The organism is Pseudomonas sp. M5A4_2d, from assembly GCF_053345295.1.
Genome location: NZ_JBKEZW010000008.1, coordinates 283,942 through 339,638, shown reverse-complemented (window position 1 = coordinate 339,638; position 55,697 = coordinate 283,942). Strand labels below are relative to the sequence as shown.

The 55,697-nt window shown below is 58.5% G+C and carries 59 protein-coding genes (2 of these 59 only partly in view); 44 read left to right on the top strand and 15 right to left on the bottom strand.

Annotated elements, in window-relative coordinates; all coding sequences use genetic code 11:
- The 36 genes from rpoB to bfr all read left to right on the top strand — a co-directional run.
- Window positions 1-3,200, top strand: the 3' portion of a protein-coding gene (rpoB, locus tag ACLBW8_RS20465; RefSeq protein WP_064454357.1) for a DNA-directed RNA polymerase subunit beta. Its footprint begins 874 nt before the window's first position; only the last 3,200 of its 4,074 coding nucleotides appear in the window; its start codon lies beyond the left edge, outside the window; it ends in the stop codon at window positions 3,198-3,200.
- A 64-nt stretch (window positions 3,201-3,264) separates the two neighbouring features.
- Window positions 3,265-7,464, top strand: coding sequence for a DNA-directed RNA polymerase subunit beta' (gene rpoC / locus ACLBW8_RS20460; protein WP_064454356.1), 4,200 nt, complete (start codon window positions 3,265-3,267; stop codon window positions 7,462-7,464).
- A gap of 216 nt (window positions 7,465-7,680) precedes the next feature.
- Window positions 7,681-8,052 carry a 30S ribosomal protein S12 gene (rpsL, locus tag ACLBW8_RS20455; protein WP_002555494.1) on the top strand — a complete coding sequence of 124 codons (372 nt, stop codon included), beginning with the start codon at window positions 7,681-7,683 and terminating at the stop codon, window positions 8,050-8,052.
- 118 nt (window positions 8,053-8,170) lie between these two features.
- Window positions 8,171-8,641 (top strand): 30S ribosomal protein S7, encoded by a 471-nt coding sequence (gene rpsG / locus ACLBW8_RS20450; protein WP_002555493.1) that lies wholly within the window; start codon window positions 8,171-8,173, stop codon window positions 8,639-8,641.
- Between the two features lie 30 nt (window positions 8,642-8,671).
- Entirely contained in the window at window positions 8,672-10,777 is a 2,106-nt protein-coding gene (gene fusA / locus ACLBW8_RS20445; RefSeq protein ID WP_015886136.1) for an elongation factor G, read from the top strand.
- 30 nt (window positions 10,778-10,807) lie between these two features.
- A complete protein-coding gene (tuf, locus tag ACLBW8_RS20440; RefSeq protein WP_003176426.1) occupies window positions 10,808-12,001 on the top strand; it encodes an elongation factor Tu in 1,194 nt (397 codons plus the stop codon).
- A gap of 159 nt (window positions 12,002-12,160) precedes the next feature.
- Window positions 12,161-12,472: a 30S ribosomal protein S10 gene (gene rpsJ / locus ACLBW8_RS20435; protein WP_003186070.1), complete on the top strand. Its 312-nt coding sequence runs from the start codon at window positions 12,161-12,163 to the stop codon at window positions 12,470-12,472.
- An 81-nt stretch (window positions 12,473-12,553) separates the two neighbouring features.
- The gene (rplC, locus tag ACLBW8_RS20430) at window positions 12,554-13,189 is read left to right on the top strand and encodes a 50S ribosomal protein L3 (protein WP_007253310.1); all 636 of its coding nucleotides are present in this window, start codon (window positions 12,554-12,556) and stop codon (window positions 13,187-13,189) included.
- A gap of 12 nt (window positions 13,190-13,201) precedes the next feature.
- The gene (gene rplD, locus ACLBW8_RS20425; protein ID WP_003210082.1) at window positions 13,202-13,804 is read left to right on the top strand and encodes a 50S ribosomal protein L4; all 603 of its coding nucleotides are present in this window, start codon (window positions 13,202-13,204) and stop codon (window positions 13,802-13,804) included.
- Entirely contained in the window at window positions 13,801-14,100 is a 300-nt protein-coding gene (rplW, locus tag ACLBW8_RS20420) for a 50S ribosomal protein L23 (RefSeq protein ID WP_002555488.1), read from the top strand. The genes rplD and rplW overlap by 4 nt, the downstream gene beginning before the upstream one ends.
- 14 nt (window positions 14,101-14,114) lie before the next feature.
- Window positions 14,115-14,939 (top strand): 50S ribosomal protein L2, encoded by an 825-nt coding sequence (gene rplB / locus ACLBW8_RS20415; protein WP_003210080.1) that lies wholly within the window; start codon window positions 14,115-14,117, stop codon window positions 14,937-14,939.
- A gap of 16 nt (window positions 14,940-14,955) precedes the next feature.
- Window positions 14,956-15,231 (top strand): 30S ribosomal protein S19, encoded by a 276-nt coding sequence (gene rpsS / locus ACLBW8_RS20410; protein WP_002555486.1) that lies wholly within the window; start codon window positions 14,956-14,958, stop codon window positions 15,229-15,231.
- Between the two features lie 11 nt (window positions 15,232-15,242).
- A complete protein-coding gene (rplV, locus tag ACLBW8_RS20405) occupies window positions 15,243-15,575 on the top strand; it encodes a 50S ribosomal protein L22 (protein ID WP_003103908.1) in 333 nt (110 codons plus the stop codon).
- A 13-nt stretch (window positions 15,576-15,588) separates the two neighbouring features.
- The gene (gene rpsC, locus ACLBW8_RS20400) at window positions 15,589-16,275 is read left to right on the top strand and encodes a 30S ribosomal protein S3 (protein WP_003176422.1); all 687 of its coding nucleotides are present in this window, start codon (window positions 15,589-15,591) and stop codon (window positions 16,273-16,275) included.
- 12 nt (window positions 16,276-16,287) lie between these two features.
- Window positions 16,288-16,701, top strand: coding sequence for a 50S ribosomal protein L16 (gene rplP, locus ACLBW8_RS20395; protein WP_003232424.1), 414 nt, complete (start codon window positions 16,288-16,290; stop codon window positions 16,699-16,701).
- Complete coding sequence (gene rpmC / locus ACLBW8_RS20390; protein ID WP_002555481.1) at window positions 16,701-16,892, top strand: 50S ribosomal protein L29; 192 nt, start codon at window positions 16,701-16,703, stop codon at window positions 16,890-16,892. Before rplP ends, rpmC begins: the two co-directional genes overlap by 1 nt.
- 2 nt (window positions 16,893-16,894) lie before the next feature.
- Window positions 16,895-17,161, top strand: a complete 267-nt coding sequence (rpsQ, locus tag ACLBW8_RS20385) for a 30S ribosomal protein S17 (RefSeq protein WP_003176419.1) — start codon at window positions 16,895-16,897, stop codon at window positions 17,159-17,161.
- Window positions 17,162-17,184: 23 nt separating this feature from the next.
- Window positions 17,185-17,553, top strand: a complete 369-nt coding sequence (rplN, locus tag ACLBW8_RS20380) for a 50S ribosomal protein L14 (RefSeq protein ID WP_002555479.1) — start codon at window positions 17,185-17,187, stop codon at window positions 17,551-17,553.
- An 11-nt stretch (window positions 17,554-17,564) separates the two neighbouring features.
- Entirely contained in the window at window positions 17,565-17,879 is a 315-nt protein-coding gene (gene rplX, locus ACLBW8_RS20375) for a 50S ribosomal protein L24 (RefSeq protein WP_003176416.1), read from the top strand.
- Between the two features lie 20 nt (window positions 17,880-17,899).
- Window positions 17,900-18,439, top strand: coding sequence for a 50S ribosomal protein L5 (gene rplE, locus ACLBW8_RS20370; protein WP_003176415.1), 540 nt, complete (start codon window positions 17,900-17,902; stop codon window positions 18,437-18,439).
- 13 nt (window positions 18,440-18,452) lie between these two features.
- Complete coding sequence (gene rpsN / locus ACLBW8_RS20365; protein ID WP_003176414.1) at window positions 18,453-18,758, top strand: 30S ribosomal protein S14; 306 nt, start codon at window positions 18,453-18,455, stop codon at window positions 18,756-18,758.
- A 208-nt stretch (window positions 18,759-18,966) separates the two neighbouring features.
- Window positions 18,967-19,359: a 30S ribosomal protein S8 gene (gene rpsH, locus ACLBW8_RS20360; RefSeq protein WP_010566853.1), complete on the top strand. Its 393-nt coding sequence runs from the start codon at window positions 18,967-18,969 to the stop codon at window positions 19,357-19,359.
- A 12-nt stretch (window positions 19,360-19,371) separates the two neighbouring features.
- Window positions 19,372-19,905 (top strand): 50S ribosomal protein L6, encoded by a 534-nt coding sequence (rplF, locus tag ACLBW8_RS20355; RefSeq protein WP_003176412.1) that lies wholly within the window; start codon window positions 19,372-19,374, stop codon window positions 19,903-19,905.
- Between the two features lie 10 nt (window positions 19,906-19,915).
- Window positions 19,916-20,266, top strand: a complete 351-nt coding sequence (gene rplR / locus ACLBW8_RS20350) for a 50S ribosomal protein L18 (protein WP_003186037.1) — start codon at window positions 19,916-19,918, stop codon at window positions 20,264-20,266.
- A 3-nt stretch (window positions 20,267-20,269) separates the two neighbouring features.
- Entirely contained in the window at window positions 20,270-20,770 is a 501-nt protein-coding gene (gene rpsE, locus ACLBW8_RS20345; RefSeq protein ID WP_003176409.1) for a 30S ribosomal protein S5, read from the top strand.
- Window positions 20,771-20,772: 2 nt separating this feature from the next.
- A complete protein-coding gene (gene rpmD / locus ACLBW8_RS20340) occupies window positions 20,773-20,949 on the top strand; it encodes a 50S ribosomal protein L30 (RefSeq protein WP_003186033.1) in 177 nt (58 codons plus the stop codon).
- 3 nt (window positions 20,950-20,952) lie between these two features.
- Window positions 20,953-21,390: a 50S ribosomal protein L15 gene (gene rplO, locus ACLBW8_RS20335; RefSeq protein WP_003176407.1), complete on the top strand. Its 438-nt coding sequence runs from the start codon at window positions 20,953-20,955 to the stop codon at window positions 21,388-21,390.
- Window positions 21,391-22,719 carry a preprotein translocase subunit SecY gene (secY, locus tag ACLBW8_RS20330; protein ID WP_016969470.1) on the top strand — a complete coding sequence of 443 codons (1,329 nt, stop codon included), beginning with the start codon at window positions 21,391-21,393 and terminating at the stop codon, window positions 22,717-22,719.
- Window positions 22,720-22,746: 27 nt separating this feature from the next.
- Complete coding sequence (gene rpmJ / locus ACLBW8_RS20325; RefSeq protein WP_002555468.1) at window positions 22,747-22,863, top strand: 50S ribosomal protein L36; 117 nt, start codon at window positions 22,747-22,749, stop codon at window positions 22,861-22,863.
- Window positions 22,864-22,992: 129 nt separating this feature from the next.
- Window positions 22,993-23,349, top strand: a complete 357-nt coding sequence (gene rpsM / locus ACLBW8_RS20320; RefSeq protein ID WP_003210063.1) for a 30S ribosomal protein S13 — start codon at window positions 22,993-22,995, stop codon at window positions 23,347-23,349.
- Between the two features lie 30 nt (window positions 23,350-23,379).
- Window positions 23,380-23,769 (top strand): 30S ribosomal protein S11, encoded by a 390-nt coding sequence (gene rpsK / locus ACLBW8_RS20315; protein WP_002555466.1) that lies wholly within the window; start codon window positions 23,380-23,382, stop codon window positions 23,767-23,769.
- 18 nt (window positions 23,770-23,787) lie between these two features.
- Window positions 23,788-24,408 carry a 30S ribosomal protein S4 gene (gene rpsD, locus ACLBW8_RS20310; protein WP_003210056.1) on the top strand — a complete coding sequence of 207 codons (621 nt, stop codon included), beginning with the start codon at window positions 23,788-23,790 and terminating at the stop codon, window positions 24,406-24,408.
- Window positions 24,409-24,430: 22 nt separating this feature from the next.
- Window positions 24,431-25,432 carry a DNA-directed RNA polymerase subunit alpha gene (locus ACLBW8_RS20305; protein WP_003176403.1) on the top strand — a complete coding sequence of 334 codons (1,002 nt, stop codon included), beginning with the start codon at window positions 24,431-24,433 and terminating at the stop codon, window positions 25,430-25,432.
- Window positions 25,433-25,473: 41 nt separating this feature from the next.
- Window positions 25,474-25,860: a 50S ribosomal protein L17 gene (rplQ, locus tag ACLBW8_RS20300; RefSeq protein ID WP_007918448.1), complete on the top strand. Its 387-nt coding sequence runs from the start codon at window positions 25,474-25,476 to the stop codon at window positions 25,858-25,860.
- A gap of 247 nt (window positions 25,861-26,107) precedes the next feature.
- Window positions 26,108-27,556, top strand: a complete 1,449-nt coding sequence (locus ACLBW8_RS20295; RefSeq protein WP_447806180.1) for a catalase — start codon at window positions 26,108-26,110, stop codon at window positions 27,554-27,556.
- A 155-nt stretch (window positions 27,557-27,711) separates the two neighbouring features.
- The gene (bfr, locus tag ACLBW8_RS20290) at window positions 27,712-28,176 is read left to right on the top strand and encodes a bacterioferritin (protein WP_447806179.1); all 465 of its coding nucleotides are present in this window, start codon (window positions 27,712-27,714) and stop codon (window positions 28,174-28,176) included.
- 65 nt (window positions 28,177-28,241) lie between these two features.
- Here the strand turns inward: bfr and uvrA are convergent, their stop codons facing one another.
- Window positions 28,242-31,076: an excinuclease ABC subunit UvrA gene (gene uvrA / locus ACLBW8_RS20285; protein WP_259763377.1), complete on the bottom strand. Its 2,835-nt coding sequence runs from the start codon at window positions 31,074-31,076 to the stop codon at window positions 28,242-28,244.
- A gap of 178 nt (window positions 31,077-31,254) precedes the next feature.
- Here uvrA and ACLBW8_RS20280 point away from each other — a divergent pair, with 178 nt between their 5' ends.
- Entirely contained in the window at window positions 31,255-32,649 is a 1,395-nt protein-coding gene (locus ACLBW8_RS20280) for an MFS transporter (protein WP_064454352.1), read from the top strand.
- A gap of 9 nt (window positions 32,650-32,658) precedes the next feature.
- A complete protein-coding gene (locus tag ACLBW8_RS20275; protein WP_049711300.1) occupies window positions 32,659-33,186 on the top strand; it encodes a single-stranded DNA-binding protein in 528 nt (175 codons plus the stop codon).
- Between the two features lie 66 nt (window positions 33,187-33,252).
- Here ACLBW8_RS20275 and ACLBW8_RS20270 read toward each other — a convergent pair whose 3' ends face one another.
- The gene (locus ACLBW8_RS20270; protein ID WP_064454351.1) at window positions 33,253-34,161 is read right to left on the bottom strand and encodes a LysR family transcriptional regulator; all 909 of its coding nucleotides are present in this window, start codon (window positions 34,159-34,161) and stop codon (window positions 33,253-33,255) included.
- 101 nt (window positions 34,162-34,262) lie between these two features.
- Between ACLBW8_RS20270 and tam the strand changes: the two genes are divergently transcribed.
- Window positions 34,263-35,024 (top strand): trans-aconitate 2-methyltransferase, encoded by a 762-nt coding sequence (gene tam / locus ACLBW8_RS20265; RefSeq protein ID WP_447806178.1) that lies wholly within the window; start codon window positions 34,263-34,265, stop codon window positions 35,022-35,024.
- Window positions 35,025-35,045: 21 nt separating this feature from the next.
- Here the strand turns inward: tam and ACLBW8_RS20260 are convergent, their stop codons facing one another.
- Complete coding sequence (locus ACLBW8_RS20260; RefSeq protein ID WP_064454349.1) at window positions 35,046-35,609, bottom strand: cysteine hydrolase family protein; 564 nt, start codon at window positions 35,607-35,609, stop codon at window positions 35,046-35,048.
- A gap of 243 nt (window positions 35,610-35,852) precedes the next feature.
- On the opposite strand from ACLBW8_RS20260, the gene ACLBW8_RS20255 reads away from it, so the two are divergent.
- Both ACLBW8_RS20255 and ACLBW8_RS20250 read left to right on the top strand, forming a co-directional pair.
- Window positions 35,853-36,962, top strand: coding sequence for a DUF3182 family protein (locus tag ACLBW8_RS20255; protein WP_447806177.1), 1,110 nt, complete (start codon window positions 35,853-35,855; stop codon window positions 36,960-36,962).
- Window positions 36,952-37,707, top strand: a complete 756-nt coding sequence (locus tag ACLBW8_RS20250) for an alpha/beta hydrolase family protein (protein WP_064454347.1) — start codon at window positions 36,952-36,954, stop codon at window positions 37,705-37,707. Before ACLBW8_RS20255 ends, ACLBW8_RS20250 begins: the two co-directional genes overlap by 11 nt.
- A gap of 123 nt (window positions 37,708-37,830) precedes the next feature.
- Here the strand turns inward: ACLBW8_RS20250 and ACLBW8_RS20245 are convergent, their stop codons facing one another.
- From ACLBW8_RS20245 to ACLBW8_RS20230, 4 genes are all read right to left on the bottom strand, one after another.
- The gene (locus tag ACLBW8_RS20245; protein WP_447806176.1) at window positions 37,831-38,787 is read right to left on the bottom strand and encodes a lysylphosphatidylglycerol synthase domain-containing protein; all 957 of its coding nucleotides are present in this window, start codon (window positions 38,785-38,787) and stop codon (window positions 37,831-37,833) included.
- Window positions 38,777-40,039: a cardiolipin synthase ClsB gene (gene clsB, locus ACLBW8_RS20240; RefSeq protein ID WP_447806175.1), complete on the bottom strand. Its 1,263-nt coding sequence runs from the start codon at window positions 40,037-40,039 to the stop codon at window positions 38,777-38,779. Before clsB ends, ACLBW8_RS20245 begins: the two co-directional genes overlap by 11 nt.
- Window positions 40,036-40,815 (bottom strand): endonuclease/exonuclease/phosphatase family protein, encoded by a 780-nt coding sequence (locus tag ACLBW8_RS20235; RefSeq protein ID WP_447806174.1) that lies wholly within the window; start codon window positions 40,813-40,815, stop codon window positions 40,036-40,038. The genes clsB and ACLBW8_RS20235 overlap by 4 nt, the downstream gene beginning before the upstream one ends.
- A 108-nt stretch (window positions 40,816-40,923) precedes the next feature.
- Window positions 40,924-42,126: an MFS transporter gene (locus tag ACLBW8_RS20230; RefSeq protein WP_447806173.1), complete on the bottom strand. Its 1,203-nt coding sequence runs from the start codon at window positions 42,124-42,126 to the stop codon at window positions 40,924-40,926.
- A 177-nt stretch (window positions 42,127-42,303) separates the two neighbouring features.
- Between ACLBW8_RS20230 and ACLBW8_RS20225 the strand changes: the two genes are divergently transcribed.
- Complete coding sequence (locus ACLBW8_RS20225) at window positions 42,304-44,424, top strand: mechanosensitive ion channel family protein (RefSeq protein ID WP_221295739.1); 2,121 nt, start codon at window positions 42,304-42,306, stop codon at window positions 44,422-44,424.
- A 130-nt stretch (window positions 44,425-44,554) separates the two neighbouring features.
- On the opposite strand, the gene ACLBW8_RS20220 is transcribed toward ACLBW8_RS20225, so the two are convergent.
- A complete protein-coding gene (locus ACLBW8_RS20220) occupies window positions 44,555-48,802 on the bottom strand; it encodes a DEAD/DEAH box helicase (RefSeq protein WP_447806172.1) in 4,248 nt (1,415 codons plus the stop codon).
- Between the two features lie 166 nt (window positions 48,803-48,968).
- On the opposite strand from ACLBW8_RS20220, the gene ACLBW8_RS20215 reads away from it, so the two are divergent.
- Window positions 48,969-49,853: a sugar nucleotide-binding protein gene (locus ACLBW8_RS20215; protein ID WP_064455017.1), complete on the top strand. Its 885-nt coding sequence runs from the start codon at window positions 48,969-48,971 to the stop codon at window positions 49,851-49,853.
- A 166-nt stretch (window positions 49,854-50,019) separates the two neighbouring features.
- On the opposite strand, the gene ACLBW8_RS20210 is transcribed toward ACLBW8_RS20215, so the two are convergent.
- The 5 genes from ACLBW8_RS20210 to ACLBW8_RS20190 form a co-directional block, all read right to left on the bottom strand.
- The gene (locus ACLBW8_RS20210; RefSeq protein ID WP_447806171.1) at window positions 50,020-50,718 is read right to left on the bottom strand and encodes an OmpW/AlkL family protein; all 699 of its coding nucleotides are present in this window, start codon (window positions 50,716-50,718) and stop codon (window positions 50,020-50,022) included.
- Between the two features lie 133 nt (window positions 50,719-50,851).
- Window positions 50,852-51,373, bottom strand: coding sequence for a DUF3299 domain-containing protein (locus tag ACLBW8_RS20205; RefSeq protein WP_053258244.1), 522 nt, complete (start codon window positions 51,371-51,373; stop codon window positions 50,852-50,854).
- 11 nt (window positions 51,374-51,384) lie between these two features.
- The gene (locus ACLBW8_RS20200) at window positions 51,385-52,650 is read right to left on the bottom strand and encodes an ABC transporter permease (RefSeq protein WP_407017666.1); all 1,266 of its coding nucleotides are present in this window, start codon (window positions 52,648-52,650) and stop codon (window positions 51,385-51,387) included.
- A gap of 1 nt (window position 52,651) precedes the next feature.
- Entirely contained in the window at window positions 52,652-53,362 is a 711-nt protein-coding gene (locus ACLBW8_RS20195; protein ID WP_447806170.1) for an ABC transporter ATP-binding protein, read from the bottom strand.
- Window positions 53,363-53,451: 89 nt separating this feature from the next.
- Window positions 53,452-54,063, bottom strand: a complete 612-nt coding sequence (locus tag ACLBW8_RS20190) for a DUF2796 domain-containing protein (RefSeq protein WP_447806169.1) — start codon at window positions 54,061-54,063, stop codon at window positions 53,452-53,454.
- Between the two features lie 131 nt (window positions 54,064-54,194).
- Here ACLBW8_RS20190 and ACLBW8_RS20185 point away from each other — a divergent pair, with 131 nt between their 5' ends.
- Window positions 54,195-54,536: a hypothetical protein gene (locus ACLBW8_RS20185; protein WP_447806168.1), complete on the top strand. Its 342-nt coding sequence runs from the start codon at window positions 54,195-54,197 to the stop codon at window positions 54,534-54,536.
- Here ACLBW8_RS20185 and trxA read toward each other — a convergent pair.
- Together trxA and ACLBW8_RS20175 are read right to left on the bottom strand one after the other, a co-directional pair.
- Window positions 54,533-55,405: a thioredoxin gene (gene trxA, locus ACLBW8_RS20180; protein ID WP_064454334.1), complete on the bottom strand. Its 873-nt coding sequence runs from the start codon at window positions 55,403-55,405 to the stop codon at window positions 54,533-54,535. The genes ACLBW8_RS20185 and trxA overlap by 4 nt on opposite strands.
- A gap of 127 nt (window positions 55,406-55,532) precedes the next feature.
- Window positions 55,533-55,697 carry the 3' portion of a class I SAM-dependent methyltransferase gene (locus ACLBW8_RS20175; protein WP_447806167.1) on the bottom strand. 492 nt of this gene lie beyond the right edge of the window, so the window shows 165 of its 657 coding nt (coding positions 493-657); the start codon falls outside the window, past its right edge; the stop codon is at window positions 55,533-55,535.

Genomic DNA, 55,697 nt, shown 5'->3' with positions numbered 1-55,697 from the left:
TGCCTCTGGACTACGTCCTGGGTCGCACCACTGCCAAGGTCATCGTTCACCCAGCTACAGGCGAAATCCTGGCTGAGTGCAACACCGAGCTGAACACCGAGATCCTGGCAAAAATCGCCAAGGCTCAGGTTGTTCGCATCGAGACCCTGTACACCAACGACATCGACTGCGGTCCGTTCATCTCCGACACACTGAAGATCGACTCCACCAGCAACCAATTGGAAGCGCTGGTCGAGATCTATCGCATGATGCGTCCTGGTGAGCCACCAACCAAAGACGCTGCCGAGACCCTGTTCAACAACCTGTTCTTCAGCCCTGAGCGCTATGACCTGTCTGCGGTCGGCCGGATGAAGTTCAACCGTCGTATCGGTCGTACCGAGATCGAAGGTTCGGGCGTGCTGTGCAAGGAAGATATCGTCGCGGTACTGAAGACCCTGGTCGACATCCGTAACGGTAAAGGCATCGTCGATGACATCGACCACCTGGGTAACCGTCGTGTTCGCTGCGTAGGCGAAATGGCCGAGAACCAGTTCCGCGTTGGCCTGGTGCGTGTTGAGCGTGCGGTCAAAGAGCGTCTGTCGATGGCTGAAAGCGAAGGCCTGATGCCGCAAGACTTGATCAACGCCAAGCCAGTGGCTGCCGCGGTGAAAGAGTTCTTCGGTTCCAGCCAGCTCTCGCAGTTCATGGACCAGAACAACCCGCTCTCCGAGATCACCCACAAGCGCCGTGTTTCCGCACTGGGCCCGGGCGGTCTGACGCGTGAGCGCGCAGGCTTTGAAGTTCGTGACGTACACCCGACTCACTACGGTCGTGTATGCCCGATTGAAACGCCGGAAGGTCCGAACATCGGCCTGATCAACTCCCTGGCCGCTTATGCGCGCACCAACCAGTACGGCTTCCTTGAGAGCCCGTACCGTGTGGTGAAAGACGCACTGGTCACCGACGAAATCGTGTTCCTGTCCGCCATCGAAGAAGCTGATCACGTGATCGCTCAGGCTTCGGCCACGATGAACGACAAGAAAATGCTGATCGACGAGCTGGTAGCTGTTCGTCACTTGAACGAGTTCACCGTCAAGGCGCCGGAAGACGTTACCTTGATGGACGTATCGCCGAAGCAGGTAGTTTCGGTTGCAGCGTCGCTGATCCCGTTCCTGGAACACGATGACGCCAACCGTGCGTTGATGGGTTCCAACATGCAGCGTCAAGCTGTACCCACCCTGCGCGCTGACAAGCCGCTGGTAGGTACTGGCATGGAGCGTAACGTAGCCCGTGACTCCGGCGTTTGCGTCGTGGCTCGTCGTGGCGGCGTGATTGACTCTGTTGATGCCAGCCGTATCGTGGTTCGTGTTGCCGATGACGAAGTTGAAACTGGCGAAGCCGGTGTCGACATCTACAACCTGACCAAATACACCCGCTCGAACCAGAACACCTGCATCAACCAGCGTCCGCTGGTGAGCAAGGGTGATCGCGTTCAGCGTAGCGACATCATGGCAGACGGTCCTTCCACCGATATGGGTGAGCTGGCACTGGGTCAGAACATGCGCATCGCGTTCATGGCCTGGAACGGTTACAACTTCGAAGACTCCATCTGTCTCTCTGAGCGTGTGGTTCAGGAAGATCGCTTCACCACGATCCACATTCAGGAACTGACCTGTGTGGCGCGTGACACCAAGCTTGGGCCAGAGGAAATCACTGCAGACATCCCGAACGTGGGTGAAGCTGCACTGAACAAGCTGGACGAAGCCGGTATCGTTTACGTAGGTGCTGAAGTTGGCGCAGGCGACATCCTGGTGGGTAAGGTCACACCGAAAGGCGAGACCCAACTGACTCCGGAAGAGAAGCTGTTGCGTGCCATCTTCGGTGAAAAAGCCAGCGACGTTAAAGACACTTCCCTGCGCGTACCTACCGGTACCAAGGGTACTGTCATCGACGTACAGGTCTTCACCCGTGACGGCGTTGAGCGTGATGCTCGTGCACTGTCCATCGAGAAGACTCAACTCGACGAGATCCGCAAGGACCTGAACGAAGAGTTCCGTATCGTTGAAGGCGCGACCTTCGAACGTCTGCGTTCCGCTCTGGTAGGCCACAAGGCTGAAGGCGGCGCAGGTCTGAAGAAAGGTCAGGACATCACCGACGAGATCCTCGACGGTCTTGAGCACGGCCAGTGGTTCAAACTGCGCATGGCTGAAGATGCTCTGAACGAGCAGCTCGAGAAGGCCCAGGCCTACATCGTTGATCGTCGCCGTCTGCTGGACGACAAGTTCGAAGACAAGAAGCGCAAACTGCAGCAGGGCGATGACCTGGCTCCAGGCGTGCTGAAAATCGTCAAGGTTTACCTGGCAATCCGTCGCCGCATCCAACCGGGCGACAAGATGGCCGGTCGTCACGGTAACAAAGGTGTGGTCTCCGTGATCATGCCGGTTGAAGACATGCCGCACGATGCCAATGGCACCCCGGTCGACGTCGTCCTCAACCCGTTGGGCGTACCTTCGCGTATGAACGTTGGTCAGATCCTCGAAACCCACCTGGGCCTCGCGGCCAAAGGTCTGGGCGAGAAGATCAACCGTATGATCGAAGAGCAGCGCAAGGTTGCTGACCTGCGCAAGTTCCTGCACGAGATCTACAACGAGATCGGCGGTCGCAACGAAGAGCTGGACACCTTCACTGACCAGGAAATTCTGGATCTGGCGAAGAACCTGCGCGGCGGCGTTCCAATGGCTACCCCGGTGTTCGACGGTGCCAAGGAAAGCGAAATCAAGGCCATGCTGAAACTGGCAGACCTGCCAGAAAGCGGCCAGATGCAGCTGTTCGACGGCCGTACCGGCAACAAGTTTGAGCGCCCGGTTACTGTTGGCTACATGTACATGCTGAAGCTGAACCACTTGGTAGACGACAAGATGCACGCTCGTTCTACCGGTTCGTACAGCCTGGTTACCCAGCAGCCGCTGGGTGGTAAGGCTCAGTTCGGTGGTCAGCGTTTCGGGGAGATGGAGGTCTGGGCACTGGAAGCATACGGTGCTGCTTACACTCTGCAAGAAATGCTCACAGTGAAGTCGGACGATGTGAACGGTCGGACCAAGATGTACAAAAACATCGTGGACGGCGATCACCGTATGGAGCCGGGCATGCCCGAGTCCTTCAACGTGTTGATCAAAGAAATTCGTTCCCTCGGCATCGATATCGATCTGGAAACCGAATAACACGTGACGCGAATCGAGAGCGGGGCTGTTTAGCCCGCTCTCTGCTCCGCCAGGAGGAAAGGCCTTGAAAGACCTACTGAATTTGCTGAAAAACCAGGGTCAAGTCGAAGAGTTCGACGCCATCCGTATTGGATTGGCATCGCCTGAGATGATCCGTTCGTGGTCGTTCGGTGAAGTTAAAAAGCCGGAAACCATCAACTACCGTACGTTCAAACCTGAGCGTGACGGCCTGTTCTGCGCCAAGATCTTTGGCCCGGTAAAGGATTACGAGTGCCTGTGCGGTAAGTACAAGCGCTTGAAGCACCGTGGTGTGATCTGCGAGAAGTGCGGCGTTGAAGTTGCGCTGGCTAAAGTTCGTCGTGAGCGCATGGCGCACATCGAACTGGCTTCGCCGGTTGCCCACATCTGGTTCCTGAAATCGCTGCCGTCCCGTATCGGCTTGCTGATGGACATGACCCTGCGTGATATCGAACGCGTTCTCTACTTCGAGAGCTATGTCGTTATCGATCCAGGCATGACCACCCTTGAAAAAGGTCAGCTGCTGAACGACGAGCAGTACTTCGAAGCGCTGGAAGAGTTCGGCGACGATTTTGATGCCCGCATGGGTGCCGAAGCTGTCCGCGAACTGCTGCACGCTATCGACCTGGAACACGAGATTGGCCGTCTGCGTGAAGAAATTCCGCAAACCAACTCCGAAACCAAGATCAAGAAGCTGTCCAAGCGTCTGAAGTTGATGGAGGCCTTCCAAGGTTCCGGCAACTTGCCAGAGTGGATGGTGCTGACCGTTCTGCCGGTTCTGCCGCCAGATCTGCGTCCGCTGGTACCGTTGGATGGCGGTCGCTTCGCGACTTCCGACCTCAACGACCTGTACCGTCGCGTGATCAACCGTAACAACCGCTTGAAGCGTCTGCTCGATCTGTCCGCACCGGACATCATCGTGCGCAACGAAAAGCGTATGTTGCAAGAAGCTGTCGATGCCCTGCTCGACAACGGTCGTCGTGGCCGCGCTATCACCGGTTCGAACAAGCGTCCTCTGAAATCCTTGGCTGACATGATCAAGGGTAAGCAAGGTCGTTTCCGTCAGAACTTGCTCGGTAAGCGTGTTGACTACTCCGGTCGTTCGGTAATTACCGTAGGCCCGACCTTGCGTCTGCACCAGTGCGGTCTGCCTAAGAAGATGGCTCTTGAACTGTTCAAGCCGTTCATCTTCGGTAAGCTGGAAATGCGCGGTCTCGCGACTACCATCAAAGCGGCCAAGAAAATGGTCGAGCGCGAACTGCCTGAGGTTTGGGACGTTCTCGCTGAAGTAATTCGCGAACACCCGGTTCTCCTCAACCGTGCACCGACCCTTCACCGTCTGGGTATCCAGGCGTTTGAACCGGTACTGATCGAAGGTAAGGCTATCCAGCTGCACCCTCTGGTCTGTGCTGCGTACAACGCCGACTTCGACGGCGACCAAATGGCCGTGCACGTACCGCTGACACTGGAAGCCCAGTTGGAAGCGCGCGCGTTGATGATGTCGACCAACAACATCCTGTCGCCAGCCAACGGTGAGCCAATCATCGTTCCGTCGCAGGACGTTGTATTGGGTCTGTACTACATGACGCGTGAAGCGATCAACGCCAAGGGCGAAGGTCGTGTGTTCGCTGACCTGCAAGAAGTTGACCGTGTGTTCCGTGCCGGCGAAGCCGCACTGCATGCCAAGGTCAAAGTGCGGATCAACGAAACCGTCAACGACCGTGATGGCGGCAGCGTGAGCGGCACTCGTATTGTCGACACTACTGTCGGCCGTGCGCTGCTGTATCAGGTTGTGCCAAAAGGTCTGTCGTACGACGTCGTCAACTTGCCGATGAAGAAAAAGGCGATCTCCAAGCTGATCAACCAGTGCTACCGCGTGGTTGGTTTGAAAGAGACTGTGATCTTCGCTGACCAGTTGATGTACACCGGCTTTGCTTACTCGACCATTTCCGGCGTTTCCATCGGTGTTAACGACTTCGTTATCCCGGATGAAAAAGCCCAGATCATCAATGCTGCTACTGATGAAGTGAAAGAAATCGAAAGCCAGTACGCCTCCGGCCTGGTAACCCAGGGCGAGAAGTACAACAAAGTGATCGACCTTTGGTCCAAGGCCAACGACGAAGTGTCGAAGGCGATGATGGCTAACCTCTCGAAAGAGAAGGTTATCGACCGTCATGGCGTAGAAGTCGATCAAGAGTCGTTCAACTCGATGTACATGATGGCCGACTCGGGCGCACGGGGTTCTGCTGCGCAGATCCGTCAGCTCGCCGGTATGCGTGGCCTGATGGCCAAGCCGGACGGTTCCATCATTGAAACGCCGATTACTGCGAACTTCCGTGAAGGTTTGAGCGTACTTCAGTACTTCATCTCCACTCACGGTGCTCGTAAGGGTCTTGCGGATACCGCGTTGAAAACTGCTAACTCCGGTTACCTGACTCGTCGTCTGGTAGACGTGGCGCAAGACTTGGTCGTGACTGAAGTCGACTGCGGCACCGAACACGGTCTGCTGATGACTCCGCACATCGAAGGCGGCGACGTTGTAGAGCCGTTGGGTGAACGCGTACTGGGTCGAGTAATCGCCCGTGACGTATTCAAGCCAGGTACCGAAGAAATTATCGTTCCTGCCGGCACTCTGGTAGACGAGAAGTGGGTCGAGTTCATTGAACTCAACAGCATCGACGAAGTGATTGTTCGCTCGCCGATCAGCTGCGAAACCCGCTACGGCATTTGCGCCAAGTGCTACGGCCGTGACTTGGCTCGTGGTCACCAGGTGAACATCGGTGAAGCGGTCGGCGTTATTGCTGCCCAGTCCATCGGTGAGCCGGGTACCCAGCTGACCATGCGTACGTTCCACATTGGTGGTGCGGCAAGCCGGACCTCCGCAGCTGACAGTGTTCAGGTGAAGAATGGCGGTACCGTCCGTCTGCACAACCTGAAGCACGTTGAGCGAGTGGATGGTTGCCTGGTTGCTGTGTCCCGTTCCGGTGAGCTGGCAATCGCTGATGACTACGGTCGTGAACGCGAGCGTTACAAGCTGCCGTACGGTGCCGTGATTTCGGTTAAAGAAGGTGACAAGGTCGACGCTGGCGCAATCGTGGCCAAGTGGGATCCGCACACTCACCCAATCGTTACCGAAATGAAAGGTACCGTGACCTACGTGGGCATGGAAGAAGGCATCACGATCAAGCGTCAGACTGACGAATTGACCGGTATGACCAACATTGAAGTACTCGACGCGAAAGATCGTCCAGCTGCCGGTAAAGACATCCGTCCTGCCGTGAAGATGGTCGATGACAACGGCAAGGACTTGTTGCTGCCAGGCACTGACGTAATCGCTCAGTACTTCCTGCCAGCCAACGCCCTGGTCGGTGTAGCGGATGGTGCGAAGATCGCGATCGGTGATGTTATCGCTCGTATCCCGCAAGAAACTTCGAAGACCCGTGACATCACCGGTGGTCTGCCGCGTGTTGCCGACTTGTTCGAAGCTCGTCGTCCGAAAGAAGCGTCGATTCTGGCTGAAGTCAGCGGTACCATCGCGTTCGGTAAAGAGACCAAAGGCAAGCGCCGTCTGGTCATTACCCCGAACGACGGTAGCGATCCGTATGAAGAGCTGATTCCGAAGTGGCGTCACCTGAACGTCTTCGAAGGCGAACAGGTAAACCGCGGCGAAGTTATCTCCGACGGCCCGAGCGATCCACACGACATCCTGCGTCTGCTGGGTGTGAGTGCGCTGGCCAAGTACATCGTTAACGAGATCCAGGACGTTTACCGTCTGCAAGGCGTTAAGATCAACGATAAGCACATCGAGACCATCCTGCGTCAGATGCTGCGTAAAGTTGAAATCGCTGAATCCGGCGATTCCAGTTTCATCAAGGGCGACCAGATGGAACTGACTCACGTACTGGTAGAAAACGAACGTCTGGGCGCGGATGACAAATTTGTCTCCAAGTTCACTCGTGTGTTGCTGGGTATCACCAAGGCGTCGTTGTCCACTGAGTCGTTCATCTCGGCGGCCTCCTTCCAGGAGACCACTCGCGTACTGACCGAAGCAGCGGTAACCGGCAAGCGCGATTACCTGCGCGGCCTGAAAGAAAACGTGGTTGTGGGTCGTCTGATCCCGGCGGGTACCGGTTTGGCTTACCACAGCGAGCGCAAGCGCCGCCGTGATGCTGACAAGCCGCTGCGCGTAAGCGCCAGTGAAGTGGAAGCTGCACTGACCGAAGCGCTGAACTCAAGCGGTAACTGAGTTCTGCGATAAATAAGTCTGGGCCCTGGCAGCCCCATTCGTCGGATCGAGGCAGGTTTGCCCCGGTTCGACGAGAGGGGAGGTCGGGGCCTTGCCTTGACTGGGGACAAGATCCTCTTTAGACTCTTGTACCCCTAAATTTGGCGGGAATTCGTTCCTGCCATTTTGCTTTTCTTGCAAGACAATAGCGTCGCAAGACAACAGTGGAGCTAGTAGATGGCAACTATCAACCAGCTGGTACGTCAGCCGCGTAAGCGTATCGTCGAGAAATCCGACGTGCCTGCGCTGCAGAACTGCCCGCAACGTCGTGGCGTATGCACTCGCGTGTATACCACTACGCCGAAAAAACCTAACTCGGCACTGCGTAAAGTATGCCGTGTGCGTCTGACCAACGGTTTCGAGGTTTCCTCGTACATCGGCGGTGAAGGCCACAACCTGCAAGAGCACAGCGTGGTACTGATCCGCGGCGGTCGTGTAAAAGACTTGCCAGGTGTTCGTTACCACACCGTACGCGGCTCCTTGGATACTTCCGGCGTTAAAGGTCGTAACCAGGGTCGTTCGAAGTACGGTACCAAGAAGCCTAAGTAGTAGCGGCTTTTTGTAAAACTGAATCATCTTATTTTCTGAGTCGATAAGAGTAAGGTCGGAGGCGTCCCGCAAGGGCACCGATTCCGAGCGAACCTGAAGACCGTTTGAGGGCTTATCCATGCCAAGAAGACGCGTAGCAGCCAAGCGCGAAGTGCTTGACGATCCAAAATACGGAAGCCAAATTCTGGCCAAGTTCATGAACCACGTGATGGAAAGCGGCAAGAAAGCCGTTGCCGAGCGTATCGTTTATGGCGCGCTGGAAAAGGTTAAAGAACGCAAGAACAGCGACCCCCTGGAAATCTTCGAGAAAGCTCTCGACGCCATCGCTCCGCTGGTCGAAGTGAAGTCGCGCCGTGTAGGCGGTGCTACTTACCAGGTTCCGGTTGAAGTTCGTCCGTCCCGTCGTAACGCCCTGGCAATGCGCTGGTTGGTAGACTTCGCCCGTAAGCGCGGCGAGAAGTCTATGGCTCTGCGTTTGGCTGGCGAACTGTTGGACGCTGCTGAAGGTAAAGGTGCTGCTGTTAAGAAGCGTGAAGACGTGCACCGTATGGCTGAAGCTAACAAAGCTTTCTCGCACTACCGCTTCTAATCTTAGCTTCACTAATTTTGCGAGGGCTTTATGGCTCGTACTACTCCGATTAGCCGCTACCGTAACATCGGTATCGTTGCTCACGTGGATGCTGGTAAAACCACCACCACCGAGCGCGTACTGTTTTACACCGGCAAAAGTCACAAGATGGGCGAGGTGCATGACGGCGCCGCGACCACAGACTGGATGGTTCAGGAGCAGGAGCGTGGTATTACCATTACTTCTGCTGCTATTACCGCCTTCTGGAAAGGTTCCGAGAAGCAGTACAAGGATGAGCACCGCTTCAACGTAATCGATACCCCGGGCCACGTAGACTTCACTATTGAAGTTGAACGTTCCCTGCGCGTACTCGACGGCGCTGTCGTTGTGTTCTGCGGTACCTCGGGTGTTGAGCCTCAGTCGGAAACCGTATGGCGTCAAGCCAACAAATACGGCGTTCCACGTCTTGTTTATGTAAACAAGATGGACCGTGCCGGTGCTAACTTCCTGCGCGTGATCGGTCAGATCAAGCAGCGCCTGGGTCACACCCCGGTGCCAATCCAGTTGGCTATCGGTTCCGAAGACAACTTCCAGGGCCAGATCGATCTGCTGACCATGGAAGCTGTTTACTGGAACGATGCTGACAAGGGTATGGTTCCTGTTCGCAAGCCTATCCCTGCTGAATTGCAGGAACTGGCTGACGAATGGCGCAACAACATGGTTGAAGCTGCGGCCGAAGCCAACGAAGAGCTGATGAACAAGTACCTCGAAGGTGAAGAACTCACCAACGTGGAAATCAAGGCCGCTCTGCGTCAGCGTACTATCGCTGGTGAGATCGTCTTGGCTGTTTGCGGTTCCTCGTTCAAGAACAAGGGCGTTCCCCTGGTTCTCGATGCTGTGATCGACTACCTGCCGGCACCAGTGGATATTCCTGCCATCAAGGGTACTGACCCGGATGACGAGACTATCGAGCTGGAGCGTCATGCAGACGACGCAGAACCGTTCTCCGCTCTGGCATTTAAAATTGCCACTGACCCATTCGTGGGTACCTTGACCTTCGTCCGCGTTTACTCGGGCGTGTTGAACTCCGGCGACGGCGTGATCAACTCGGTTAAAGGCAAAAAAGAGCGCGTGGGTCGTATGGTGCAAATGCACGCAAACGCCCGTGAAGAGATCAAGGAAGTGCGCGCTGGTGACATCGCGGCCTTGATCGGCATGAAGGACGTCACCACCGGTGAGACTTTGTGCAACGCTGACAAGCCAATCATCCTGGTTCGCATGGACTTCCCGGAGCCGGTTATTTCGGTTGCCGTAGAGCCTAAGACCAAGGATGACCAGGAAAAAATGGGTATCGCTCTGGGCAAGCTTGCTCAGGAAGATCCATCTTTCCGCGTCAAAACTGATGAAGAGACTGGTCAAACGATCATCTCCGGCATGGGCGAGTTGCACCTGGACATCCTGGTTGACCGGATGCGCCGTGAGTTCAACGTCGAAGCCAACATCGGTAAGCCTCAGGTTTCCTATCGTGAGCGCATCACGAAGAACTGTGAAATCGAAGGCAAGTTCGTTCGTCAGTCCGGCGGTCGTGGTCAGTTCGGTCACTGCTGGATCCGTTTTGCTCCTGCTGACGAAGGTCAGGAAGGTCTGCAATTCGTGAACGAAGTAGTAGGTGGTGTGGTTCCTAAGGAATACATCCCTGCTATCCAGAAGGGTATCGAAGAGCAGATGAAGAACGGTGTTGTTGCCGGCTATCCGCTGATCGGCCTGAAAGCAACCGTTTTTGACGGTTCTTACCACGACGTCGACTCCAACGAGATGGCGTTTAAGGTGGCTGCTTCCATGGCAACCAAGCAACTGGCCCAGAAGGGCGGTGGTGAGTTGCTTGAGCCAATCATGGCGGTAGAAGTTGTTACACCTGAAGACTATATGGGTGATGTCATGGGCGACCTTAACCGTCGTCGCGGCATGATCTTGGGCATGGAAGACACGGTTTCCGGCAAAGTGATTCGCGCCGAGGTTCCGTTGGGTGAGATGTTCGGTTATGCGACCGACGTTCGCTCCATGTCTCAGGGTCGCGCAAGCTACTCTATGGAATTCAAAAAATACAACACAGCTCCGGCGCACATCGCTGAAACTGTATCCAAAAAACAAGGCTGATTCAGTCCTTTAGGCAAGGAGTTAATTGTCGTGGCTAAAGAAAAATTTGATCGTTCCCTACCGCACGTCAACGTTGGCACCATCGGTCACGTTGACCACGGTAAAACCACTCTGACTGCTGCTCTGACTCGCGTTTGCTCCGAAGTATTCGGTTCGGCAATCGTTGATTTCGATAAAATCGACAGCGCACCAGAAGAAAAAGCTCGTGGTATCACCATCAACACCGCGCACGTTGAATACAACTCGCTGATCCGTCACTACGCTCACGTTGACTGCCCAGGTCACGCTGACTATGTGAAGAACATGATCACCGGTGCTGCCCAGATGGACGGCGCGATTCTGGTTTGTTCGGCCGCTGATGGTCCGATGCCACAGACCCGTGAGCACATCCTGCTGTCCCGTCAGGTTGGCGTTCCGTACATCGTGGTTTACCTGAACAAGGCTGACCTGGTAGACGACGCTGAGCTGCTGGAACTGGTTGAGATGGAAGTGCGCGATCTGCTGAGCACTTACGACTTCCCGGGTGACGACACTCCGATCATCATCGGTTCTGCTCGTATGGCTCTGGAAGGCAAAGACGATAACGAAATGGGCACCACGTCCGTTCGTAAACTGGTTGAAACTCTGGACAGCTACATCCCAGATCCAGTTCGTGTTATCGACAAGCCGTTCCTGATGCCAATCGAAGACGTATTCTCGATCTCCGGTCGTGGTACTGTTGTGACTGGTCGTATCGAGCGCGGTATCGTTAAGGTTCAAGATCCACTGGAAATCGTTGGTCTGCGTGACACTACTGTCACCACCTGCACCGGTGTTGAAATGTTCCGTAAGCTGCTCGACGAAGGTCGTGCTGGCGAGAACTGCGGCGTTCTGCTGCGTGGTACCAAGCGTGACGACGTTGAGCGTGGCCAGGTTCTGGTTAAGCCAGGTTCGGTTAAGCCGCACACCAAGTTCGAAGCTGAAGTGTACGTTCTGAGCAAAGAAGAAGGCGGTCGTCACACTCCGTTCTTCAAAGGCTACCGTCCACAGTTCTACTTCCGTACTACTGACGTGACTGGTAACTGCGAGCTGCCGGAAGGCGTTGAAATGGTTATGCCAGGCGACAACATCAAAATGGTTGTTACCCTGATCAAAACCATCGCAATGGAAGACGGTCTGCGTTTCGCTATCCGCGAAGGCGGCCGTACCGTTGGTGCTGGCGTTGTAGCTAAAATCATCGAGTAATTATCTCTTTTGAGATTGCCTTGATGTTTTGAAAAGGCCCCCGCTCAGCGGGGGCCTTTTTTATTGGGTTGACACCTATCTGGGCCGTCTATAGAATTGCGCCTCCTTTTAACGGGCGTATTGCGCTCGCTGGGAATAGCAGCCGGAGTCTGAAATCCAATGCAAAATCAGCAAATCCGTATCAGGTTGAAGGCTTTTGACCATCGCCTGATCGACCAATCCACCCAGGAAATCGTGGAAACCGCGAAACGTACTGGTGCACAAGTGCGTGGTCCAATTCCACTGCCTACCCGTAAAGAGCGGTTCACCGTTCTGGTCTCCCCGCACGTCAACAAAGACGCGCGTGACCAGTACGAGATCCGTACTCATAAGCGCGTACTGGACATCGTCCAGCCAACGGATAAAACCGTTGATGCACTTATGAAGCTTGATCTGGCGGCCGGTGTGGAAGTACAGATCAGCCTCGGCTAAGACTTGGGTCTTAGTCGTGTAACGCTCTGAAATGGGCGGCCATAGCGGGTGAAAGCCCCGTACACTCATGAGGTTTACAACATGACTATTGGTGTAGTCGGTCGTAAATGCGGTATGACCCGTATTTTCACCGAAGAAGGTGTCTCCATTCCGGTTACGGTCATTGAGATCGAACCGAATCGCGTCACCCAGTTCAAAACTGAAGAGACCGATGGCTATCGTGCAGTGCAAGTCACTGTCGGCGAGCGTCGTGCTTCGCGCGTGACTGCTGCTCAAGCAGGTCACTTCGCTAAAGCAAACGTTGCAGCTGGTCGCACTGTTATGGAGTTCCGTCTTGAAGAGGGTGACTACCAGGCTGGCGATCTGATCAACGCTGAAATCTTCGCTGCTGGTCAACTGGTTGATGTAACCGGTCAGTCCAAAGGTAAAGGCTTCCAGGGTACGATCAAGCGTTGGAATTTCCGTGGCCAAGACAACACTCACGGTAACTCCGTTTCCCACCGCGTCCCGGGCTCTATTGGCCAGTGCCAGACTCCTGGTCGTGTATTCAAGGGCAAAAAAATGTCCGGTCATATGGGCGCTGAGCGCGTGACCGTGCAGTCCCTCGAAGTAGTGCGCGTCGACGCTGAACGCAATCTGTTGTTGGTCAAGGGTGCTGTTCCTGGCGCTACTGGCGGCAACCTGGTTGTACGTCCAGCGGCCAAGGCTCGCGGTTAAGGGGAAGCTGACATGCAATTAAATGTAAATGACGCTCAAGCGATCGAAGTTTCCGAACTGACGTTTGGCGGCGAGTTCAACGAGACGCTGGTTCACCAAGCAGTCGTGGCCTACATGGCCGGCGGCCGTCAAGGTAGCAAGCAGCAAAAGACCCGTTCCGACGTTCGTGGTGGCGGTAAGCGCCCTTGGCGTCAGAAAGGTACTGGCCGCGCTCGTGCCGGTACTATCCGTAGCCCAATCTGGCGTGGCGGTGGTACCACTTTCGCAGCTCGTCCACAGGATCACACTCAGAAGCTCAACAAGAAGATGTACCGCGCAGCACTGCGCTCCATCCTTGCTGAACTCGTGCGTACTGATCGTCTGGTCGTGGTTCAGGACTTCGCTGTTGAAGCACCGAAAACCAAAGATCTGCTGAACAAGCTGAACGGCATGGGCCTGACTGACGTCTTGATCGTGTCTGAAGCTGTTGATCAGAACCTGTACCTGGCTGCTCGCAACCTGCCACACGTTGATGTACGTGACGTGCAAGGTTCCGATCCAGTTAGTCTGATCGCATACGACAAGGTGTTGATCACCGTGTCGGCCGTGAAGAAATTCGAGGAGCTGCTGGGATGAACCAGGAACGCGTATTTAAAGTTCTGCTTGGCCCGCACGTTTCCGAAAAGGCTACGGTTCTGGCTGACAAGAAAGGCCAGTTCGTTTTCAAGGTTGCAACTGACGCAACCAAGCTGGAAATCAAGAAGGCCGTCGAAAGCCTGTTCAGCGTGAAAGTTGAGCGTGTTACTACCCTGAATGTTCTGGGTAAGAGCAAGCGCACTGCTCGCGGTCTGGGCAAGCGTAATGACTGGAAGAAGGCAGTTATCTCCCTTCAGCCAGGCCAAGATCTCGATTTCAGCAGCAGTGCTGAGTAAGGAAGGGGTGCATCATGGCAATCGTTAAATGCAAACCGACTTCCCCTGGCCGCCGTTTTGTGGTCAAGGTGGTCAACCAGGAGCTGCATAAAGGCGCTCCTCACGCACCGCTGCTCGAGAAGAAATCGAAGACTGGTGGTCGTAACAACAATGGTCGTATTACCACTCGTCACATTGGTGGTGGCCATAAACAGCATTATCGTCTGGTCGACTTCCGTCGCAACGACAAAGATGGCATCGCTGCCACTGTCGAGCGTATCGAATACGATCCAAACCGTACTGCTCACATCGCTCTGCTGCTGTACGCAGATGGCGAGCGTCGCTACATCATCGCCCCTAAAGGCGTGAGTGCTGGTGACCAGCTGATCGCAGGTGCTCTGGCACCGATCAAGCCGGGCAACGCTCTGCAACTGCGTAACATTCCAGTTGGTAGCACCGTACACGGCATCGAATTGAAGCCAGGTAAAGGCGCGCAAATCGCTCGTTCCGCTGGTGCTTCGGCTCAGCTGATCGCTCGTGAAGGTGTCTACGTGACCCTGCGTCTGCGTTCTGGTGAGATGCGTAAAGTGCTGGCTGAATGCCGCGCGACCCTGGGTGAAGTCTCGAACTCCGAGCACAGCCTGCGTTCGCTGGGTAAAGCTGGTGCCAAACGCTGGCGTGGCGTTCGCCCAACCGTTCGTGGTGTTGCCATGAACCCGGTTGACCACCCACACGGTGGTGGTGAAGGTCGTACCTCTGGTGGTCGTCATCCGGTATCGCCATGGGGCTTCCCGACTAAGGGCGCGAAGACTCGTGGTAATAAGCGTACCGACAAAATGATCGTCCGTCGTCGCAAGTAAATAGAGGGATACGACAGTGCCACGTTCTCTGAAAAAAGGTCCTTTTATTGATCTTCACCTACTGAAGAAGATCGAAGTGGCGGCGGAAAAGAATGATCGCAAACCGGTGAAAACCTGGTCGCGTCGTTCGATGATCCTGCCACAAATGGTCGGTCTGACCATCGCAGTACACAACGGTCGTCAACACGTCCCAGTTCTCGTTAACGAAGACATGGTCGGCCACAAACTAGGCGAGTTTGCCGGTACCCGCACTTATCGTGGGCACGTGGCAGACAAGAAAGCCAAGCGTTAAGGGGTTAGGAAATGGAAGTAGCCGCTAAGTTGTCGGGCGCTCGAATCTCCGCCCAGAAAGCCCGCTTGGTCGCCGACCAGATCCGCGGGAAGAAGGTGGGCGAAGCGCTCAACCTGTTGGCTTTCAGCAGTAAGAAAGCCGCCGAGATCATGAAGAAAGTGCTGGAGTCGGCCGTAGCCAACGCCGAGCATAACGAAGGCGCAGACGTTGATGACCTGAAGGTCAGCACCGTTTTCGTCAACGAAGGGCGTTCGCTGAAGCGCATCATGCCACGTGCCAAAGGCCGTGCTGATCGCATCGTCAAGCGGTCTTGCCATATCACTGTCAAGGTTGCTGACAAGTAACGGAGTCGAAGAGATGGGTCAGAAAGTACATCCCATTGGCATTCGCCTGGGAATCGTCAAGGAGCACACCTCCGTCTGGTACGCAGACGGTCGGACTTATGCGGACTATTTGTTCGCTGATCTGAAGGTGCGTGAGTATCTCCAAGACAAACTAAAAAGCGCGTCCGTAAGCCGTATCGATATCCATCGTCCGGCGCAAACTGCACGTATCACCATCCACACCGCTCGTCCAGGTATCGTTATCGGGAAGAAAGGTGAAGATGTTGAGAAACTGCGTCAGGACCTGACCAAGCAAATGGGTGTGCCTGTGCACATCAATATCGAAGAGATCCGTAAGCCGGAGCTCGACGGTATGCTGGTTGCGCAGAGCGTAGCTCAGCAGCTGGAGCGTCGCGTAATGTTCCGTCGCGCTATGAAGCGCGCCGTACAGAACGCCATGCGCATTGGTGCCAAAGGCATCAAAATCCAAGTGAGCGGTCGTCTCGGCGGTGCTGAAATCGCACGTACTGAATGGTATCGCGAAGGTCGTGTGCCACTGCACACCCTGCGTGCCGACATCGACTATGCCAACTACGAAGCTCACACCACTTACGGTGTGATCGGTGTAAAGGTTTGGATCTTCAAAGGCGAAGTAATTGGTGGTCGCCAAGAAGAACTGAAACCACAAGCACCAGCGCCTCGTAAAAAAGCTGCTAAGTAAGGGGTACGCCAAATGTTGCAACCAAAGCGTACGAAGTTCCGCAAGCAGATGACAGGCCACAACCGTGGTCTGGCTCAGCGCGGTAGCAAAGTCAGCTTCGGCGAGTTCGCGCTGAAGTCTGTAGCTCGTGGTCGTCTCACCGCTCGTCAGATCGAGTCAGCGCGTCGTGCTCTGACCCGTCACGTTAAACGTGGCGGCAAGATCTGGATCCGTGTATTCCCGGACAAGCCGATTTCCAAAAAGCCCCTCGAAGTTCGGATGGGTAAAGGTAAGGGTAACGTGGAATACTGGGTAGCCCAGATTCAGCCAGGCAAAGTCCTGTATGAAATCGAGGGTGTAACTGAAGAGCTGGCGCGTGAGGCTTTTGCCCTGGCTGCTGCAAAGCTGCCGCTCGCCACCGCCTTTGTTAAACGGACGGTGATGTGATGAAAGCGAATGAACTTCGTGAAAAATCCGCACAGCAGCTGAACGAGCAACTGCTCGGCCTGCTGCGCGACCAGTTCAATCTGCGTATGCAGAAAGCAACTGGCCAGTTGGGGCAGTCTCATCTGCTCTCGCAAGTTAAGCGTGACATTGCTCGCGTGAAGACTGTGCTCAACCAGCAGGCAGGTAAGTGATCATGGCTGAAGCCGAAAAGACTGTCCGTACGCTGACTGGCCGTGTTGTCAGCGACAAGATGGACAAAACCATCACCGTTTTGATCGAGCGTCGCGTTAAGCACCCGATCTACGGTAAATATGTTAAGCGTTCGACTAAGCTGCACGCGCACGACGAAACCAACCAGTGCCACATCGGCGACAAAGTCACTATTCGTGAAACTCGTCCGCTGGCCAAGACCAAGTCTTGGGCACTGGTTGATGTTCTCGAACGCGCTGTGGAAGTCTAAGGACTAGGGGTCGGAGAAATTATATGATTCAGACTCAATCCATGCTCGATGTGGCCGATAACAGCGGCGCTCGCCGTGTTATGTGCATCAAGGTGCTGGGTGGCTCCCATCGTCGTTACGCTGGTATCGGTGACATCATCAAAGTTACCGTGAAGGAAGCAATTCCTCGCGGTAAAGTGAAAAAAGGCCAAGTGATGACTGCTGTTGTAGTCCGCACTCGTCACGGCGTACGCCGTGCAGATGGCTCCATTATCCGCTTTGATGGCAACGCTGCTGTTCTTCTGAACAACAAGCAAGAGCCGATCGGCACCCGTATCTTTGGGCCAGTGACCCGTGAACTTCGTACTGAGAAGTTCATGAAGATCGTCTCGCTCGCCCCAGAAGTGCTGTAAGGAGATCCGACATGCAAAAGATTCGTCGTGACGACGAGATCATCGTGATCGCCGGCAAAGACAAAGGTAAGCGCGGTAAGGTGCTTAAGGTTCTCGCTAATAACCGTCTGGTTATCGGCGGTCTGAACCTGGTTAAGCGTCATACCAAGCCTAACCCGATGTCGGGCGTACAAGGCGGTATCGTCGAAAAAGAAGCTCCGCTGGACGCTTCTAACGTCGCCATTTTCAACGGCGAAACCAACAAGGCTGACCGCGTTGGTTTCAAAGTAGAAGATGGCAAGAAAATTCGTGTCTTCAAGTCGACCCAAAAAGCGGTTGATGCTTGAACACTGCTAGGTAGAAGACCATGGCACGACTAAAAGAGATTTACTGGAAAGAAATCGCACCGAAGCTTAAGGAAGAACTTAAGCTTTCGAACGTGATGGAAGTTCCACGCGTTACCAAAATCACCCTGAACATGGGTCTGGGCGAAGCGGTCGGCGACAAAAAAGTCATCGAACACGCTGTTGCTGACCTGGAAAAGATCACCGGTCAAAAAGTCGTTGTGACTTACGCTCGGAAATCCATCGCTGGCTTTAAAGTCCGTGAAGGTTGGCCGATCGGCGTCAAAGTGACTCTGCGCCGTGAGCGTATGTACGAATTCCTGGATCGTCTGCTGTCGATCTCCCTGCCTCGGGTCCGCGACTTCCGCGGCCTGAATGCCAAGTCCTTCGATGGTCGTGGTAACTACAGCATGGGCGTGAAAGAGCAGATCATCTTCCCGGAAATCGACTACGACAAGATCGATGCTCTCCGCGGTCTGGACATCACCCTGACCACCACTGCCAAGAACGATGATGAAGGCCGCGCTCTGCTGCGTGCGTTCAAATTCCCGTTCCGCAACTGATTGGAGTAGGACCATGGCCAAGATGAGCATGAAAAACCGCGAGCTGAAGCGTCAGCTCACGGTTGCCAAGTACGCCAAGAAGCGTGCAGCACTGAAAGCAATCATCGTTGATCTGAACGCAAGTCCAGAAGCACGTTGGGAAGCTACAGTAGCTCTGCAGAAGCAGCCACGTGACGCAAGCGCTTCGCGCATGCGTAACCGCTGCCGCCTGACCGGTCGTCCACACGGCGTTTACCGCAAGTTCGGCCTTGGCCGTAACAAACTGCGTGAAGCGGCAATGCGTGGTGACGTACCAGGTCTGGTTAAAGCCAGCTGGTAAGTACTTTCAGAGTCCAGGCGGTTGGTATCGCAAGATACTGACCGCCGGTGGCCTTGAATCTGGAACAAGCCCCTTTTGGGGCTTGTTTCATTTCTGGAGTGTGTCTAAAATACGCGGCTCGCCTGAGCCCGTGTGTTTTGCGCTCGGAGATTCTCGGCGACATATGTAGCCGCAAGGCTAATTTTTTTGTATTAGGAGCGTCTAGCCCATGAGTATGCAGGACCCGTTAGCGGACATGCTAACTCGTATCCGTAATGCCCAGATGGCTGAAAAGTCCGTCGTAAGCATGCCATCTTCCAAGTTGAAGGTAGCTGTTGCCAAAGTCCTGAAAGACGAAGGCTACATTGCGGGTTATCAGATCAGCAGCGAAACCAAGCCACTGCTGTCCATCGAGCTGAAGTACTTCGAAGGCCGTTCGGTCATCGAGGAAGTGAAGCGCGTTAGCCGTCCAGGCCTGCGTCAGTACAAGTCCGCCGAAGATCTGCCGAAAGTTCGTGGCGGTCTGGGCGTGTCTATCGTCTCCACCAACAAAGGTGTGATGACGGATCGTGCTGCGCGCGCTGCCGGTGTCGGCGGCGAAGTTCTTTGCACTGTGTTCTAAGGGGGGATAAGCATGTCTCGCGTCGCTAAGAACCCCGTTAAGCTGCCAGCCGGTGTCGAAGTAAAATTCGCAGGCCAACAGCTTTCGGTGAAGGGTGCCAAGGGCACTCTTGAACTGAATATCCATTCGTCCGTTGAGATCGTTGAAGAAGCTGGTGAGCTGCGTTTCGCTGCTCGCAATGGCGATCAACAAACTCGCGCAATGGCCGGTACCACGCGTGCGTTGGTAAACAACATGGTCCAAGGCGTAAGCCAAGGCTTCGAGCGTAAGCTCCAGCTGGTCGGTGTTGGTTACAAAGCGCAAGCAAAAGGCACGGTTTTGAACCTGGCCCTTGGCTTCTCGCACCCAGTGGATTACGAACTGCCGGAAGGCATCACCGCTGAGACCCCTAGCCAAACCGATATCCTGATCAAGGGTATTGATAAGCAGCTGGTAGGTCAGGTGGCCGCTGAGATCCGCGACTTCCGTCCACCAGAGCCGTACAAAGGCAAAGGTGTGCGCTACGCGGACGAAGTCGTCCGTCGTAAAGAAGCCAAGAAGAAGTAGGGCATAGCAAATGACCGACAAAAAAGTTACTCGACTGCGTCGCGCTCGCAAAGCACGCCTGAAAATGCACGAACTCGAAGTCGTGCGTCTCTGCGTGTTCCGCTCGTCGCAGCACATCTACGCCCAGGTCATCTCGGCCGACGGCAACAAAGTCCTGGCAAGCGCCTCGACTTTGGATAAAGAACTGCGTGATGGTGCCACTGGCAACATCGACGCGGCCACTAAGGTTGGCCAGCTGGTCGCTACGCGTGCTAAGGCCGCTGGCGTCTCGCAAGTGGCTTTCGACCGCTCTGGCTTCAAGTACCACGGTCGCGTGAAAGCGCTGGCTGATGCTGCTCGTGAAGCTGGGCTGGAGTTCTAAGTTATGTCAAATAACGACCAAAAGCGCGACGAAGGCTACATTGAGAAGCTGGTTCAAGTTAACCGCGTAGCCAAAACCGTTAAAGGCGGCCGTATCTTCACTTTCACCGCGTTGACCGTGGTGGGTGATGGTAAAGGGCGTGTTGGCTTCGGCCGTGGCAAGTCACGTGAAGTGCCTGCTGCGATCCAGAAGGCAATGGAAGCTGCTCGTCGCAACATGATCCAAGTTGATCTGAACGGCACCACGCTGCAGTACGCAATGAAGTCTGCCCATGGCGCTTCGAAGGTGTACATGCAGCCTGCTTCTGAAGGTACCGGTATCATCGCTGGCGGCGCTATGCGTGCTGTCCTCGAAGTTGCTGGCGTTCAGAACGTTCTGGCCAAGTGCTATGGCTCGACTAACCCGGTAAACGTGGTTCACGCCACTTTCAAGGGTTTGAAAGCTATGCAATCTCCTGAGTCCATTGCTGCCAAGCGCGGCTTGACTGTCAAGGAGATCTTCTGATCATGGCTACCGTTAAAGTAACGCTGATCAAAAGCATGACCGGCCGCATCCCTAACCACAAACTGTGCGTTAAAGGTTTGGGTCTGCGTCGCATCGGTCACACTGTAGAAGTCCTGGATACTCCCGAGAATCGCGGGATGATCAACAAGGCTTACTACATGCTGCGTGTAGAGGGTTAATCGATGAAACTCAATGATCTGAGTCCAGCGCCGGGTTCCCGTCGCGAAAAGCATCGTCCGGGCCGTGGTATCGGTAGCGGTTTGGGTAAGACTGGTGGCCGTGGCCACAAAGGTCAAACCTCCCGCTCCGGTGGCACCATCGCTCCTGGCTTTGAAGGCGGTCAACAGCCGCTGCATCGTCGCCTGCCTAAGTTCGGTTTCGTATCCCTGAAAGCCATGGATCGCGCAGAAGTGCGTCTGTCCGAGCTGGCTAAAGTGGAAGGCGACATCGTTACTGTGCAGACCCTGAAAGATGCCAACGTGATCAACGTCAACGTACAGCGTGTGAAAATCATGCTGTCCGGTGAAGTGACTCGCGCTGTCACTATCGGCAAGGGAATCGGCGCCACCAAAGGTGCGCGTTCGGCTATCGAAGCAGCTGGCGGCAAGTTCGAGGAATAAATGGCTAAGCAAGGTGCTCTCTCAGCGCTCGGCAAAGGCGGTATGTCTGAACTTTGGGCTCGTCTGCGTTTTCTGTTCCTGGCGATTATCGTCTACCGAATAGGCGCACACATCCCGGTTCCAGGTATCAACCCGGACCGTCTCGCAGACCTGTTTCGACAGAATGAGGGGACCATTCTTAGCTTGTTCAACATGTTTTCCGGCGGCGCGCTGGAACGGATGAGTATCTTTGCACTGGGGATCATGCCGTACATTTCGGCATCGATCATCATGCAACTGATGACCGCCGTCAGCCCGCAGCTGGAGCAGTTGAAGAAGGAAGGTGAAGCTGGCCGTCGCAAGATTAGCCAGTACACCCGCTACGGCACTGTCGTTCTCGCCCTGGTTCAAGCTATCGGCATGTCCGTTGGCCTGGCGGGGCAGGGCGTTGCGTTCACTGGTGACTTTGGCTTCTATTTCGTCGCAGTATCCACGTTTGTGGCTGGTGCGATGTTCATGATGTGGCTGGGTGAGCAGATTACTGAGCGTGGTGTTGGTAACGGTATCTCGATGTTGATTTTCGCAGGTATCGTCGCCGGTCTTCCGAGAGCAATTGGGCAGTCTTTCGAGTCTGCGCGTCAGGGTGATATCAACATCTTCGCTCTGGTTGCCATCGGTTTGCTGGCAGTAGCGATTATCGGTTTTGTGGTGTTCATTGAGCGTGGTCAGCGTCGTATTGCTGTTCACTACGCCAAGCGTCAGCAGGGCCGCAAGGTTTTTGCTGCGCAGACCAGCCACTTGCCGCTGAAAGTGAATATGGCCGGTGTAATTCCGGCAATTTTCGCGAGCAGCATTTTGCTGTTTCCGGCTTCGTTGGGTACCTGGTTTGGTCAGTCTGAAAATATGGGCTGGCTGCAGGACCTCTCTCAGTCGATCGCTCCTGGTCAGCCGTTGAATATTCTGCTGTTTAGTGCAGGGATTATTTTCTTCTGCTTCTTCTATACGGCGTTGATGTTCAATCCGAAAGACGTAGCGGAAAACCTGAAGAAGTCCGGTGCCTTTATTCCGGGCATCCGTCCAGGTGAGCAGTCTGCACGCTACATTGATGGCGTTCTGACTCGTTTGACCCTGTTCGGTGCTCTATATATGACGGCCGTGTGCTTGTTGCCCCAGTTCCTGGTGGTTGCAGCAAACGTTCCGTTCTACCTTGGCGGGACCTCGTTGCTGATCGTGGTCGTGGTTGTGATGGACTTCATGTCCCAAGTACAATCGCACCTCGTTTCGCACCAGTACGAATCCCTGATGAAGAAAGCCAACCTGAAGGGTTACGGCAGCGGCATGTTGCGCTGAGTACCCATAAGGTTCGAGGAGTTGGTGATGAAAGTTCGTGCATCGGTGAAAAAGCTGTGCCGTAACTGCAAAATTATTCGCCGCGAAGGTGTTGTTCGAGTAATTTGCAGCGCGGAACCGCGTCACAAACAGCGCCAAGGCTGAGTGTGATCCGCTTGAAGCCCGGCAGCTAGTGCGCTGCCGGGTTGATTATTTGTTATTACAGCGATATTATCTCGCGCCCTATTTCTTGGCTTCCGGGGCGTAGGTAGCTGTCAATTGGAGTCCCACTGAATGGCCCGTATTGCAGGCGTTAACATTCCAGATAACAAGCACACTGTTATCTCGCTGACCTACATCTATGGTGTTGGTCGCACTACTGCGCAGAAAATTTGCGCAGATACTGGGGTAAACCCAGCCGCAAAGATCAAAGATCTGAGCGACGAGCAGATTGAGCTGTTGCGTGGCGAAGTGGCGAAGTTCACCACTGAAGGTGACCTGCGTCGCGAAATCAACATGAAAATCAAGCGTTTGATGGACCTCGGTTGCTACCGTGGTCTGCGTCATCGTCGTGGTCTTCCAGTACGCGGTCAGCGTACCAAGACTAACGCGCGTACCCGTAAAGGTCCGCGTAAGCCGATCCGCAAGTAATCGCCCACGCGAATCGACAGGAAATTAATCATGGCAAAACCTGCTGCTCGTCCTCGTAAAAAAGTTAAAAAGACAGTGGTTGATGGCATCGCCCACATCCATGCATCTTTTAACAACACAATCGTGACCATCACCGACCGTCAAGGTAACGCGCTGTCTTGGGCTACCTCTGGTGGTTCGGGTTTCCGCGGTTCCCGCAAGTCCACCCCGTTCGCTGCTCAAGTAGCTGCTGAACGTGCTGGTCAAGCTGCGCTGGAATACGGCCTGAAAAACCTCGACGTTAACGTCAAAGGTCCAGGTCCAGGTCGTGAGTCTGCTGTCCGTGCTTTGAACGGCTGTGGCTATAAGATCGCCAGCATCACCGACGTGACGCCAATCCCGCACAACGGGTGCCGTCCGCCGAAGAAGCGCCGCGTGTAATCCAGGAGATTGTAAAGAATGGCTCGTTACATTGGTCCAAAATGCAAACTCGCTCGTCGCGAAGGCACCGATCTCTTCCTGAAGAGCGGCGTGCGCGCGATCGAATCGAAGTGCAACATTGAAGCAGCACCTGGTATCCACGGCCAACGCCGCGGTCGCCAGTCCGATTACGGCACCCAACTGCGTGAAAAGCAGAAGGTCCGTCGTATCTACGGCGTTCTCGAGCGTCAGTTCAGCGGCTACTACAAAGAAGCTGCTGGCAAGAAAGGTGCAACCGGTGAAAACCTGCTGCAACTGCTCGAATGCCGTCTGGACAACGTTGTATACCGTATGGGCTTTGGTTCGACTCGTGCCGAATCCCGTCAGCTGGTATCGCACAAATCCGTCAGCGTAAACGGCCAAACCGTTAACGTGCCGTCTTACCAGGTTCGTGCTGGTGACGTGGTCGCGATTCGCGAGAAAGCAAAAAACCAACTTCGCATTGTCCAAGCTCTCGATCTGTGTGCCCAACGTGGCCGCGTAGAATGGGTAGAAGTAGACACTGAGAAGAAGTCGGGCGTTTTCAAGAACGTTCCTGCTCGCAGTGATCTGTCCGCCGACATCAACGAAAGCCTGATTGTCGAGCTCTACTCCAAGTAAGGGCTAGAAAATAGGTGCATCCATGCAGATTTCGGTAAATGAGTTCCTGACACCCCGCCACATTGATGTGCAGGTTGTCAGTCCAACCCGCGCCAAGATCACTCTCGAGCCTCTCGAGCGTGGTTTTGGCCACACCCTGGGCAACGCGCTGCGCCGCATCCTGTTGTCCTCAATGCCCGGCTGTGCAGTAGTCGAGGCCGAGATTGACGGTGTGCTCCACGAGTACAGCGCCATCGAAGGTGTACAGGAAGACGTAATTGAAATCCTGTTGAACCTTAAAGGTCTGGCTATCAAGCTGCACGGCCGTGACGAAGTTACGCTGACCTTGTCGAAGAAGGGTTCGGGGGTGGTTACCGCTGCCGATATTCAGCTGGATCATGATGTCGAGATCGTTAACCCCGATCACGTAATCGCTAACCTGGCGTCTAACGGCGCCCTGAACATGAAGCTCACTGTAGCTCGTGGTCGTGGTTATGAACCGGCCGACTCGCGTCAGAGCGATGAAGACGAAAGCCGCAGCATTGGTCGCTTGCAGCTTGACTCTTCGTTCAGCCCGGTTCGCCGTATCGCATACGTGGTGGAAAACGCCCGTGTCGAGCAGCGTACTAACCTGGACAAGCTGGTTATTGATCTGGAAACCAACGGTACTCTGGATCCTGAAGAGGCTATTCGCCGCGCTGCAACCATTCTGCAACAGCAGTTGGCTGCGTTCGTCGACCTCAAAGGTGACAGCGAACCAGTGGTAATCGAGCAGGAAGACGAGATCGATCCGATCCTGCTTCGCCCGGTTGACGATCTGGAACTGACTGTACGTTCGGCTAACTGCCTTAAGGCGGAAAACATTTACTACATCGGTGACCTGATTCAGCGTACCGAAGTAGAACTGTTGAAGACTCCGAACCTGGGCAAGAAATCCTTGACTGAAATCAAGGACGTTCTGGCCTCCCGCGGTCTGTCCCTCGGCATGCGCCTCGACAACTGGCCGCCTGCAAGTCTTAAGAAGGACGACAAGGCGACTGCCTGATCGTCGTAATCACCGAACGTGAGTTTGGTAAGGAATGAACCATGCGTCATCGTAAAAGTGGTCGTCACCTGAGCCGTACCAGCTCGCACCGCAAGGCCATGTTCCAAAACATGGCGGTGTCGCTGTTCGAGCACGAGCTGATCAAAACTACACTGCCGAAAGCTAAAGAACTGCGTCGCGTTGCTGAGCCGCTGATCACTTTGGCCAAGACAGACAGCCTGGCTAACCGCCGTCTGGCTTTCGACCGTACTCGTTCGAAAGCTATCGTTGGTAAGCTCTTCAACGACCTGGGCAAGCGTTATGCTACCCGTGAGGGTGGCTACCTGCGCATCCTCAAGTGCGGTTTCCGCACTGGCGACAACGCGCCTATGGCGTACGTCGAGTTGGTTGATCGTGCTACTGCCGGCGAAGCTGTAAGCGCCGAGTAAGACGACAGTCTGCAACGAAGAACCGGGCCTAGTGCCCGGTTTTTTGTGCGCGTAATAAAAGCCGTCTATATTCCTCACGTCGCTGCCGGTGCTCTTGCACATCCAAAGCTACTTGCCAGGACGGTTCGTTAGTTATTTTCTATCAAAGTCCATGATTTAATGCATTTGATGGTGTCATCTTGATGGTCAATACTCCCTCCAAGCCGATTAGCCGGCAGTTCCTAGCCTGACCTGAGGAAGATTGAGCATGAGCCAGAACAAAATCCTGACCACCGCCAGCGGTGCGCCTGTCGCCGATAACCAGAACTCCCGCACTGCCGGTCCTCGTGGGCCCTTGTTGCTCGACGATTTCCATCTGATCGAAAAGCTTGCGCATTTCAACCGTGAAAACATTCCCGAGCGCCGTGTGCACGCCAAAGGCTCAGGTGCTTACGGCACGTTCACTGTGTCCCGTGACATTACTCAGTACACCAGCGCTAAGCTGTTCGAGACCGTCGGGAAACAAACACCGACCTTCCTGCGATTCTCTACGGTAGGTGGCGAGCGCGGTTCGGCTGACACCGAGCGCGATCCACGCGGTTTTGCCTTGAAGTTCTACACTGACGAAGGGAACTGGGACATCGTGGGTAACAACACGCCAGTATTCTTCATCCGCGACCCGCTGAAGTTTCCGGACTTTATCCACACCCAAAAGCGCCTGCCGCAAAGCAACCTGAAAAGTGCGCAGATGATGTGGGACTTCTGGTCGCACTCTCCAGAAGCACTGCACCAGGTCACCATCCTGTTTTCGGATCGGGGCATTCCTGACGGCTACCGTCACATGCACGGCTTCGGCAGTCACACGTACAGCCTGATCAACGCCCGTGGCGAACGTCATTGGGTCAAGTGGCACTACAAGACCAAGCAAGGGATCAAGAACCTGGCGCCTGCTGAAGCTGCACGCCTGGCTGGTACAGACCCTGATTACGCGCAGCGTGACTTGTTTGGTGCGATCGAGCGTGGCGACTTCCCGAAATGGAGTGTCAACATCCAGGTCATGACCGAAGCGCAAGCCAACGCTCATTACGAGAACCCCTTTGACGTGACCAAAACATGGTCGCAGAAAGAATTCCCGTTGATCGAAGTCGGCGAGCTGGAGCTCAACCGTAACCCGCAGAATTACTTCGCTGAAGTTGAACAAGCCGCCTTTGGCCCAAGCAACATGGTTCCGGGTGTGGGGCTGTCGCCGGACCGCATGCTGCAAGGTCGCGTATTCGCTTACGCGGATGCGCACCGCTACCGTGTTGGCACCAACCACCAGCAATTGCCGGTGAATGCCCCGCGCAGCCCGGTGAACAGCTACCAGCGTGATGGTTCGATGGCCTTCGGCAGTAACGGCGGCGCAACGCCTAACTATGAGCCAAACAGCTACGCTGATGCGCCCAAGCAAGCGCCACAATACGCAGAGCCTGCTCTGGCGTTGACCGGTGCAGCTGATCGCTACGATCATCGCGAAGATACCGACTACTACAGCCACGCGGGTGCGCTGTTCCGCTTGATGGATGCCGGGCAGAAAGCCCTGCTGATCAGCAACATTGCCGGCGCTATGGCCGGGGTCAGCAGCGATGTGGTTCAGCGCCAGCTGCAGCACTTCTTCAAAGCTGACGCTGATTACGGACAAGGCATTGCAAATGCGCTGGGTGTATCGCTTAACTGACTCTAAACGATAAGCAGAACCGCCCTCATTTGGGCGGTTTTTGCGTTATTTCAGCTACTTTTCTGCGGAAATCATCACTTTTCTGCCGTTAGTCCCGTGACCTCCGAGTCATCATGGTTCAAACTACAGACTTTCAAGCAGGGAGATGTAGGGCGATGCAAGGTCACCCCGACGTAATCGATTACCTCAACACGTTGCTGACGGGCGAACTGGCAGCTCGTGACCAATATTTTATCCATTCTCGCATGTACGAAGACTGGGGCTTTACCGAGCTCTACGAGCGTATCAACCACGAAATGGAAGAAGAGGCGCAGCACGCCGACGCACTGATGCGCCGCATCCTCATGCTCGAAGGCACGCCGCGTATGCGTCCAGACGACCTGGATGTGGGCACCACGGTGCCTGACATGCTCGCCGCTGACCTTCGCCTCGAGTACAAGGTGCGTGCCGCGCTCTGCAAGGGCATCGAACTCTGCGAGCAGTACAACGACTATGTCACCCGCGAGATTCTGCGGGTGCAGTTGAATGACACCGAAGAAGATCACACCTACTGGCTGGAAAAGCAGTTGGGCCTGATCAAGCTGGTCGGCCTGGAAAATTACCTGCAATCGCAGTTCTGATTCCCGGCTACAAAAAAGCCCCTGTCACCGCAACGTGACAGGGGCTTTTTCATACGCCTGATAAATCAGGCTTTGTCGCGCGCCAATAGCGGCTTCAAGTAGTAACCGGTATGTGACTGCGGCATCTCCGAGACCTGTTCCGGCGTACCCACCGCGATGATCTGGCCACCCTTGGAGCCGCCTTCCGGCCCCAGGTCCACCAGCCAGTCGGCGGTCTTGATCACATCAAGGTTGTGCTCGATCACCACCACTGTGTTGCCGTGGTCACGCAAGCGGTGCAGAACATCCAGCAATTGCTGAATATCGGCAAAGTGCAGGCCCGTAGTCGGCTCATCGAGGATGTACAGCGTCTTGCCCGTATCGCGCTTGGACAGCTCGCGAGACAGCTTCACCCGCTGCGCCTCGCCGCCGGACAACGTGGTCGCCGACTGCCCCAGCTTGATGTACGAAAGGCCCACATCCATCAAGGTCTGCAGCTTGCGCGCCAACGCAGGTACCGCGTCGAAGAACACCCGCGCTTCCTCGATGGTCATCTCCAGGGTTTCGTGGATGTTTTTACCCTTGTATTTGATCTCCAGGGTTTCGCGGTTGTAGCGCTTGCTCTTGCACACATCGCACGGCACGTAGATGTCCGGCAGGAAGTGCATCTCAACCTTGATCAGGCCATCGCCCTGGCACGCCTCGCAGCGCCCGCCCTTGACGTTGAACGAGAACCGGCCCGGCCCGTAACCGCGTGAGCGAGACTCCGGCACGCCCGCAAACAGTTCACGTATCGGCGTGAACAACCCGGTATAGGTCGCCGGGTTGGAACGCGGTGTGCGGCCAATCGGGCTTTGGTCGATATCGACCACTTTGTCCAAGTGCTCCAAACCTTTGATGCTGTCGTGTGCCGCGGCCTCCAGCGTGGTGGCGCCGTTCAGGGCGGTGGCACTCAGCGGGAACAGCGTGTTGTTGATGAGCGTCGACTTGCCGGAGCCGGAAACGCCGGTCACGCAGGTCAGCAGGCCGAGAGGTATTTCCAGGTCCACATTGCGCAGGTTGTTGCCGCGCGCGCCCTTGAGGTGCAACGCCATCTTTTTGTTACGCGGCGTGCGCTTGGCGGGCACTTCGATCTTCACTCGACCGGACAGGTATTTGCCCGTCAGCGAATCCGGGTGAGCCATGACTTCGGCAGGTGTGCCTTCGGCGACTATGTGCCCACCGTGCACGCCCGCACCCGGGCCAATGTCGACCACATAATCCGCCAGGCGAATCGCGTCTTCATCGTGCTCGACCACGATCACGGTGTTACCGATATCCCGCAGGTGTTTAAGCGTTCCCAGGAGGCGGTCATTGTCCCGCTGATGCAAGCCAATCGACGGTTCATCAAGGATGTACAACACGCCAACAAGGCCGGCACCAATCTGGCTGGCCAACCGAATTCGCTGGGCTTCACCGCCAGACAGCGTGTCGGCGCTGCGATCCAGCGACAGATAATCCAGGCCGACGTTAACCAGGAACTGCAAGCGCTCGCGGATTTCCTTGAGGATCTTGTCAGCAATTTCCCCGCGCCGGCCGGTCAGCTTGAGCACGCCGAAATATTCACAGGCATCGCCAATTGGCAGGTTTGTCACCGCTGGCAACGTCTTCTCACCCACCCACACATGGCGCGCCTCGCGGCGCAGGCGAGTGCCCCGGCAGTCCGGGCACGGTTGGGTGCTGAGGAATTTCGCCAGCTCTTCGCGCACGCTCGCCGATTCGGTCTCACGGTAGCGCCGCTCCAGGTTCGGCACGATGCCCTCGAACGGGTGCGAGCGTTTGACGATATCGCCACGGTCGTTCAGGTACTTGAAGTCGACGTTCTGCGAACCACTGCCGTGCAGGATAACTTTCTGCTGCTCTGCCGGCAGTTGGTTGAACGGCACTTCCAGGCTGAACTTATAGTGGGATGCCAACGACCCGAGCATCTGGAAGTAATAGACGTTACGCCTGTCCCAGCCGCGTATCGCGCCCTCCGCCAACGTCAGGTCACCATTGACCAGGCGCTTGATGTCGAAGAACTGCTTTACCCCAAGGCCATCACACGTCGGGCAGGCGCCTGCCGGGTTATTGAAGGAAAACAGCTTGGGTTCCAGCTCGCTGATGGCATGCCCGCAGATCGGGCAGGCAAAACGTGCGGAGAAGATGATTTCTTCACCCGGCTCGTCATCCATCGGCGCAACCAGCGCAATGCCATCCGCCAGCTTCAGCGCGGTTTCGAACGATTCCGCCAAACGCTGCTGCAAGTCGGCACGCACCTTGAAGCGGTCGACCACGACATCAATGGAATGCTTCTTCTGCTTGTCGAGCTTTGGCGCTTCATCCAGCTCATAGAGCTTGCCGTTGATGCGCGCACGCACGAAACCCTGGGCGCGCAGCTCTTCGAAGACCGAAAGGTGTTCGCCCTTGCGCTCACGAATGACCGGCGCCAGCAGCATCAGCTTGGCGCCCTCAGGCTGGGCCAGCACCAGGTCGACCATTTGGCTGACGGTCTGGGCTTCCAGAGGAATATCGTGGTCCGGGCAGCGCGGAATACCCACGCGCGCGTACAGCAGGCGCAGGTAGTCGTAAATTTCGGTAATGGTGCCCACGGTGGAGCGCGGGTTATGGGAGGTCGACTTTTGCTCGATGGAAATCGCCGGCGACAAACCTTCAATGGTGTCGACGTCAGGCTTTTCCATCATCGACAGGAATTGCCGGGCATAGGCTGACAGCGACTCTACATAGCGACGCTGACCTTCGGCATACAGCGTGTCGAACGCCAGGGACGATTTGCCGGACCCGGACAAGCCGGTGATGACGATCAGTTTGTCCCGGGGCAGGGTCAGGTCGATGTTCTTCAGGTTGTGGGTTCTAGCCCCACGAATCAGGATCTTGTCCAAGATGGCCTCGCACGGCGGGCGTAAATAATGCAGGAGTATACGGCTAAAGACTGGATGAATATACACTGTCAAAGTGCCGGGTGCAGCCTTACATGAAAGCTGCGCGGCAAAGCGCCGCATATACCCTCTCTATCGATGGGACTGGTAGAATCGCCGCCGGTTCACACGAGGTTTTTCCATGCACGATCCCCACAGCGAACGCATGAGTAGCGGCGAGACCCGAGCAGCAAGCGGTCTGGCCCTGGTGTTCGCCTTCCGTATGCTTGGCATGTTTATGGTGTTGCCGGTGCTGGCGACCTATGGAATGGATCTCGCAGGCGCGACCCCCGCCCTGATCGGCCTGGCGATTGGCGCCTATGGCCTGACCCAGGCACTTTTTCAGATTCCGTTCGGGATCATTTCCGATCGTATCGGCCGGCGGCCGGTGATTTACCTGGGGCTGATCGTGTTCGCCCTCGGCAGTGTGCTCGCGGCTCAGTCAGACTCGATCTGGGGCGTGATTGCCGGGCGCGTCCTGCAAGGCGCCGGCGCGATTTCCGCCGCCGTCATGGCCCTGCTCTCGGACCTGACCCGCGAACAACACCGTACCAAGGCCATGGCCATGATCGGCATGACCATCGGCCTGTCGTTCGCAGTGGCCATGGTCGTCGGCCCGTTGCTGACACGTGCCTTTGGTTTGCACGGGCTGTTCCTCGCCACCGGCGGTATGGCGCTGTTCGGGATCGTGATCGTAGCGTTTATGGTGCCGCGCTCCACCGGCACGCTGCAGCACCGCGAATCCGGCGTCGCACGCAAGGCGTTACTGCCGACGCTCAAGCACCCGGACCTGCTGCGCCTGGATTTAGGTATCTTCGTATTGCACGCGATGCTGATGTGCAGCTTCGTCGCGCTGCCCCTGGCACTGGTCGAAAAAGCCGGCCTGCCCAAGGAACAGCACTGGTGGGTCTACCTGACCGCCTTGTTGATTTCGTTCTTCGCCATGATCCCGTTCATCATCTACGGCGAGAAGAAACGCAAAATGAAACGAGTTTTGCTCGGCGCCGTCGCGACGCTGATGCTCACTGAGCTATTCTTCTGGGAGTACGGCGACAGCCTGCGGGCGCTGGTAATCGGCACGGTGGTGTTCTTCACCGCGTTCAACCTGCTCGAGGCTTCGTTGCCTTCGCTGATCAGTAAAGTTTCACCGGCTGGCGGCAAGGGCACGGCGATGGGGGTGTATTCCACCAGCCAGTTCCTCGGTTCGGCGCTGGGCGGCATCATGGGTGGCTGGATGTTCCAGCATGGCGGTTTGTCGGTTGTGTTCCTCGGATGCGCCGGGCTGGCTGCACTTTGGCTGGCCTTTGCTGTTACCATGCGCGAACCTCCGTACGTCACAAGCCTGCGCCTGCCGCTGTCGCCCGAAGCAATTCGTGAAGCTGGCCTGGTAGAGCGCCTGAAGGCCGTCGTCGGGGTAACAGATGCAGTGGTGGTCGCTGAAGAGGCGGCCATTTACATCAAATTGGACACCGAATTATTGGATCGCGCGACGCTCGAGCAACTGGTCAACCCAGTGCCGACAGCGCGCCCAGCTTAGGAGAACGTTATGGCCCGTGGGGTTAACAAAGTCATATTGGTCGGTACATGCGGCCAGGATCCCGAGGTTCGCTACTTGCCTAACGGTAATGCCGTGACCAACCTGAGTCTGGCGACCAGCGAACAGTGGACCGACAAGCAGACCGGCCAGAAGGTCGAGAAGACCGAATGGCACCGCGTGTCGATGTTCGGCAAGGTGGCAGAGATCGCCGGTGAATACCTGCGCAAAGGTTCGCAGGTCTACATCGAAGGCAAACTGCAAACCCGCGAGTGGGAAAAAGACGGCATCAAGCGTTACACCACCGAAATCGTGGTCGACATGCAAGGCACCATGCAACTGCTGGGCGGCCGTCCACAGCAGGGCGAGCAACAAGGCGGGGGCAACAACTACCAGCAGTCCGCTCCGGCCCCACGCCAGCAGGCTCCGCGCCCGCAGCAGTCGGCACCGCAACAATCGCGTCAGGCGCCGCCTCCACAACAGGCCGCTCCACAGCCTGCTCCGGATTTCGACAGCTTTGATGACGATATCCCGTTCTAAGGTCTCAGACCCGGAACGCGCAAAACCCCCGAAGGCCAAGCCTCGGGGGTTTTTTATTGCCCGTGATCAAGCCTCCCGCGCAGCCGCTGTCACCACCATCTCCTTGAACCGCTGCAAAACCGCCGAGCCGTCACCGATGCGCGTCGCCAAATGCAACGGCGCCACCAGGCTCTGGCACTCCGTGAGCTCGCGATAAACAATGCCGTCGCCGCGCAACCGTTGCATCGATGCCGGCACGATGGACACGCCAAGGCCCGCCGCCACCAGGCTCAGCGTCGCGGTCATGCGCGGTGCTTCCTGGACCACCTGCGGGCTGAACCCGGCTTCACGGCAGGCCACCAGAATTGCGTCATACAAACCCAGCCCTACGCGGCGGCGGTAAAGCACAAACGCTTCGGTCGCCAGGGCGGCCAAGGGCAGGGGGGATTGAGCGTCGAGTGCCAGCGGATGATCAGTCGGCAGCGCCAGCAACATGGGTTCCACCAGAATCGGTTCGTCCTGCAGCGACTGAGTGCCACTGAGCGGTGAGCGGATGAACGCAGCATCGAGCTTTTCATGTACCAGCGCGTCCAACAGCTCACCGGTGCCCGCTTCTTCCAGCACCACCGAGACGCCGACAAAGGTTTCGCGAAACAGCCGCAACACACTGGGGACAAACGGGTGCAATGCCGCCGAGCTGGTAAACCCAATAGCCAGCCGACCCCGTTCACCCCGAGCGGCGCGACGAACCACATCGGCTACACCGTCGGCACGCGCCAGGAGTGCTCGCGCTTCATCCAGCAACGCCAATCCGGCCGTGGTAGGGCGCACACCTCTGGGCAAACGCTCCATCAATACGACGCCGAGTTCGGCTTCCAGGCTTTGCAGCATGCGCGTCAGCGGGGGTTGTTGCATCCCCAGACGTTCCGCGGCGCGGGTGATATAGCCTTCCTCGGCAATCGCCACGAAGGCTTTAAGCTGGCGAAGTTCCAACATAGGGATACTTCCAAGGTATGGGAGGTCGCCAATCCTGGCATTTGTTCTCATGGCTCACAAGATTTAGGCTGTCGCCAACCTCAAAAAGAAGGAATGCCGCGATGACCTGGTCAGCCAAGCAGTACACGATGTTTGAACAACAACGTACCCGTCCGGTCCGTGACCTGGTCGCGGCTATTCCTACTGCCGACGTGCGCACCGCCGTCGACCTGGGCTGCGGCCCTGGCAATTCCACCGAAGTATTGGCCGAGCGCTTTCCAAAGGCACACGTCACCGGCATGGACAGCTCCGACGATATGCTGGTTGATGCCCGCAAACGGCTGCCGGCACTGAACTTCGAATTGGCAGATATCGGCGCCTGGAACCCGGGGCAGACATTCGACGTGATTCTGGCCAACGCTTCCCTGCAATGGCTGCCGAACCACACCACGCTCTATCCACACCTGGTCAACCAACTGACGCTTGGCGGCACGCTGGCCGTGCAGACCCCGGATAACCTCGACGAGCCCGCCCACCGACTTGCTCGAGAAGTGGCGGCCGAGGGGCCATGGTCTGCAAAGATCGGCGCGGTTAAACACAATGAGCGGCACACCGCGAGCTACTACTACGAGCTGCTGAGCAAACATTGCAGCACTGTCGACGTGTGGCGCACCACTTACCAGCACCCGCTGGTGGATCACGCGGCCGTGGTGGAGTGGTTCAAGGCTTCGGCATTACGGCCTTTTCTTGCGCCATTGGCCGAGAGCGAAAAAACCGCGTTCCTGCAGGACTACCAGGCGCGGATTACCCAGGCCTACCCAGCCCTGGCCGATGGCACCGTGTTACTGCCATTCCCGCGCCTGTTCATCATCGCGACTCGCTGAAACCCGGCAAACAAGCGGTGGTCACACAGCCGCCGCTTGGCTCTCCAGATACTCATCCGTCGAGAGCACGCTCGCGTAGGCAAAGCCCAGTGACGCCATAAAAGCCCCGTGCACTTGCGCTGCCGGAATCACCTGCCCGTTGAATTCCTGATCCCGCGTAGCGCACGCGTCGTGAATCAACGTGACTTTGTAGCCCAGGTCCGCCGCTGCGCGCACTACGCCGTCGATGCACATATGGCTCATGCTCCCGACCACCACTACTTCGGTGATGGCGCGTTGTTCCAGCACGGCCTGTAGATCGGTCCCGCGGAACGCATTCACGAAGTGTTTAAGCACCACTGGCTCGTTGCCCTCATTCAGCACCTTGGCATGCAGGTGCGCGCCTTCGGAACCCGGCGTGAAGAAAGGTGCGTCCTCGGAGGTGAACTCATGGCGTACATGAATCACTGCATTCCCCGCCTGACGAAACGCCTGCAGCACCTGCGCAGCCTTGTCCGCCGCGGCTTCTACGCCGTCGAGCGGCCACTTGCCCTGGGGGAAGTAGTCGTTTTGTATGTCGATGAGGATGAGCGCTTGCTTGGCCATAAGGGGTTCTCGTGATGGGTGGACAGGCCCAGTATCTTAGCTGGCGCCGGGAAAGAGGAGCGGCTGAGTCGTGCAGAACGCCGCATGTTTAGCGCGACGTCGTGCAGAATCAGGCAGGCCTACTGCCATTACTTTTTCAGTAACTGATTGATTTAACAACCATCCTGTTCTGCCTTGCCTTGCCTTGGCTTGATCCCTGCAACCCTCTCTGCACACACATGGCAGGATGGCCAAGGAGGACGCATGACCCCGACTCAACGGAAAAAAACGGTGGTCGCTCACTCCACGAGAGCAGGTGCGCCGCAGCATGAAGTCGACACCAACCGCGCCCTGGCGCGTTGGCTGGCGCAGATACTCGGCCTCAAATTCGGCGGCAGCTATGACCCACACCTCCATGGCGGCCGTGACCTGTATCTGTTGCCCACGCAAACCCTGATCGGCTCGGCCCAAGCGCTCCAGCTCAACGTTAAAGGGCCGCAAGACCTGTGGGGCGGCTATGTCGATCACGATTTCATCTGCACCAAAGCCATTACTCATGGCCTGTTAAGCCCGGATGCCACGGCGCCCGAGGGTTGGTCGCCATTGTTCGGCGAGCGCGTGCGCAACGTCGTGCTTGATGGCTTCAGCGTTTTTGCGCTGCCCGATGCGCTGCCCGCTGCCAGGCGCTTGCTCAGCAGTGGGCCGATCCGCCTGAAGCCTGTGCATGCCTGCGCCGGACGCGGTCAGGAAGTTATCCACAGTCTCGACGCATTCGAGGCCCTGCTGGCGCGGCCCGATTCGGCGCAACTGTTCAGTGAAGGCGTGGTGCTGGAGCAAGACCTGCACGACGTGGTCACTCATAGCGTGGGCCAAAGTTTTATCGGCGATCACGTGTTCAGCTACTGCGGCGAGCAATACCTCACTCAGGACGGGCAGGGCGAAGACGTCTACGGCGGCTCCGACTTACTGGTGGTTCCCGGTGCTTACGAAGACCTGCTAAAGCTCGACCTGCCCGACGGCGTGCGCGAGGCCATCGAACAGGCCCGGATTTTCGACAGCGCCGCCGACGAGGCCTACCCTGGTTTCTACGCGTCGCGACGCAACTACGACATTGCCCAAGGCCTGGACAGTGAAGGCCAACGCTGCAGCGGCGTGCTTGAACAATCCTGGCGCATAGGCGGGGCCAGCAGCGCGGAGGTCGCGGCGCTGCAAAGCTTCATCAATAACCCCGGCCTGCGGGCGATTCGTGTTTCATCGGTGGAAACCTACGTGGACCAAGCGTTGCCAGCGGATGCCATTGAGGTGTACCGCGGCCCGGCCGAAAACAGCGACTTTCTTCTCAAGTATGTGACGGTTAAATCTTATGACGGCTAGAAGCGAAAGCATTGCGATCGATATCGACGACGAACAGATGAGCGGCACATTCCTGACCCCAAAATCGAAGGTGCCAGGCGTGCTGTTTGTGCACGGCTGGGGCGGCAGCCAGGAGCGCGACCTTGCGCGGGCCAAAGGCATCGCCGGTTTGGGGTGTGTGTGCCTGACGTTCGACCTGCGCGGCCATGCGGGCACCGGTATTCCGTTGTCCCGCGTCACTCGCGAAGACAACCTGCGCGACCTGTTGGCTGCGTACGACCGGTTGCTGTCACACCCGGCCATCGACACCTCGGCCGTGGCGGTGGTGGGCACCAGTTATGGTGGCTACCTGGCGGCGATTCTCACCTCATTGCGCCCGGTGCGTTGGCTGGCGCTGCGGGTGCCGGCGCTTTACCGTGACCAGGAATGGCTCAAGCCCAAGCGCGAATTGGATAAAGCCGACCTGATGGACTACCGCAGCACACGGGTGCAGGCCGAAACCAACCGCGCCCTGCATGCCTGTGCGCAATTCACCGGCGATGTGCTGATTGTCGAATCGCAAACCGATGACCATGTGCCTCACGCCACCATCATGAGCTATCGCGCGGCATGCCAGCAGACCCACTCCTTGACCCACCGTATCATCGACGGCGCAGACCATTCACTCAGCGATCCGGTGTCGCAGCAGGCCTACACCTCGATCCTGGTCGACTGGATTACCGAGATGGTCGTGGGCGAGCGGTTGAGCATCATCCAGTCCCAATAACGGCGGCGCTTTGGGGTAATGCCAGTCAGTTAAGCGCCGCTCCCACATTGGATCTTCGCTGCTTTGAGCATTTCGTTCGCTTAACTGACTGGCATTAGGCGCTTTGGGGCGCCTTCAACACCTTCAAACAGGTGCTTTCTTCACCCGCAACGCTTTGGCTTTGGCTTCGACCGCGAGGTACATCACCAGCGCAATCAGCAGCGGCAAAATAAAGTAGATCGCCCGGTAGGCAATCAACCCCGCAAGCAAACTGCCGCGCGACGCTTCATGCTGCATCAGCGCGATAAACACGGCCTCCAGCACCCCAAGCCCGGCCGGGATATGGGTGATGACACCGGCAATCGCGCTGATCAGCAGTACCCCCAACACCAGCGGATAATCCAACTTGGCCGGCAACAAGGTAAAGATCACCGCCGCCATCAATGACCAATTCAACGCGCCCAACGCCAACTGCAAACACGCCATGCGCAGCGAGGGCAAATTGATCTCGATGCCTTTGATCGACCACGCACGTTTTTTCGAAAAGCGGCAGGCCGCCAGATACCCGAGACTGGCCAGCACCAGCAACACACCAATGCCCTGCAAAGCGCTGGTGCTGACTTTCCAGCCCGGCGGCATCGTCACCCAGCCGCTGCTGAACACCACGCCGGCCAATGCCATGTAACCAAACCAATTGGTCGCCAGGCTCAGCCCAAGAATCTTCGCGATATTGCCGGTGCTCACCCCGAGCCGTGAGTACAGCCGATAACGCATGGCGATCCCGCCGACCCACGCGCTCAGGTTGAGGTTGAACGCATAGCTGATGATCCCCACCGGCAAGATCTGCTTCCAGCGCAATGGCTGGCGAATGTAGGTGCGACCGATCAGGTCGAAGCTGGCGTAGACGAGGAAACTGCACAAGGTCAGCCCACCGGCCATCAACAACGTGCGCAGCTTGAAGTCGCCCAGCGTCTGCACCACCTCGCTCCAGTCGATGCGCCGCGCCAGCAGGGTGAACAGCACGATCAGCAGCAGGAAGAAGGCGATGGTCAGCGGCTTCTTCCAGCGTTTGAATCGCGAGCTGCCGGTGTCAGCGTTCACGGGCCTGACTCTGGAAGGGTTTCAAGCGGGGTTTATGCGCCGGTAGCCAGCCCGTCAGTACAGGGAAATGGCGCATCACATGAAATACCAGGAAACCTACGGTCAATCGCCACAGCCACAGCCGTGGCTTGCGGTTTTCCGGCATGGTCCGGCAATGGTCTTTGGCGAGTATTTCCAAGCGTTCATACAGCTGCTGGTTGAAGGCGCGGTCGCGAATCAGCACGTTGGCTTCCAGGTTCAGCGACAGGCTCAACGGGTCCAGGTTGCTTGAGCCCACGGTGCTCCAATGGTCATCCACCAGCGCGACTTTGCCATGCAGCGGCCGTTGGCAATACTCGTGAATCACCACGCCATCCTTGAGCAGATAGTCGTAGAGCATGCGCGCCGCCAGCTTGGCCAGCAGCACATCAGGTTGGCCCTGCATGATCAGTTGCACCTGCACACCACGGCGCGCGGCGTTGCGAATTTCGCGCAGCAGCCGGTAGCCGGGAAAGAAGTAGGCGTTGGCGATCACCACACGTTGTCGGGCCTTGCTCAGCGCGTGGATATACGCCTCTTCGATGTCGTCGCGGTGCTGCACGTTGTCGCGGTAGATCAGGCGCACCAGGCCGTCGTCGTTATCGGTTGTCCACAGCGCGGGCCGTTGCTGGCGCCGGCGCCAGCCTCGCCGTGTGCGCACCTGGCGACCACTTTGTGCAAGGGCGAAATGGTGCAGGTCGGCCACCGCCGGGCCGGTCAATTGCAACGCATAATCCTGCTTGGCTTCGGGGCCAAAATCCCCGAGGTGGTCGGCAGAAAAGTTGATCCCGCCGATAAACGCCACGGCGGCGTCCACCACCACAATCTTGCGATGCAGGCGGCGAAACCAGTTGGTGCGAAGCCCCAACCTCTTCGGCGCCGGGTCGAACATCTGCACCTCCACACCCGCCTCAGCCAGCTCGCCGAGAAATGCCGGGCTCAGTTCGCCGCAACCAAAACCATCGAGGCTGGCCACCACCTTCACGCCACGTTGCGCGGCCTCTATCAGAATGCCTTGCAACTCATGGCCGACCTTGTCTTCAAACAGAATAAAGGTCTCCAGCAGAATCTCCCGTTGCGCCTTGCGCATGGCGTCGAAGACTGTCGGAAAGTATGCCTCGCCGTTCTCCAGCAGCTCGACCCGGTTGTCGCTCTGCCAGCCGTAATCGAGATCACGCGCTTTCGCTTCATCCGGCGGCTGGTCGGTGGCGATGTGTTCTACCGCGACGTTCATAACTCGATCTCCACTGACAGCGGCACATGGTCCGACAGATGGGACCAAGGCCGGATCGTCAGCACCTTGGGGTTATGGATGTTCACATTGCGCACATAGATGCGATCCAGCGGCAGCAACGGCAGGCGTGCCGGGAAGGTTCGGGCGGGCTTGCCGTGGGCTTCGACGAACACTTCCTTGAGGCCGCTCTGGCTCAGGTCAACCTTCTGGCGCCAGTCGTTGAAATCACCGGCCACGACCAGCGGCGTATCGGCGGGGATCTCGCGGATGCGCTGTTCCAGCAGGCGCAACTGTTGCTGGCGATGCACCTCGCGCAGGCCCAGGTGCATGCAGATCGCATGCACTTCCTGGCCGGTGCCGGGCAAGCGCAGCACACAATGCAGCAGGCCACGGTTTTCGTGGCCGCTTTGCGAAATGTCGAGGTTGTCGTAGCGGATGATCTGGAATTTCGACAGCAGCGCATTGCCATGGTCGCCATGCGGGTAGATCGCGTTGCGACCGTAGGCGAATTGCGGCCAGATGCTGTCGGCGAGGAATTCGTACTGCGGCATGTTCGGCCAGTCACTGTAGTGCTGAGGATGGCGTTCGTGAGTGCCGTGGATTTCCTGCAGGAACACGATATCGGCGCCCACGCTGCGCACGGCTTCACGCAGCTCGGGCAGGATGAAGCGTCGATTCAATGCGGTGAAGCCCTTGTGGATATTGACCGTCAGCACCGTGAAGCGCGTGATGGCGACGCTGGGGGTAATGGGCACCCAGTCGGGAATCGCAGCCATGATTGCTCCTGTGAAAGAGTGGGGGCCTGGCCCCCGTTTAAGGCTGACTGCGATGTTTCGATTAAAGTTTCCACCTTCCTACGGACGGCACGCTTGAGACACGGCGGATCAGTGGCCGGTCATTACGCGGGTCGAGGGCTCGGCATACACCGGTCCCCGTCGGTCAAGGCGACCGCTCCAGGCGGTCAGCGCCAGGGCGACCAACACCACCAGGCCGCCGATCCATGCGGTATGGATCAACCCCATATGCGCCACAATCAGGCCTCCGGCCCACGCGCCCCCGGCGATTCCCAGGTTAAACGCGGCGATGTTCAAGCCCGAGGCCACATCCACCGCCTGCGGCGTGTGATGTTCGGCCTGGCGCACCACGTACACCTGCAGGCCGGGCACATTGCCGAATGCAACCGCGCCCCACACCAATACGGTGGCCAGCGCCAGCCATGGGTTGCTGGCGGTCAGGGTCAGGATGAACAACACCGCCGCGAGCAGCGCAAAGATGATTTTCAACGCGCTGATGGGGCCGCGTTTATCCGCCAGTTTGCCGCCCCAGATATTCCCGGCAGCCACCGAGATGCCATACACCAGCAATACCAGGCTCACAGTGCCGGCGCTGAAGCCTGCGATGTCCTGGAGGATGGGGGCCAGGAAGGTAAACGCGATAAACGAACCGCCGTAGCCGATGGCGGTCATGGCGTACACCAGCAGTAAGCGCGGCTGCTTGAGCACTTGCAGTTGTTGCAGCAGGGACGCGGGTTTGCTGTGGGCGATGGTGTTTGGCACGTAGATCAGGCTGCCGATAAACGCGATCACACCCAGCGCCGAGACGGCGAGGAAGGTTTCACGCCAGCCGAAGTGCTGGCCGATAAACGTGCCCAGCGGCACGCCGGTGACCAGCGCGACGGTCAAGCCGGTAAACATGATCGCGATCGCACTGGCGGCTTTTTCCTTCGGCACCAGGCTGGTGGCGATGGTCGAGCCAATCGAGAAAAACACCCCGTGTGCCAGGCCGGTGACGATCCGCGCCAGTACCAGCGATTCATAGCTGGGTGCCTGCCAGGCCAGCAGGTTGCCGAGGGTGAACAGCACCATCAACGACAGCAGCAGTAACTTACGTGGCACCTTGCCGGTGAGGGCGGTGAGCACCGGCGCGCCGATGGCCACGCCCAGGGCATAGAGGCTGACCAACAGGCCGGCGGACGGCAGGTCAACGCCGAGGTCGGCGCCGATTGTGGGTAACAGGCCAACGATGACGAACTCGGTCGTCCCGATGGCAAAAGCGCTGAGGGTCAGCGCGAGCAACGCAATAGGCATGGCTGCAACTCCGGTGGGTGTAAATCAGGAGCGCAGTGTCTGGGTTTGGCTTAGGCGGAAAAAGACAGCGATCGGCATTTGATATTTGCCCTGGGCGCAAAGGTGCCGAACGGGGGGGAACGATCAAGGCTCAAACCCGTCAGTTCCTTACAGACCCTGCAGATGGAGCCCGGTGTTTTGCTGAATCTAAAAGCTGCATTACTGTTTGGCGCGCTGCTGTTCCTGGGCAATGGCGCGTTGCAAGCCGCAACACCGGCGCCTGCCGCCGCACCGGCCACCGCCGCAGCCCCGGCCAAGCCCGAGCTGTTGGTGGAAGGCGGCCTGCTGGGGGCCATCAGCACCAGCATTGACGACGTGCAGGACAAACTCGACCTCAATCAGAACCTCATTGACGCCTGGCGCTTGCGCGCCGACCGTGCGGCGGATGAAGTGGGGCGCCTGGTCGACCAGACCGCCGAACGTTCGCCGTGGAGCGTGGCAGGTGATTTCCTGTTGCTGTCCGGCGTGTGGGTGGGGGCCTTTGCGGTGTTGACGCTGCTGGGGCGCTTCATCGTGCTGCGCTTGAGTCGGCGGCGTTTCGTCGAGCGGCGCGCGCGTCTGCAAGCGGTGCTTGGGTATGTGCTGCCGTATACGATCCCGGCGCTGATCTGCCTGCCGCTGACCCTCTACGTCAGTCACTTCTTACCCACGTCAGTGGGGCGCGCGCTGGCGCTGTGTTTCGCCTACGCCACCAGCAGCGGCATCTTTTCCACCTCGATGCTGTTGTGCGTCATCGTCATGTTCAACCTCGGCCACAAGCGGCCGGCGGTGCAGATCATTCGCGACTACTGTCCCAAACCCCTGTTCCTGATCGGCTTTCTCGCCGCCCTCAGCGACGCGTTGATCAGCCCGCAAATCGCCCGCCAGCTCGGCGGCAATGTCACCAGCAGCATCGCGGTCTTTACCGGCCTGTTTGCAACGGTGATTTTCGGCGTGCTGGTGGTGCGTCTGCGTCGCCCGGTCGCGCATTTGATCCGCAACCGGCCGTTGGCCCAGCGCCTCAAACACCCGGCGTTGCAGCAATCGCTGCGGGTGTTTTCCGGGCTGTGGTACTGGCCGATTCTGTTGATGGTGCTGGTCTCGGCAATCAACCTGATCGGCGCCGGCGACGACAACCAAAAGGCCCTGCGTTGCGCGCTGTTCACCACGATTCTGCTGATCGGCACGGTGTTCCTCAGTACGGTTTTACAGCACCTGTTCAAGTCCCGCAGCCAGGTGGCGATCCAGCGCAGCAGTGCCTACAAGGAGCGCTTTCTCAGCCTGTTACACGCGATCCTGCGTATTGCGATGGCCATCGCCTTTATCGAACTCCTTGGGCGCATCTGGGGCGTGTCGCTATTCGAATTTGCCCAGCGCAACGCAGTCGGCCGGGCGATCAGCGATTCGCTCAGCAGTATCGGCCTGATCCTGCTGATGACCTGGTTGTTCTGGGTGGTACTCGACACCGCCATCCAGGAGGCGCTCAAGCCACCGGTGAACAAACGCTCCAGCCGCCAGCCGAGCACACGGGTCAAAACCATCCTGCCGCTGCTGCGTAACGCAGTAAAAATTGTGCTGGTGGTGATTTGCGCGATCACCACGATGGCCAACCTCGGCATCAACGTTGCGCCGCTGTTGGCCGGTGCCGGTGTGGTCGGCCTGGCCATCGGTTTCGGCTCCCAGCAACTGGTGCAGGACGTCATCACGGGCCTGTTCATCATCATCGAAGATACGTTGTCCATCGGCGACTGGGTGGTGCTCGACTCCGGCCACGCCGGCACCGTCGAAGGCCTGACCATCCGCACCCTGCGCCTGCGCGACGGCAAGGGGTTCGTGCATTCGGTGCCGTTCGGGCAGATCAAGGCCGTCACCAACCAGTCGCGGCAATTTGCCTATGCGTTCTTCTCGGTGCAGTTCACCTATGACACCGATGTGGACAAAGCCGTGGAACTGATCCGCGAGACCGGGCAATCGATTAGCGATGACGTGTTCCTCAAGTACAACCTGCAAGGGCCGCTGGAAGTCTTTGGCGTGGACAAGATGGACCTCAATGGCGTGGTGCTCACGGCGCAATTCCGAACCGTGTCGGGCGGGCAATATGCCGTGAGTCGCGCGTTTAACCAGCGCCTGAAAAAGCGTGTGGATAACTGCGACGAGGTGCACTTCGCGCAAACTTATCCACAGCAGGTGCTGTTGCCCAAGCGCACGGCGCGGGTGGATGAACCGGATGAAGAGGTGCCGGCGTCGCTGGTGTTGACGGAGCAGCCGCGTACCCAGTAGCTCTGGGACGGCTGGTCGGGCCTCATCGCGGGCAAGCCCGGCTCCCACACTCGACCGAGTACAGGGTTGGAATACGGTCAAAATGTGGGAGCGGGCTTGCTCGCGAAGAGGCCCTCAAAGCCAACCCACTTCAATGCCTGATCAACTTCTCCTGAATCGCCCGCAGATCCTGCTCAAGCAGAATCTGCTGCTTGCCGCCCACCATCACCGCCGCCGGCACTCCATCCCGGTACACAATCCGATTGCCGCTCACCGCCGGCACCTTGCTCCCCGGCAGCAGTGTGCCCACCAGGTTCAGCGGATCAGCCCCGCACACGGCAATCAAACTGCCGTCATGCGGCCTGCGCCGTACTTCGCGCAGCAACGGGATCGCTTCCGGCAGCGCAAACTGCTCGCCCGCCAACCCGCTGACAAACCGCCCGCCACGAATCTCGCCGCGTGCCTCCAGCCGATGGAAGGTGCGCAGTAGTTCGCGCCAGCTCGGCAGCCAATCCGCCTCGCGCTCCAGCAGCCGCCAGAACACCACGCCATAGCGGCGCAGCAAGGTCATCGCCACGTGCTCCAGCGTCTCAGCCGAGTGCGGCCCGGCGGCGCTGGGCGAGCGGCGCACCAAGGCCCAGCGCCCGGCGTCGTCCATGCCGCCGACAAACGCCCCGCGCCCGCGCCGACTGCTGCGCGCCAGGCGCTTGCTGGCGGGGGTGGTCAGGGCGCGCAGGCCGGCGAAGCTGTCGGCATTCACCAGCCCCGCGCCCACCAGTTCTTGTAGTGCGATCTCCAGTTCGCTGCGCAGCAGATGGGCTTCGTGCACCAGCTCATCGAAAAACTGCGCGCCGTGCTCGCGCAGGGCCAAGTGGACTTTCTGCGCCTTGGGCGACAACGTGGTGCTGTCGGTGAGTTCGGTCAGCCCGCTCCACAGCGGCACTTGGCTGCGGGGCAGCAGCACCACGGGCGTACTGCGCAGCGCAATCGCGCTGGCCTTGTTGCTCAAGCGCGTCCACACCAGCTTGCCGCTGCGGCACAGCTCGTCGAGCCAGGTGGGGGTGTAATCCTTGAGTCGTGCGCTGAGCAAGTCACTGTCCCAGGCCGACGTGGCGGCGGCGTAGCCTTCGAACTGGCCGACAATCTGCGGCAGCATCGCACTGCCGTGGCCGCGCGTGCCGTCGGACAGGTGCTGCCAATCGAACAAAAAGCGCATGAAGTCCTGCAACGCCACCGGCTCGATTTCCCGGCGCAGACGCTTGACCGTGTAGCGATGAATACGTGCGAGCAGATGCCGCTCACACCATTGCTCGTGCGTGGCGCCGGGGCTGAGACGGCCGCGCAGCACGTAGCCTTCCTGTTCCAGGCGCGCCAGTGCCTGAGTCACGTCTGCCACCGGCAGGGCCAGCGGCGCTGCAATCTCGATCAGGCTCAGCGGGCCAAACCCGCCAAGGCGTGCACGCAGCACTTCCGCCAGCGCATCCTCAACGGTCCAGGGTTCATCGAAGCCCGGCAGCAACGGCAAGTTGTTGGGATAAATCGCCTGCACACAACTCAAGCGCTCCACGGCTACCCAAAGGCCATTATTCAGTTGATAGGCGTGCCCGCCCTTGGCCAGGGCGTGCAGCCACTCGGCCCACTGCGGTGTGATCTCATCAATGGCGATGCACGCCAGGCTCATCAACGCCTCATGCATTTCGTCCAGGCCATTGGGTGCCGGCCACGCCTCCTCGCGCACGCCGGCGATGGCCTCGGCATCCAGCGCGCCGAGGTCGTCGGTGCTTTGCGGGTCGCTCCAGCGCCGGTTGAGCACCGCCTGGGTACGGCGTTCTTCCAGCGGTGCGTCGTCGAGAAAGGTGTAGGGGCGCGCGCTGAGAATTTCGGCGGCCATGGGCGAGGGCGCCGGCAGGTCGCGGCTGATCAGGCGCACTTCGCCACGCTCCATGCGCCGCAACAGGATCAGCCAACGTTCGCTGTCCATGGCTTCGTGCAGGCAGTCGTCGAGGGTTTGTTCCACCAGAGGGTGTTCGGGTATCTCACGCTCGCCGGCGAGGTTTTCCAGGCAGGCGATCTGGTCGGGAAACACGCTGGCAATCAGGTCTTCGCTCTTCATGCGCTGGATCTGCGGCGCGACCTTGCGCCCACCGGTATAACGCGGCAATGCCAGGGCCACACTGGCATTCCAGCGCCAGCGCACGCCGAACAGCGGCGCATCCAGCACCGCCTGGATCAGGATGTGCTCGGCGCTGTTGCTGTTCAGATAGCGCCACACCTCATCCAGCTCGAAACTGTGGCTGGTGGACAGCGACAGCACGATCGCATTCTCACTGGCCGCCGCCTGCAATTCGAAATTGAAGGTGCGGCAAAAACGCTTGCGCAGGGCCAGGCCCCAGGCGCGGTTGAGGCGGCTGCCGAACGGCGTATGGATGATCAATTGGGTACCGCCGGAGGCGTCGAAAAAACGCTCCATGATCAACGTGTCCTGGGACGGCAGGGCGCCAAGGGCCAGGCGCGCGCGTGCCAGGTAATCGAGGATTTGTTCGGCGCTGGCGCGGTTCAGCCCGAGGCTGCCAGTGAGCCAGTCGTGGGCGGGTTGCAGGTTGCCGGGTGTGGCGCTGAGCAGCGCGTCCAACTGCCCTTGAAAACGCGCCACGGCCGCCGACAATTCATTGCTGCGCCCCGGTGCTTCGCCTAGCCAGAACGGGATAGTCGGCGGTTGGCCATGGGCATCCTCGACGCGTACCTTGCCGGCCTCGACCCGCAAGATCCGGTAGGACGTATTGCCGAGCTGGAAGATATCCCCGGCGATGCTTTCCACCGCGAAGTCTTCGTTGACGCTGCCGATATTCAGGCTCTGAGGTTCAAGCAACACGCTGTAGTCAGCGTTGTCCGGGATGGTGCCGCCGCTGGTCACGGCGGTCAGCCTGGCACCACGGCGGCCGCGCAGGGTGTGGGTCACGGCGTCGCGGTGCAGGTAGGCGCTGCGGATGCCCTGGCGGCCGTTATAGCCGTCGGCGAGCATCTGCAACAGCGCCTGGTAGTGGCGCGGGTCGAGTGTGGCGTAAGGCGCGGCGCGCTGGATCAGCGCCAGTAGCGCCTGCTCCGTCCATTCACGGGCGCTGACTTCGGCGATGATCTGTTGGGCGAGTACGTCCAACGGCGCGACCGGTATGTGCAAGGTATCCAGCTCGCCCCGGCGCACGCAGTCGAGCAGGGCGGCGCATTCGATCAGGTCATCGCGGGTGGTGGCGAACAGGCGCCCCTTGGGCGTGCCGCCGACCTGGTGGCCGGAGCGGCCGACGCGTTGCAAAAAGCCGTTGATCGAGCCGGGCGAGCCGATCTGGCAGACGAGGTCGACGTCGCCAATATCAATCCCCAGTTCCAGCGACGCCGTGGCGATCAGCACTTGCAGCTCGCCGGCCTTGAGCCGTTGCTCGGCGTCCAGGCGCATTTCTTTGGCCAGGCTGCCATGGTGGGCGGCGACGGAGGTCTTGCCCAGGCGCTCGCTCAAGTGCCGGGCCAGGCGTTCGGCCAGGCGCCGGGTGTTGACGAAGACCAGCGTGGTGCGGTGTTCGCGGGCCAACGCGGCGAGGCGGTCGTAGACCAATTCCCACACGTCATTGGCCATCACCGCCGACAGCGGCACCGGCGGCACTTCAATATCCAGGTCGCGGGGGCGGGCGTGGCCGATATCGACGACGGCGCATTCACGGCCAGTGCCGACCAAAAAGCGCGACACCGCCTCGATAGGCTTTTGCGTGGCCGACAGGCCGACACGGGTCAGCGGCTCGGCGCACAAGCCTTGCAGGCGTTCCAGGCTCAGGGCCAGGTGGCTGCCGCGTTTGCCGGCGGCGATGGCGTGGATTTCGTCGATGATTACCGTGCGTGTGCTGGCCAGCATCTGCCGGCCGGAGTCCGAGCCGAGCAGCACATAGAGCGATTCCGGGGTGGTGACCAGGATATGCGGCGGCCGTTTGCGCATCAGCGCGCGGTCTTTTTGCGGGGTGTCGCCGGTGCGCACGGCGGTGCGGATCGCAAGCGGCGGCAAGCCCATGGCCTGCAACTGCTCGGTGATACCGGTTAGCGGGTTTTGCAGGTTGATCTGGATGTCGTTTGAGAGCGCCTTGAGCGGCGATACATACACCACCAACGTCTCATCCGGCAGTTGCCCGCCGTTGGCCAGACCTTGATGGACCAGGTCATCCAGCACAGCCAGGAACGCCGTCAGGGTTTTACCGGAGCCGGTGGGCGCGGCGATCAGTGTCGAGCGGCGCTGGCGGATCAGCGGCCAGGCCTGGGCCTGGGCGCGGGTCACCGAGGGGAACGTGCTGCGGAACCAGGCGCTGACGGCGGGGTGGAAACCGTCCAAGACCGTGTCCGTTGATTCGGGAAGGCTCATTCACAATTTATGCGGCCGGCCGGTGCAACTTGCAACCCCGCACTTTATAAGTGACGGTTGCGCTACAAACCCGCAAAATGCAACGATTCTGGCAAACACCCACGGTATGGCTCACAAGGCCGCCGACAATAACCATCGTTCCAAACAGACCGGGCCTGCACACTCTATGCGAATGCGCCTTATGTTACTGGGCGGCGGGAATGCCCTCGGGCAGGCGCTGATTCGCCTCGGTGCAGAGGAAGACATCGGTTTCCTCGCACCCAAACCGCCCCAAGACGGCTGGGATGCCGCGAGCCTCACCCAATTGCTCGACGACACCCGTCCCGATGCGTTGATTAACCTCGCCTACTATTTCGACTGGTTCCAGGCCGAAGCGGTCAGCGAAACCCGCTTGGCTGCCCAGGAGTTCGCGATCGAGCGCCTGGCCGAACTGTGCCAGCACCACAACATCACCTTGCTGCAACCGTCCAGCTACCGTGTATTCGATGGCTCGCGTGCCACCGCCTACAGCGAAAAGGACGAGCCGGTGCCCCTGGGCCTGCGCGGCCAGGCGTTGTGGCGCATTGAGCAAAGCGTGCGCGCCACCTGCCCGCAACACGTGATGCTGCGTTTTGGCTGGCTGCTGGATGACAGCGTCGACGGCACCCTGGGGCGCTTCCTGGCCCGTGCCGAGAAACCGGATGAATTGCTGATGGCCGACGACCGACGCGGCAACCCGACGCCGGTGGATGATGCCGCACGGGTGATCATCTCAGTGCTCAAGCAACTCGATTGCGCGGCGCCGCTGTGGGGCACGTATCACTACGCCGGCCATGAGGCGACCACGCCGTTGGCGCTGGGCCAGGCGATTCTCACCGAAGCGCGCAACTACCATCCGCTGGCGATCGAATCCCCTACCGCCCAGGCCCACGCGGCACGGCCGGATGCGGCCGATGAACCGCAACACGCGGTGCTGGCCTGCAAGAAAATCCTCCACACCTTTGGCATCAAGCCACGGGCGTGGCGGGCCGGGTTGCCGGCATTGCTGGACCGGTTCTACCGGCGTAGCTGACACCACACAAAACCAAATGTGGGAGCGGGCTTGTGTGGGAGCTGGCTTGCCTGCGATAGCATCGCCTCGGTGCAACTGATAGACAGAGGCGTCTGCATCGCGGGCAAGCCCGACTCCCACACAAGCCCGCTCCCACAGGGGTTATGCAGCGTTAGTTAAACCGGGATTAGAACTTGTAGCCGATACCCACCATGTAAACCATTGGGTCAACGTCCACATTGACCTTGGCGCGCGTGCCTTGGCCCAGCGCGTTGTTGTCCACGGTGGCCTTGGTGCTGATGTCGATGTAGCGCGCCTGGGCGTTGATCATCCACTTGTCGTTGATCATGTAGTCGGCGCCGATCTGCGCGGCCCAGCCCCAGGAGTTTTCCGCCTTGAAGTTGCTGAAACCGGCTTGCTGGGCGCCACTGCTGACGTGCTCGTCGTAGATCCAGGTGTAGTTGATACCAGCGCCCACATACGGCTGGAACGCCGACTTGCTGTCCAGCGGGTAGTACACGACGCTCAGGGTCGGCGGCAGGTGTTTCAGGGTGCCGAGCTTGCCGTTGGCGGCGCCGAGCGCGGTGTTCTTGAGCTTCACGTCGTGCTCGAACGGCGTGGCTGCCAGCAGTTCGATCCCCCAGTGGCTGGTGAACATGTAGGCGAAGTTCAAGCCCAGTTGAGTGTCGCTGCTCATGGTCGCCTTGCCGCCCAGGTTGGTGCCCGCCAATGGGCCCTGGTCAACCTTCACGCTGCTGCTGTCTGCTTTCGGGTTAACGGTGATTGCACCGGCGCGAATCAGAATATCGCCCGCTTCGTGAGCGTGGACGGCAGGGGCGGCGAGGGCGAGCGCGAAGAGGGACGCGCCGAGCAGGGACTTGTTCATGGGAGCTCCAAAAGGACGTTAAAAGTTGTACGTCCAATGGTAAAGATCGTTCCATTCGATCCTTTGACTCAGCTCAATGAAAGGGTAACCACGGCTCAAAAACCGTGGGATCTGTGCTGTTCTTGAGCAAGGCTCATTCCTGCAGCTCGTAGACGTAAATCTTCTCGGCATCCATTTGGTAGCCGGCATCCGCCAGCTCACTGGATGACGGTTTGACCTGCATCGAGCCCTCGATCCAATACGGCTGGTACAGCTCGTCAAGCTTCACCCCGACTTCGCTTTTCACATGCACGATCTGGTTCGACGGCGGCGGCGGTACGTGGATGCACGCGCCGAAATACGGCACCAGCAAGAACTCGGTGGTGCGGCCTTCTTCGCTGACTTCCAGCGGCACGATATAACCCGGTAAGCGAATGTGCTGGCCGTCGAGGCTCTGCACCACCGGCGCGTTGGGCAGGTCCTGCTTGGCCGCAGGCGCCGCCTCGACCGACAATGCGTCGGCCATGTTCGACAGGTCGTGCAGCGGCTTCATGTTGGGAATTTCCGGCGGCGCGTCCGGCGGGATCATCTCCTGCCAGGACAGGTCCTTGGGCTGGTCGGCCGCCCACGCGGGTACGGCCACCAGCAGCAACAGGGCAAACAGGGCACGGCGCATCGAAGCCTTCCTCATAAACGTATGGACAGGCCGTCGGCCAGGGATTGTCGATAGGCGCGCCACGCGGGCACGCTGCCCATCAACAGCGCTGCCGCCAGGATACCGGCGAGCAATGTCCATTCATATTCGCTGGGCCAAGACATCGGCAGGTCCAGGCCATAGTTGGCCTGCAAATACCCGCGCGATGCGGCGATGCACACGTACAGCAGGCCTGTGCCTGCAACCACGCCGGACAGTGCCAGCGCGAAGGCTTCGAAGATCAGCAGTGTTGCGATGTGCCAAGGGCGTGCGCCGACCGAGCGCAGGATCGCCATCTCGCGGCGGCGCTCGTTGAGGCTGGTGAGGATCGCCGTGAGCATGCCGATCAGGCCGGTCAGCACCACGAACAGCGAGATCACGAACAGCGCTTTTTCGGCGGTGCCCATCATGCTCCACAACTCTTGCAGCGCCACGCCGGGCAGGATCGCCAGCATCGGCTCACCGCGAAATTCGTTGATCTCGCGTTGCAGGGCAAAGGTGGAAATCTTGTTGTTCAAGCCGAGCATGAACGCGGTGATCGCCTGCGGGGTCAGGTCCATATTGCGCGCCTGATCGGCGCTGATGCGGCCTTTGCCCTGGGCCGGCACGCCGTTGTGCCAGTCGATATGAATCGCCTCCATACCGCCGAGGCTGATGTGCAGCGTGCGGTCTACCGGCGTGCCGGTGCGCTTGAGAATGCCGACCACGGTGAACGGTTTGTCATCGTGTTTGACCAGGCTGACCACTGCCACGCCGTGGGCCAGCACCAGCTTGTCACCGAGCTTGTAATGCAGGGCGTCGGCGACTTCAGCACCCAGCACCACTTCGAACGGGTCGGTGGCGAAGGCGCGGCCGCTGGCCAGTTCGAGGTTCTGCTTGCGGCCGTACTGGTAGTGCTCGAAGTAGGATTCGTTGGTGCCCATCACCCGGTAGCCACGGTGCGAGTCGCCAAGGGAAATCGGGATTGCCCATTTCACTTGCGGGTTGGCGGCGAAGTGCTCGTAGCTGTCCCAACGGATGTTGTTGGTGGCGTTGCCGATGCGGAACACCGAGTACAGCAGCAGGTTGACCGAGCCGGAGCGGGCGCCGACGATCAGGTCGGTGCCGCTGATGGTGCTGGCGAAGCTGTTGCGCGCCTCAACGCGTACGCGCTCCACCGCCAGCAACAGGCACACCGACAGGGCGATGGCGAAGGCGGTGAGGATCGCGGTAAAGCGGCGGTTAGCCAGGCTGGCCATGGCTAGACGAAACAAATACATCTCAAACCTCTGCGGGCGTGGCGGCGCGATTGAGTTCGGCCAGCGACAGGTTGCGGTCGAACAACGGCGCCAGGCTCTGGTCATGGCTGACAAACAACAGGCTGGCGCCCGCGTCGCGGCATTCGGCGAACAGCAGCCGGATGAATGCTTCGCGAGCGTCATAGTCCAGGGCCGAAGTGGGCTCGTCGGCAATCACCAGTTCCGGTTGGCCGATCAACGCACGGGCAGCGGCCACCCGTTGTTGTTGGCCGATGGACAGCGAGTCGGCGCGGCGCTCCAGCAGGTTTTTGTCGTTCAAGCCCAGATGCGCGAGCAAGGTCGCTGCGGCCTGATCGACGCTGCCGTGGCGCTGAATCGCCCGTTGCGCGCGCAGCTTGGAAAAGTGGCAAGGCAACTCGACGTTCTCGCGCACCGACAGGAACGGCAGCAGGTTGAACTGCTGGAAGATGTAGCCGGTGTGGTCGACGCGGAAGCGGTCGCGTGCGCCCGCCGACAGCTCGGTCAATTCCTGGCCGAGCAGGCGGATGCTGCCCTGGCTGGGTTTCTGCACGCCGCCCAGCAGGCCGAGCAGGGTGGTTTTGCCACTTCCGCTCGGGCCCTTGAGAAACAGAGTTTCCCCCGCTTCCAGACGGAACGTGGGGATGTCCAGCAACTGTGGGTGGCCGGGCCAGTTGAAGCCCAGGTCAGACAGTTCGATTAACGCTTGGGTCATGGGAAATCAGGGTCGCCTGGTGGTAGGAAATGGCGCCGATCCACTGTGGGAGCTGGCTTGCCAGCTCCCACAGTGATTGGGTTTTCAGATCAGAATTTCAGGGTAGCTACCTGTGCCGTTGCTTCCACACCTTGCTGGCCGCTTGGGCCGATCAGCTGCACGTTGATTTTCTGGGTGGCCGGGAAGGTCTTGAACACCTGGCTCAGGTCGAGATTGCTCAGCGCAGTCGGCGTGGCGCAGGTGAACTGGTAGTGGGCGTGGATTTCGCTGTGATCATGATGATGTTCGTGGGCGGCTGCGCCTTTGCCGTCGGTGGCGTGGTCATCATCGTCGTCGTCATGATCGGCTTCAGGTTTGTCACCGAACAACGGGCTGTTGAGTTCCAGGGTGCTGATCACGCAACCGGCGGCTTTTGGCAGATTGAACAGGGCCAATGGGCTTTCCAGCTGTTTGCGGGTGGCGGCGACCTTGGCTTTATCGGCCGGGGAGGTGGCCTGGTGTTCAAAACCCACGAGGTTCATGGCTGGGCTGTCAAATTCCAGTTCAAGCGCCTGGCCGTCGAGTACCGCATTGAGGCGACCGACACCGTGCTCGTGAGCCCCGAGGCTGCCGTGCTCGTGATCATGGTCGTGCTCGTCAGCCGCGTGAGCAATGGCGAGTGGCAACAGGGCAAACGGCAAAGCGAGCAGCAGACGGCGCATGAGAAGGCTCCAGAACATGAAAGTTTTGTTATGTAATCTTATAACGATAATCCGAGAGTTTGAACGCCCGCTTGGCGTTGCGCAAGTCGCGTGGGAGCATGCGGGTCGGAAAAGTGCGGGGAGTAAGGACGATGTTACGAATTCGTGGAACCGTCGGCGACTTGCCGGTGGACTTGACCGTGGAGCTCGACGACGACGATTGGGCACGGCTGGGCGCACAGTTGCAGGCGACCCCGGTACCCAGCGCGCCGGCAGATGCACCGGTCAAACACAGCGATGATCTGTGGCAGAGTGCCCAGGACCTGTTGCGCCAGGCCGGGCAACTCAATGGGCTGGAGTTACTCGACCAATTGGAAGGCTTGTCGGGTGATGCGGCGTCAGGCAAACGCCTGTTGGTGCGTCTGCGCCACAGTGCCAGCGTGAAAGTAGCCAGCGGCGGAGATACGCCGCTGTACAACTGGATCGGCGATTAATACAGCGCGGCGAACAACTTGCGGCGGTACACGGTGACCAGCGGGTGGTCATTGCCGAGCAATTCGAATACTTGCAGCAAGGTCTTGTGCGGCAAGCCTTCGCTGTAGCTGCGATTGCGGATAAACAGCTTGAGAAGGCCTTCCAGCGCTGCGTCGTATTGCTGGCGAGCGAGTTGCTGAATGGCCAACTGATAGGCCGCTTCATCGTCCTGCGGGTTTTGCGCCAGGCGGCTTTTCAAGTCGGCGGCGTCTGGCAAATCGGCCGCCTGGCGCAGGAAGGTTATTTGCGCCTTGGCCCCGGCGAGGGCGGCTTTGTGGTCGTCGCTTTTCACGGCGTCGAGCACGGTCTGGGCTTCGCCCAACTCACCGCGTTCGGCCAGGCAGCGTGCATACAAAATCAGCGCGGCAGCGTTGGTGTTGTCTTCGCCCAGCAGCGCGACCAGTACCGCTTCGGCGTCGCTGATACGGCCTTCGGCAAACAGCGCCTGGGCCTGTTCCAGTGGGTCAGCGGCCGCCGGCGGTGGCATCTGCACATGCGGCTCCAGCATCGCCCTTACCGCCGACTCCGGCTGCGCCCCGGCAAACCCATCCACTGGCTGGCCGTCCTTGAACAGCACCACGGTGGGCAGGCTCTGAATGCCAAAACGCGCGACGATATCCTGCTCGGCCTCGCAATCGATCTTGGCCAGCAGCAGCTCGCCCTGATAACTCTCGGCAATTTTCGCCAGCATGGGCATCAACGCCTTGCACGGCGCGCACCACTCGGCCCAGAAATCCACGAGTACAGGTTTTTCGAAGGAGTTCTGGATCACGGCCTGGTCGAAGTTAGCGGTGGTGACGTCGAAGATGTACGGCGTGGGCTCACTCATGGTGCGTCTCGAATAAAGCGGGAATGGGGCAACTATAAGGTGATGGAGTCCAGATCGCTATCGCGGGCAAGCCCGCTCCCACACTTGACCGCTTGCCCTTGTGGGAGCGGGCTTGCCCGCGATGGTCTCAAGAGCGCCGCGAATGGTACAGGCTCACCTTGCGAAACTCCCAAGGCTCGGCCAGATCGGGCAGGGTCAGCGCATCAAGGATTTCCAGGCGTTGATATGCCTGGTGTTGAAAGTCGCGTACCCGCGAATCTGCCACCAGTGCCTCGCGGCCACGGGTGAGGAA

Excerpts from the sequence above, each read along its gene's own strand:
- ACLBW8_RS20250 (WP_064454347.1), top strand. The coding sequence starts at position 36,952 with ATGACGGCTAGAAGCGAAAGCATTGCGATCGATATCGACGACGAACAG.
- ACLBW8_RS20295 (WP_447806180.1), top strand. The coding sequence starts at position 26,108 with ATGAGCCAGAACAAAATCCTGACCACCGCCAGCGGTGCGCCTGTCGCC.
- ACLBW8_RS20195 (WP_447806170.1), bottom strand. The coding sequence starts at position 53,362 with ATGACCCAAGCGTTAATCGAACTGTCTGACCTGGGCTTCAACTGGCCC.
- ACLBW8_RS20185 (WP_447806168.1), top strand. The coding sequence starts at position 54,195 with ATGTTACGAATTCGTGGAACCGTCGGCGACTTGCCGGTGGACTTGACC.
- rplN (WP_002555479.1), top strand. The coding sequence starts at position 17,185 with ATGATTCAGACTCAATCCATGCTCGATGTGGCCGATAACAGCGGCGCT.
- rpmC (WP_002555481.1), top strand. The coding sequence starts at position 16,701 with ATGAAAGCGAATGAACTTCGTGAAAAATCCGCACAGCAGCTGAACGAG.
- ACLBW8_RS20270 (WP_064454351.1), bottom strand. The coding sequence starts at position 34,161 with ATGTTGGAACTTCGCCAGCTTAAAGCCTTCGTGGCGATTGCCGAGGAA.
- rpsL (WP_002555494.1), top strand. The coding sequence starts at position 7,681 with ATGGCAACTATCAACCAGCTGGTACGTCAGCCGCGTAAGCGTATCGTC.
- ACLBW8_RS20230 (WP_447806173.1), bottom strand. The coding sequence starts at position 42,126 with ATGCCTATTGCGTTGCTCGCGCTGACCCTCAGCGCTTTTGCCATCGGG.
- rpsC (WP_003176422.1), top strand. The coding sequence starts at position 15,589 with ATGGGTCAGAAAGTACATCCCATTGGCATTCGCCTGGGAATCGTCAAG.
- rpsQ (WP_003176419.1), top strand. The coding sequence starts at position 16,895 with ATGGCTGAAGCCGAAAAGACTGTCCGTACGCTGACTGGCCGTGTTGTC.
- rplP (WP_003232424.1), top strand. The coding sequence starts at position 16,288 with ATGTTGCAACCAAAGCGTACGAAGTTCCGCAAGCAGATGACAGGCCAC.
- rplD (WP_003210082.1), top strand. The coding sequence starts at position 13,202 with ATGCAATTAAATGTAAATGACGCTCAAGCGATCGAAGTTTCCGAACTG.
- ACLBW8_RS20275 (WP_049711300.1), top strand. The coding sequence starts at position 32,659 with ATGGCCCGTGGGGTTAACAAAGTCATATTGGTCGGTACATGCGGCCAG.
- ACLBW8_RS20220 (WP_447806172.1), bottom strand. The coding sequence starts at position 48,802 with ATGAGCCTTCCCGAATCAACGGACACGGTCTTGGACGGTTTCCACCCC.
- rplF (WP_003176412.1), top strand. The coding sequence starts at position 19,372 with ATGTCTCGCGTCGCTAAGAACCCCGTTAAGCTGCCAGCCGGTGTCGAA.
- ACLBW8_RS20255 (WP_447806177.1), top strand. The coding sequence starts at position 35,853 with ATGACCCCGACTCAACGGAAAAAAACGGTGGTCGCTCACTCCACGAGA.
- rplB (WP_003210080.1), top strand. The coding sequence starts at position 14,115 with ATGGCAATCGTTAAATGCAAACCGACTTCCCCTGGCCGCCGTTTTGTG.
- ACLBW8_RS20260 (WP_064454349.1), bottom strand. The coding sequence starts at position 35,609 with ATGGCCAAGCAAGCGCTCATCCTCATCGACATACAAAACGACTACTTC.
- rpmD (WP_003186033.1), top strand. The coding sequence starts at position 20,773 with ATGGCTACCGTTAAAGTAACGCTGATCAAAAGCATGACCGGCCGCATC.
- rpsE (WP_003176409.1), top strand. The coding sequence starts at position 20,270 with ATGTCAAATAACGACCAAAAGCGCGACGAAGGCTACATTGAGAAGCTG.
- rplX (WP_003176416.1), top strand. The coding sequence starts at position 17,565 with ATGCAAAAGATTCGTCGTGACGACGAGATCATCGTGATCGCCGGCAAA.
- rplV (WP_003103908.1), top strand. The coding sequence starts at position 15,243 with ATGGAAGTAGCCGCTAAGTTGTCGGGCGCTCGAATCTCCGCCCAGAAA.
- rplC (WP_007253310.1), top strand. The coding sequence starts at position 12,554 with ATGACTATTGGTGTAGTCGGTCGTAAATGCGGTATGACCCGTATTTTC.
- trxA (WP_064454334.1), bottom strand. The coding sequence starts at position 55,405 with ATGAGTGAGCCCACGCCGTACATCTTCGACGTCACCACCGCTAACTTC.
- rpsG (WP_002555493.1), top strand. The coding sequence starts at position 8,171 with ATGCCAAGAAGACGCGTAGCAGCCAAGCGCGAAGTGCTTGACGATCCA.
- ACLBW8_RS20280 (WP_064454352.1), top strand. The coding sequence starts at position 31,255 with ATGCACGATCCCCACAGCGAACGCATGAGTAGCGGCGAGACCCGAGCA.
- rplW (WP_002555488.1), top strand. The coding sequence starts at position 13,801 with ATGAACCAGGAACGCGTATTTAAAGTTCTGCTTGGCCCGCACGTTTCC.
- ACLBW8_RS20235 (WP_447806174.1), bottom strand. The coding sequence starts at position 40,815 with ATGGCTGCGATTCCCGACTGGGTGCCCATTACCCCCAGCGTCGCCATC.
- tam (WP_447806178.1), top strand. The coding sequence starts at position 34,263 with ATGACCTGGTCAGCCAAGCAGTACACGATGTTTGAACAACAACGTACC.
- rpsJ (WP_003186070.1), top strand. The coding sequence starts at position 12,161 with ATGCAAAATCAGCAAATCCGTATCAGGTTGAAGGCTTTTGACCATCGC.
- ACLBW8_RS20190 (WP_447806169.1), bottom strand. The coding sequence starts at position 54,063 with ATGCGCCGTCTGCTGCTCGCTTTGCCGTTTGCCCTGTTGCCACTCGCC.
- rplE (WP_003176415.1), top strand. The coding sequence starts at position 17,900 with ATGGCACGACTAAAAGAGATTTACTGGAAAGAAATCGCACCGAAGCTT.
- ACLBW8_RS20200 (WP_407017666.1), bottom strand. The coding sequence starts at position 52,650 with ATGTATTTGTTTCGTCTAGCCATGGCCAGCCTGGCTAACCGCCGCTTT.
- rpsD (WP_003210056.1), top strand. The coding sequence starts at position 23,788 with ATGGCTCGTTACATTGGTCCAAAATGCAAACTCGCTCGTCGCGAAGGC.
- rplQ (WP_007918448.1), top strand. The coding sequence starts at position 25,474 with ATGCGTCATCGTAAAAGTGGTCGTCACCTGAGCCGTACCAGCTCGCAC.
- rpsK (WP_002555466.1), top strand. The coding sequence starts at position 23,380 with ATGGCAAAACCTGCTGCTCGTCCTCGTAAAAAAGTTAAAAAGACAGTG.
- secY (WP_016969470.1), top strand. The coding sequence starts at position 21,391 with ATGGCTAAGCAAGGTGCTCTCTCAGCGCTCGGCAAAGGCGGTATGTCT.
- rpmJ (WP_002555468.1), top strand. The coding sequence starts at position 22,747 with ATGAAAGTTCGTGCATCGGTGAAAAAGCTGTGCCGTAACTGCAAAATT.
- ACLBW8_RS20305 (WP_003176403.1), top strand. The coding sequence starts at position 24,431 with ATGCAGATTTCGGTAAATGAGTTCCTGACACCCCGCCACATTGATGTG.
- rplO (WP_003176407.1), top strand. The coding sequence starts at position 20,953 with ATGAAACTCAATGATCTGAGTCCAGCGCCGGGTTCCCGTCGCGAAAAG.
- rpsM (WP_003210063.1), top strand. The coding sequence starts at position 22,993 with ATGGCCCGTATTGCAGGCGTTAACATTCCAGATAACAAGCACACTGTT.
- bfr (WP_447806179.1), top strand. The coding sequence starts at position 27,712 with ATGCAAGGTCACCCCGACGTAATCGATTACCTCAACACGTTGCTGACG.
- rpsH (WP_010566853.1), top strand. The coding sequence starts at position 18,967 with ATGAGTATGCAGGACCCGTTAGCGGACATGCTAACTCGTATCCGTAAT.
- ACLBW8_RS20215 (WP_064455017.1), top strand. The coding sequence starts at position 48,969 with ATGCGAATGCGCCTTATGTTACTGGGCGGCGGGAATGCCCTCGGGCAG.
- rplR (WP_003186037.1), top strand. The coding sequence starts at position 19,916 with ATGACCGACAAAAAAGTTACTCGACTGCGTCGCGCTCGCAAAGCACGC.
- ACLBW8_RS20205 (WP_053258244.1), bottom strand. The coding sequence starts at position 51,373 with ATGCGCCGTGCCCTGTTTGCCCTGTTGCTGCTGGTGGCCGTACCCGCG.
- clsB (WP_447806175.1), bottom strand. The coding sequence starts at position 40,039 with ATGAACGTCGCGGTAGAACACATCGCCACCGACCAGCCGCCGGATGAA.
- rpsN (WP_003176414.1), top strand. The coding sequence starts at position 18,453 with ATGGCCAAGATGAGCATGAAAAACCGCGAGCTGAAGCGTCAGCTCACG.
- fusA (WP_015886136.1), top strand. The coding sequence starts at position 8,672 with ATGGCTCGTACTACTCCGATTAGCCGCTACCGTAACATCGGTATCGTT.
- ACLBW8_RS20210 (WP_447806171.1), bottom strand. The coding sequence starts at position 50,718 with ATGAACAAGTCCCTGCTCGGCGCGTCCCTCTTCGCGCTCGCCCTCGCC.